At 37.6% G+C, this 57,671-nt stretch carries 57 protein-coding genes and 3 pseudogenes (2 of these 60 cut by a window edge); 34 read left to right on the forward strand and 26 right to left on the reverse strand.

Features of this window, described 5'->3' with window-relative positions:
* The 4 genes in view from AC0IWE_RS12410 to AC0IWE_RS12425 are tightly spaced (at most 10 nt apart) and all read right to left on the reverse strand, a layout consistent with a single transcriptional unit that may run on beyond the window.
* A protein-coding gene (locus tag AC0IWE_RS12410) for a response regulator transcription factor (protein WP_055914691.1) crosses the window boundary here: on the reverse strand, positions 1–139 show its beginning. It extends 494 nt beyond the left edge of the window; 139 of the gene's 633 nt are visible here — the first part of the coding sequence; it begins with the start codon at positions 137–139; its stop codon lies off the left edge, out of view.
* Positions 136–921 (reverse strand): sensor histidine kinase, encoded by a 786-nt coding sequence (locus tag AC0IWE_RS12415; protein ID WP_471793306.1) that lies wholly within the window; start codon positions 919–921, stop codon positions 136–138. The genes AC0IWE_RS12410 and AC0IWE_RS12415 overlap by 4 nt, the downstream gene beginning before the upstream one ends.
* On the reverse strand, positions 900–1,547 hold the full coding sequence (locus AC0IWE_RS12420; protein ID WP_471793307.1) for a hypothetical protein: 648 nt from the start codon (positions 1,545–1,547) through the stop codon (positions 900–902). The genes AC0IWE_RS12415 and AC0IWE_RS12420 overlap by 22 nt, the downstream gene beginning before the upstream one ends.
* A gap of 10 nt (positions 1,548–1,557) precedes the next feature.
* Positions 1,558–2,196 carry a hypothetical protein gene (locus AC0IWE_RS12425; RefSeq protein ID WP_471793308.1) on the reverse strand — a complete coding sequence of 213 codons (639 nt, stop codon included), beginning with the start codon at positions 2,194–2,196 and terminating at the stop codon, positions 1,558–1,560.
* Between the two features lie 253 nt (positions 2,197–2,449).
* On the opposite strand from AC0IWE_RS12425, the gene AC0IWE_RS12430 reads away from it, so the two are divergent.
* The 14 genes from AC0IWE_RS12430 to AC0IWE_RS12495 all read left to right on the forward strand — a co-directional run bounded on the left by AC0IWE_RS12430 (position 2,450) and on the right by AC0IWE_RS12495 (position 16,494).
* Positions 2,450–3,658, forward strand: coding sequence for a S8 family serine peptidase (locus tag AC0IWE_RS12430; protein ID WP_471793309.1), 1,209 nt, complete (start codon positions 2,450–2,452; stop codon positions 3,656–3,658).
* Positions 3,637–3,855: a hypothetical protein gene (locus AC0IWE_RS12435; RefSeq protein WP_471793310.1), complete on the forward strand. Its 219-nt coding sequence runs from the start codon at positions 3,637–3,639 to the stop codon at positions 3,853–3,855. Before AC0IWE_RS12430 ends, AC0IWE_RS12435 begins: the two co-directional genes overlap by 22 nt.
* Positions 3,852–4,055 (forward strand): hypothetical protein, encoded by a 204-nt coding sequence (locus tag AC0IWE_RS12440; protein ID WP_055914702.1) that lies wholly within the window; start codon positions 3,852–3,854, stop codon positions 4,053–4,055. Before AC0IWE_RS12435 ends, AC0IWE_RS12440 begins: the two co-directional genes overlap by 4 nt.
* 293 nt (positions 4,056–4,348) lie before the next feature.
* Positions 4,349–5,992, forward strand: a complete 1,644-nt coding sequence (locus AC0IWE_RS12445; RefSeq protein ID WP_471793311.1) for a glycine--tRNA ligase — start codon at positions 4,349–4,351, stop codon at positions 5,990–5,992.
* A gap of 356 nt (positions 5,993–6,348) precedes the next feature.
* Positions 6,349–7,224 (forward strand): DUF6252 domain-containing protein, encoded by an 876-nt coding sequence (locus AC0IWE_RS12450; protein WP_471793312.1) that lies wholly within the window; start codon positions 6,349–6,351, stop codon positions 7,222–7,224.
* Positions 7,225–7,495: 271 nt separating this feature from the next.
* Positions 7,496–7,903: a helix-turn-helix domain-containing protein gene (locus AC0IWE_RS12455; protein WP_055914709.1), complete on the forward strand. Its 408-nt coding sequence runs from the start codon at positions 7,496–7,498 to the stop codon at positions 7,901–7,903.
* An 86-nt stretch (positions 7,904–7,989) separates the two neighbouring features.
* A complete protein-coding gene (locus AC0IWE_RS12460; RefSeq protein ID WP_471793313.1) occupies positions 7,990–8,754 on the forward strand; it encodes an SDR family NAD(P)-dependent oxidoreductase in 765 nt (254 codons plus the stop codon).
* Between the two features lie 188 nt (positions 8,755–8,942).
* Positions 8,943–9,632, forward strand: a complete 690-nt coding sequence (locus AC0IWE_RS12465; RefSeq protein WP_471793314.1) for a CAP domain-containing protein — start codon at positions 8,943–8,945, stop codon at positions 9,630–9,632.
* 128 nt (positions 9,633–9,760) lie between these two features.
* Positions 9,761–11,281: a catalase gene (locus AC0IWE_RS12470; RefSeq protein ID WP_463493155.1), complete on the forward strand. Its 1,521-nt coding sequence runs from the start codon at positions 9,761–9,763 to the stop codon at positions 11,279–11,281.
* A gap of 140 nt (positions 11,282–11,421) precedes the next feature.
* Positions 11,422–11,934, forward strand: coding sequence for a GtrA family protein (locus tag AC0IWE_RS12475; protein WP_471793315.1), 513 nt, complete (start codon positions 11,422–11,424; stop codon positions 11,932–11,934).
* Between the two features lie 747 nt (positions 11,935–12,681).
* Positions 12,682–14,463, forward strand: coding sequence for an aromatic amino acid hydroxylase (locus tag AC0IWE_RS12480; protein ID WP_471793316.1), 1,782 nt, complete (start codon positions 12,682–12,684; stop codon positions 14,461–14,463).
* 251 nt (positions 14,464–14,714) lie between these two features.
* Complete coding sequence (locus AC0IWE_RS12485) at positions 14,715–15,416, forward strand: SDR family oxidoreductase (protein ID WP_463493153.1); 702 nt, start codon at positions 14,715–14,717, stop codon at positions 15,414–15,416.
* Between the two features lie 52 nt (positions 15,417–15,468).
* Entirely contained in the window at positions 15,469–15,831 is a 363-nt protein-coding gene (locus AC0IWE_RS12490; RefSeq protein ID WP_463493152.1) for a magnetosome magnetite crystal formation protein family, read from the forward strand.
* Positions 15,832–15,948: 117 nt separating this feature from the next.
* Positions 15,949–16,494, forward strand: coding sequence for a C40 family peptidase (locus tag AC0IWE_RS12495; protein ID WP_463493151.1), 546 nt, complete (start codon positions 15,949–15,951; stop codon positions 16,492–16,494).
* Here AC0IWE_RS12495 and AC0IWE_RS12500 read toward each other — a convergent pair whose 3' ends face one another.
* The 5 genes from AC0IWE_RS12500 to AC0IWE_RS12520 form a co-directional block, all read right to left on the reverse strand.
* Entirely contained in the window at positions 16,495–17,100 is a 606-nt protein-coding gene (locus AC0IWE_RS12500) for a YdeI/OmpD-associated family protein (protein WP_471793317.1), read from the reverse strand.
* Between the two features lie 10 nt (positions 17,101–17,110).
* Entirely contained in the window at positions 17,111–17,629 is a 519-nt protein-coding gene (locus AC0IWE_RS12505; protein WP_471793318.1) for a hypothetical protein, read from the reverse strand.
* Between the two features lie 89 nt (positions 17,630–17,718).
* Positions 17,719–18,606, reverse strand: a complete 888-nt coding sequence (locus AC0IWE_RS12510; protein ID WP_471793319.1) for a flavin reductase family protein — start codon at positions 18,604–18,606, stop codon at positions 17,719–17,721.
* A 227-nt stretch (positions 18,607–18,833) separates the two neighbouring features.
* Positions 18,834–19,829, reverse strand: coding sequence for a fumarylacetoacetate hydrolase family protein (locus tag AC0IWE_RS12515; RefSeq protein WP_471793320.1), 996 nt, complete (start codon positions 19,827–19,829; stop codon positions 18,834–18,836).
* A gap of 66 nt (positions 19,830–19,895) precedes the next feature.
* Positions 19,896–20,351 carry a hypothetical protein gene (locus AC0IWE_RS12520; RefSeq protein WP_055914747.1) on the reverse strand — a complete coding sequence of 152 codons (456 nt, stop codon included), beginning with the start codon at positions 20,349–20,351 and terminating at the stop codon, positions 19,896–19,898.
* A 279-nt stretch (positions 20,352–20,630) separates the two neighbouring features.
* Between AC0IWE_RS12520 and AC0IWE_RS12525 the strand changes: the two genes are divergently transcribed.
* Both AC0IWE_RS12525 and hppD read left to right on the forward strand, forming a co-directional pair.
* Positions 20,631–21,797, forward strand: a complete 1,167-nt coding sequence (locus AC0IWE_RS12525) for a homogentisate 1,2-dioxygenase (protein WP_471793321.1) — start codon at positions 20,631–20,633, stop codon at positions 21,795–21,797.
* 112 nt (positions 21,798–21,909) lie between these two features.
* A complete protein-coding gene (hppD, locus tag AC0IWE_RS12530) occupies positions 21,910–23,112 on the forward strand; it encodes a 4-hydroxyphenylpyruvate dioxygenase (RefSeq protein WP_471793322.1) in 1,203 nt (400 codons plus the stop codon).
* A gap of 160 nt (positions 23,113–23,272) precedes the next feature.
* Here hppD and AC0IWE_RS12535 read toward each other — a convergent pair whose 3' ends face one another.
* Positions 23,273–25,009: a thiamine pyrophosphate-dependent enzyme gene (locus AC0IWE_RS12535; protein ID WP_471793323.1), complete on the reverse strand. Its 1,737-nt coding sequence runs from the start codon at positions 25,007–25,009 to the stop codon at positions 23,273–23,275.
* Positions 25,010–25,551: 542 nt separating this feature from the next.
* Here AC0IWE_RS12535 and AC0IWE_RS12540 point away from each other — a divergent pair.
* On the forward strand, positions 25,552–25,872 hold the full coding sequence (locus AC0IWE_RS12540; protein ID WP_471793324.1) for a hypothetical protein: 321 nt from the start codon (positions 25,552–25,554) through the stop codon (positions 25,870–25,872).
* 68 nt (positions 25,873–25,940) lie between these two features.
* Here the strand turns inward: AC0IWE_RS12540 and AC0IWE_RS12545 are convergent, their stop codons facing one another.
* The 8 genes from AC0IWE_RS12545 to AC0IWE_RS12580 all read right to left on the reverse strand — a co-directional run bounded on the left by AC0IWE_RS12545 (position 25,941) and on the right by AC0IWE_RS12580 (position 35,671).
* Complete coding sequence (locus AC0IWE_RS12545; RefSeq protein WP_471793325.1) at positions 25,941–26,459, reverse strand: DsbA family protein; 519 nt, start codon at positions 26,457–26,459, stop codon at positions 25,941–25,943.
* Between the two features lie 2 nt (positions 26,460–26,461).
* Positions 26,462–26,782 (reverse strand): redoxin domain-containing protein, encoded by a 321-nt coding sequence (locus AC0IWE_RS12550; protein ID WP_471793326.1) that lies wholly within the window; start codon positions 26,780–26,782, stop codon positions 26,462–26,464.
* The gene (locus AC0IWE_RS12555) at positions 26,769–26,924 is read right to left on the reverse strand and encodes a redoxin domain-containing protein (RefSeq protein ID WP_471793327.1); all 156 of its coding nucleotides are present in this window, start codon (positions 26,922–26,924) and stop codon (positions 26,769–26,771) included. The genes AC0IWE_RS12550 and AC0IWE_RS12555 overlap by 14 nt, the downstream gene beginning before the upstream one ends.
* A 70-nt stretch (positions 26,925–26,994) precedes the next feature.
* Positions 26,995–27,912: a DUF58 domain-containing protein gene (locus AC0IWE_RS12560; protein WP_471793328.1), complete on the reverse strand. Its 918-nt coding sequence runs from the start codon at positions 27,910–27,912 to the stop codon at positions 26,995–26,997.
* Positions 27,913–28,540: 628 nt separating this feature from the next.
* Entirely contained in the window at positions 28,541–29,758 is a 1,218-nt protein-coding gene (locus tag AC0IWE_RS12565) for a PQQ-dependent sugar dehydrogenase (protein ID WP_471793329.1), read from the reverse strand.
* Between the two features lie 127 nt (positions 29,759–29,885).
* Positions 29,886–30,206 (reverse strand): thioredoxin, encoded by a 321-nt coding sequence (gene trxA, locus AC0IWE_RS12570; protein ID WP_029275428.1) that lies wholly within the window; start codon positions 30,204–30,206, stop codon positions 29,886–29,888.
* Between the two features lie 154 nt (positions 30,207–30,360).
* Positions 30,361–34,794, reverse strand: a complete 4,434-nt coding sequence (gene dnaE / locus AC0IWE_RS12575; RefSeq protein WP_471793330.1) for a DNA polymerase III subunit alpha — start codon at positions 34,792–34,794, stop codon at positions 30,361–30,363.
* 427 nt (positions 34,795–35,221) lie between these two features.
* Positions 35,222–35,671 (reverse strand): lipocalin family protein, encoded by a 450-nt coding sequence (locus tag AC0IWE_RS12580; RefSeq protein ID WP_471793331.1) that lies wholly within the window; start codon positions 35,669–35,671, stop codon positions 35,222–35,224.
* 614 nt (positions 35,672–36,285) lie between these two features.
* Between AC0IWE_RS12580 and mdh the strand changes: the two genes are divergently transcribed.
* The 8 genes and pseudogenes from mdh (at position 36,286) to AC0IWE_RS12620 (ending at position 43,059) form a co-directional block, all read left to right on the forward strand.
* Complete coding sequence (gene mdh, locus AC0IWE_RS12585) at positions 36,286–37,224, forward strand: malate dehydrogenase (RefSeq protein ID WP_055914785.1); 939 nt, start codon at positions 36,286–36,288, stop codon at positions 37,222–37,224.
* 144 nt (positions 37,225–37,368) lie between these two features.
* Positions 37,369–37,794 carry an aspartyl protease family protein gene (locus AC0IWE_RS12590; protein ID WP_463493135.1) on the forward strand — a complete coding sequence of 142 codons (426 nt, stop codon included), beginning with the start codon at positions 37,369–37,371 and terminating at the stop codon, positions 37,792–37,794.
* Between the two features lie 5 nt (positions 37,795–37,799).
* On the forward strand, positions 37,800–38,195 hold the full coding sequence (locus tag AC0IWE_RS12595) for a group III truncated hemoglobin (RefSeq protein ID WP_471793332.1): 396 nt from the start codon (positions 37,800–37,802) through the stop codon (positions 38,193–38,195).
* Positions 38,196–38,259: 64 nt separating this feature from the next.
* Positions 38,260–38,793 carry an SRPBCC family protein gene (locus AC0IWE_RS12600; protein ID WP_055914794.1) on the forward strand — a complete coding sequence of 178 codons (534 nt, stop codon included), beginning with the start codon at positions 38,260–38,262 and terminating at the stop codon, positions 38,791–38,793.
* A gap of 674 nt (positions 38,794–39,467) precedes the next feature.
* Positions 39,468–40,145 (forward strand): response regulator transcription factor, encoded by a 678-nt coding sequence (locus AC0IWE_RS12605; RefSeq protein ID WP_055914798.1) that lies wholly within the window; start codon positions 39,468–39,470, stop codon positions 40,143–40,145.
* Between the two features lie 525 nt (positions 40,146–40,670).
* Positions 40,671–41,497: pseudogene (locus tag AC0IWE_RS12610) on the forward strand (sensor histidine kinase).
* A gap of 202 nt (positions 41,498–41,699) precedes the next feature.
* Positions 41,700–42,197 (forward strand): hypothetical protein, encoded by a 498-nt coding sequence (locus tag AC0IWE_RS12615; protein WP_471793333.1) that lies wholly within the window; start codon positions 41,700–41,702, stop codon positions 42,195–42,197.
* Between the two features lie 22 nt (positions 42,198–42,219).
* Entirely contained in the window at positions 42,220–43,059 is an 840-nt protein-coding gene (locus tag AC0IWE_RS12620) for a bestrophin family protein (RefSeq protein WP_471793334.1), read from the forward strand.
* Positions 43,060–43,339: 280 nt separating this feature from the next.
* Here AC0IWE_RS12620 and AC0IWE_RS12625 read toward each other — a convergent pair whose 3' ends face one another.
* The 5 genes from AC0IWE_RS12625 to AC0IWE_RS12645 form a co-directional block, all read right to left on the reverse strand.
* Positions 43,340–43,909 carry a hypothetical protein gene (locus AC0IWE_RS12625; RefSeq protein ID WP_471793335.1) on the reverse strand — a complete coding sequence of 190 codons (570 nt, stop codon included), beginning with the start codon at positions 43,907–43,909 and terminating at the stop codon, positions 43,340–43,342.
* Between the two features lie 78 nt (positions 43,910–43,987).
* On the reverse strand, positions 43,988–44,278 hold the full coding sequence (locus tag AC0IWE_RS12630) for a PadR family transcriptional regulator (RefSeq protein WP_471793336.1): 291 nt from the start codon (positions 44,276–44,278) through the stop codon (positions 43,988–43,990).
* A 264-nt stretch (positions 44,279–44,542) separates the two neighbouring features.
* The gene (locus AC0IWE_RS12635) at positions 44,543–44,713 is read right to left on the reverse strand and encodes a hypothetical protein (protein ID WP_471793337.1); all 171 of its coding nucleotides are present in this window, start codon (positions 44,711–44,713) and stop codon (positions 44,543–44,545) included.
* Positions 44,713–45,651, reverse strand: a complete 939-nt coding sequence (locus AC0IWE_RS12640) for a toprim domain-containing protein (protein ID WP_471793338.1) — start codon at positions 45,649–45,651, stop codon at positions 44,713–44,715. The genes AC0IWE_RS12635 and AC0IWE_RS12640 overlap by 1 nt, the downstream gene beginning before the upstream one ends.
* A gap of 286 nt (positions 45,652–45,937) precedes the next feature.
* Complete coding sequence (locus AC0IWE_RS12645; RefSeq protein ID WP_471794035.1) at positions 45,938–46,252, reverse strand: ATP-binding protein; 315 nt, start codon at positions 46,250–46,252, stop codon at positions 45,938–45,940.
* A 1,583-nt stretch (positions 46,253–47,835) separates the two neighbouring features.
* Here AC0IWE_RS12645 and AC0IWE_RS12650 point away from each other — a divergent pair.
* The 3 genes from AC0IWE_RS12650 (at position 47,836) to AC0IWE_RS12660 (ending at position 49,899) form a co-directional block, all read left to right on the forward strand.
* A complete protein-coding gene (locus tag AC0IWE_RS12650) occupies positions 47,836–48,432 on the forward strand; it encodes an OmpH/Skp family outer membrane protein (protein ID WP_055914820.1) in 597 nt (198 codons plus the stop codon).
* An 81-nt stretch (positions 48,433–48,513) separates the two neighbouring features.
* The gene (locus AC0IWE_RS12655) at positions 48,514–48,990 is read left to right on the forward strand and encodes a nucleoside deaminase (protein WP_471793339.1); all 477 of its coding nucleotides are present in this window, start codon (positions 48,514–48,516) and stop codon (positions 48,988–48,990) included.
* 135 nt (positions 48,991–49,125) lie between these two features.
* A complete protein-coding gene (locus AC0IWE_RS12660) occupies positions 49,126–49,899 on the forward strand; it encodes an EcsC family protein (RefSeq protein ID WP_471793340.1) in 774 nt (257 codons plus the stop codon).
* On the opposite strand, the pseudogene AC0IWE_RS12665 reads toward AC0IWE_RS12660, so the two are convergent.
* Positions 49,900–50,299: pseudogene (locus AC0IWE_RS12665) on the reverse strand (RNA-binding S4 domain-containing protein).
* A gap of 187 nt (positions 50,300–50,486) precedes the next feature.
* Here AC0IWE_RS12665 and AC0IWE_RS12670 point away from each other — a divergent pair.
* Positions 50,487–51,307, forward strand: a pseudogene (locus AC0IWE_RS12670) (2,3,4,5-tetrahydropyridine-2,6-dicarboxylate N-succinyltransferase).
* A 28-nt stretch (positions 51,308–51,335) separates the two neighbouring features.
* Positions 51,336–52,478 (forward strand): glycosyltransferase family 4 protein, encoded by a 1,143-nt coding sequence (locus tag AC0IWE_RS12675; protein WP_471793341.1) that lies wholly within the window; start codon positions 51,336–51,338, stop codon positions 52,476–52,478.
* Positions 52,479–52,524: 46 nt separating this feature from the next.
* Here AC0IWE_RS12675 and AC0IWE_RS12680 read toward each other — a convergent pair whose 3' ends face one another.
* Entirely contained in the window at positions 52,525–53,079 is a 555-nt protein-coding gene (locus AC0IWE_RS12680; protein ID WP_471793342.1) for a DUF4136 domain-containing protein, read from the reverse strand.
* Between the two features lie 209 nt (positions 53,080–53,288).
* On the reverse strand, positions 53,289–54,020 hold the full coding sequence (locus AC0IWE_RS12685) for a GLPGLI family protein (protein ID WP_471793343.1): 732 nt from the start codon (positions 54,018–54,020) through the stop codon (positions 53,289–53,291).
* A 94-nt stretch (positions 54,021–54,114) separates the two neighbouring features.
* Here AC0IWE_RS12685 and AC0IWE_RS12690 point away from each other — a divergent pair, with 94 nt between their 5' ends.
* The 4 genes from AC0IWE_RS12690 to miaA all read left to right on the forward strand — a co-directional run.
* Positions 54,115–54,681 (forward strand): L-threonylcarbamoyladenylate synthase, encoded by a 567-nt coding sequence (locus AC0IWE_RS12690; RefSeq protein WP_471793344.1) that lies wholly within the window; start codon positions 54,115–54,117, stop codon positions 54,679–54,681.
* An 88-nt stretch (positions 54,682–54,769) separates the two neighbouring features.
* Positions 54,770–56,224: a CCA tRNA nucleotidyltransferase gene (locus AC0IWE_RS12695; RefSeq protein WP_471793345.1), complete on the forward strand. Its 1,455-nt coding sequence runs from the start codon at positions 54,770–54,772 to the stop codon at positions 56,222–56,224.
* A gap of 96 nt (positions 56,225–56,320) precedes the next feature.
* Positions 56,321–56,974 (forward strand): IS1096 element passenger TnpR family protein, encoded by a 654-nt coding sequence (locus AC0IWE_RS12700; protein WP_471793346.1) that lies wholly within the window; start codon positions 56,321–56,323, stop codon positions 56,972–56,974.
* A 124-nt stretch (positions 56,975–57,098) separates the two neighbouring features.
* Positions 57,099–57,671: the 5' portion of a tRNA (adenosine(37)-N6)-dimethylallyltransferase MiaA gene (miaA, locus tag AC0IWE_RS12705; protein WP_471793347.1), read on the forward strand. Its footprint extends 363 nt past the window's final position; the window shows 573 of its 936 coding nt (coding positions 1–573); its start codon is at positions 57,099–57,101; its stop codon lies off the right edge, out of view.

Genomic DNA, 57,671 nt, shown 5'->3' on the forward strand with positions numbered 1-57,671 from the left:
TGTTTTCGAAGTTTTGAATCAGTTCTTTCCCATTTTCACAGACATAAATTACCTCGAAAGCCGAAAAATTATCAATAATACCTTGTAGCGCCTTTGCTATCAGCATATGATCATCAACAATAACTACAGTTTTTTTCATGAAGGGCCATTTAAAATAACAGTAAGTGTTGTGCCGAAACCTGGTTTACTTTCCAAATTGAACTTCCCTCCTATTATTTCGGCTCTTTTTTTCATGTTTTTTAGTCCAATTCCGTCAGAAGTTAATTTACTAAAATCGAAACCTTCCCCGTCATCCTGAATGCTTAAGGTTAAAAATATCTCGGCAGACGAATAAAGTTTGATCTTGATCTTGTTGCAATTGGCATGCTTTAAACTGTTTTGAAGAAATTCCTGAGTAATGCGCAGCAGGACGTTTTTTTTCACAAATTCCAGGAAAATCCCATCCGCATTGTGTTCAAAAATTACCTTGCATTTTCTTAAAGCATTGATGTTGTTTACTTCTTCCTGTATTAAAGTTACAATTTCATTTTCACTTATATTATCGTCGGTTAAATTTTTCGACAAACTCCTCAAATCTTGCAACGATGAATTAATGATCTGATAAATCTGTTCTATTCTTTTACTTGCTTGTGGCACCTTATTTTCGTGCACAAGCTGTTGGGTATACAAACTTACCAGTGTTAATTTTTGGCCGATATTATCGTGTAGTTCTCGGCCAATCTGCTGCATAGTAGCCTGTTGTATTTCCAATTGGGTTGTTAAAAGTTCTTTTTGGTGTATTTCGTTACTGATTTGGATCTCATTCAGAAACTCTCTTTTCCGTTCTTTATATTTTTTGATATACACCAGTATGGCCACTACAAAAAGCACAAAAAACAGATTGAAAAGGATAATTGTAATTAAGAGTTCTGTTTTCCCCATATAAATGAAATTGAGAATAGTGCATACATAACAATTCCTGAAATGAGGAAATAATCGAAATAAACAGTCCAGATCTGAATATATGCCCTTAAAAGTGAATAAAAAGTGAAGAAAGGCAATGTTCCGATGTAAAATAAGGTAACCCCCAAATTAATATAGAACATTCTATTTTTATTGAAGTGCAGAATATTAGCTGAGTTAACCTGATTATAATATTCTTTAATTACTAAAAACATCAGCAACAAACAGCCCATGGTATAACTAAATGAAAAGTAAACTTTACTTTCTTTAAAGAAAAGCCTGCTGAGTATAAAGGAGACAACATAGACGGAAGCTATAACCCAAAAAAGCTTTTTATTGTTGAATGATTTTAAGGCATAAAGCCAGTAAAAAAATACAAACTGGAAAGGGATAACGAAATAATTATAATATTTTGTTTTTGAAAAGCTGATGTATTCCCCTCCCCATTTGCCAATAACTTCACAAATAAAAACGATGATTAGGTAATAAATAAAATATCTCCAATACTCACTTTTTAATCTTTTTAAATATAATAAGGAAATGAGTGCCGCCGCTCCCTCAACCCAAAGAAAACTATCGCTTAAAAATTGCTGAAAGTTATTCATTATCAAAATATTAATAAGACTCTACTCCTGAATCTGCAGGTGGAATGGTTTGGCCGTGATTTTGTGCCATAACCTGGCGCGATTGGGTATCGCCAGCATCAGAACTCATCGCCATCAAGGTTACCGGGCGATCGTTTTCGCGTTCCTTTATTATAAATGTTGTTTCATCCAAAGGATTAAAGTCATAATCAAGGTTGCTTCCCTGGCTGATTTTCTTTTTTAAAGTAGGGATCATGATTAGCGTATGTTTCTGGGCATAATCCTTTCCTATTGCTTTTTCATTGGCCATATTTTCCCATTCACCTTCTTTAGGGTAAGCCGCGTAATAAAAACGGATGCCAAGTGCAGCAATTCCAATACTGGAATTCCTTTTTTTGGTTTGGTATTCAATATCTGTAATAAATTTTTTGAGTGTTTTCAAATCAAAAGATACCGAATGTGCATCATCCAATCCCAAAGTTTTATTAATGGCATCCAGGTGGTTAGTTCGATAGTTATCAACCATGTGATGGATAATTTTGGGATCCATGGTGTTGGGATATTTTCTTTCGCTTTTATCTATTACGCTGATCAATTTTTGAAACAGGTATAGCACTAAAGCACCACATAAAAAAACAATGGCATAAACCGGTAAATTTTGCATTTCCATAATTTTTGAGTTTTAATTAAAGTTAACTTTTATTCTCAAATGTGCTAAAACTTTTATGGATAACTGATGGGGTTTTCCCCATATTTTATTGCTGTTTTTACTGCTTTTTATTTTGTTGCCATCACTACTGATTTCTAGTGATTTACCTAAGGTTATTCTGCCACTATTCTAACAATTTTGGGAAGTGTTTAACACGAACCGGAAGAAGCCGAAAATCCGGAATAGAGTAGGCAAAACTTACAACCTAAAAACCATGTCAAAAACATTAAAAAAAGAAGAAAAAGTAGAGTACACCGGCAGATACCTTGTACTTTTACCAGAAGGTTCGAACACAGCAGATTCGATCAGCCAGATCAACACCATCAGCGGGCTTAACCTAAAAAGCTCTTTAGAATTTGAAAACGAATTTTTTACCGACAAAGATCTTGATAAAACTGATGGTATTGTGTTGGATAAATTGGGCATTGCTATCGTAAATGAAAAACCCAAGGCAGAAAATTCCATCAGCAGTTTAGGCGATAGCGAAATGATCGTTGAAAAGGAACGGGTAGTTTATGCCATCGGTATGCTTGATGAAAGCACCCAAAATTATGTGGAAGGCTATCGTGATGCGGTAAACCAGATGACCAATATGCTGGTTGGTACAGAAACAGAGAATTTTAATTTTGAAGAGCAGGATTCAGAGGTAGAATCAGTTGGTGCCACCTGGGGATTAAAAGCTACCAATGTTGTACCAAGCACCTTTTTAAGGTACAATCCATACAATGGAGCAGGCATTAAACTAGCAATATTGGATACTGGTTTCGATTTTAACCATCCAGATTTTGCTGGCCGCCCAATTGTTCATCAAAGTTTCATCAGTGGCGAAAGCACACAAGATGGTCATGGCCATGGCACCCACTGTACTGGTACATCTTGCGGTCCGGCAAGTTCTCCATCAGCAACAGAAAGATATGGAATAGCCTATGCAGCAAGCATTTACATTGGTAAAGTTTTAAGCAATGGTGGTTCTGGTGGTGATGGGGGCATTCTTGCAGGTATTAACTGGGCAATTGCTAACCGTTGTGATGTGGTGAGCATGTCGTTAAGAGGTTTGGTAAACGGAACCGGCTATTCGGCTGTATTCGAAACTGCCGCAGCACGCGCACTGGCCCAGGGAACTTTAATTATTGCCGCGGCAGGAAATGATTCGGCCCGACCAGGGATTGTAAAACAGGTAATGCACCCTGCAAACTGCCCATCTATTATGGCTGTGGGTGCGGTAGATGTAAATATGAATGTTGCAAGTTTCTCTAACGGAGGCCTATACCCAACTTATGGTGCGGTAGATATTGCTGCTCCGGGCGTAAATGTATACTCTTCTACAAAATTACCAACTAAATATGCAAGCTGGAACGGTACCAGTATGGCTACACCACATGTTGCTGGTATTGCAGCGCTGTGGGCACAGCTACCGGCTTAAGGGGCATAAACCTTTGGCGTAAATTAACTTCAACCGCAAAAGCATTACCTTTACCTGGCAGAGATGTTGGTGCAGGATTGGTACAGGCACCTACAAAAACAAGATTAATCAAATTCCCAATTGATAAAACTCCGATTTTGATTCATCCAAAATTCCCTTTCGATCCAATTGGTCCAATTGAAAAAATTATACGATGAAAACGAAGTGGTTAATATCTGTAGAGCATGGTGCAATGGAACAAGTGGCTAAAGAACTGCGCAAAACGGGCATTGCTGATATAGAAGCCCTGGATGCGATAGGTGTAATTGTTATTGTTCCCGGCGAACAAAAAATTGCAGATATCAAAAAAATCGATGGCGTAATAAATGTTGAGGAGGAAAGGGACATTAGCATTTAATAGAAACCATTAATCATTAACCTCTTAAATCGGTGTAGCCTTGTGTTGCACCGTTTTTTTTGTGGGGAAATATTCTTTTTGGAGCCTAATTTTTATTGGAGTAAGCATTTATACAACAAGGTTTGCTATCACAAAAGACCGCTAATATTAAAAGCCAGGCGAGGCTGTCGGCTGAAAAAGTCTTCTCGTGATCTACAACATTTCTTTAAACCCTAAGGTTACTTTGCGACTGATCAAAAACCTTAAGTCCTTTACCTTTAAACCCTGCACCTTTTTATTATCTTTGCTGCATTATGGCTCAAAAGAATAACGACGAACAATTTAAAAATGTAATATCACACGCTAAAGAATACGGTTTTGTATTTCAGAGCAGCGAAATATATGATGGCTTAAGCGCTGTTTATGATTACGGCCAATTGGGTGCCGAGTTAAAAAACAACATTAAAACTTACTGGTGGAAAGCCATGGTGCAAATGCACGAAAACATTGTAGGAATTGATTCTGCAATTTTTATGCATCCTAAAGTTTGGAAAGCCAGCGGACACGTTGATGGTTTTAACGATCCCATGATCGACAATAAAGATTCTAAGAAACGTTACCGTGCCGATCAGTTATTAGAAAATAAAATTGATGAACTATATTCAGAATTGGCCAGTTTCAGTGCAGAAAACAAAGCTAAATTTGAGGAGTTTCAGCAAGAAATATTAGGATTAAGTGATGAAGGACAGGCAGCATGGATTCCAAGTTTTAAAGATGAGGCTACCATTTTAGACCATGAGAAATATCCTTTTGTTGATGAAACAAGCTGGAGATTTGTTAAAAAAGGTTTAGCACTTGAGGTGGAAATGAACCTGGCACTTAAATCAGAAAACCTGGCACAGTTAAAAGATTTAATTGTTGGTTATAAAGTAATCTGCCCGATTTCTAAAACCTCAAACTGGACAGATGTACGGCAGTTTAACCTAATGTTTAGCACGCAATTTGGTGCTATGGCAGAAGGAAGTGATGAAGTTTATCTTCGTCCGGAAACAGCGCAGGGTATTTTTGTTAATTTTTTAAATGTTCAAAAATCTGGCAGGATGAAAATTCCTTTCGGTATAGCGCAAATTGGTAAAGCTTTCAGAAATGAAGTAATTGCACGTCAGTTCATTATGCGTATGCGCGAATTTGAGCAGATGGAAATGCAATTTTTTGTTCGCCCAGGTGAAGATAAAAAATGGTTTGAATACTGGAAAGATGCCCGTTTAAAATGGCACAGCGCTTTGGGTACTGCTCCTGAAAAATACCGTTACCACGATCACGTTAAACTGGCGCACTATGCCAATGCTGCAACTGATATCGAATTCGAATTCCCATTCGGATTTAAAGAGGTTGAAGGGATCCATAGCCGCACTGATTTCGATTTAACGCAACACCAGGAATTTTCGGGTAAAAAAATGCAGTATTTCGATAACGATTTAAATGAAGAAGGTAAACCTTATGGTAATTACGTTCCTTATGTAATCGAAACTTCAATCGGTTTAGACCGCATGTTCCTCTTAACCATGATCAATGCTTTTGAAGAACAGGATTTAAGCACCGATGATAAACAGGATAGCCGTACATTATTACGTTTACATCCTGCTTTAGCGCCTTATAAAGTAGCTGTTTTTCCATTAACGAAAAAAGATGGCTTACCTGAAAAAGCACGCGAAATTATGGATACGCTTAAGTTTGATTTCAACTGCATTTACGAAGAAAAAGATGCCATTGGTAAGCGATATCGCCGTCAGGATGCGGTAGGAACTCCTTTCTGTATTACGATTGATCATCAAAGTTTAGAAGACAATACCGTTACCATCCGTCACCGCGATAGCATGGATCAAGAACGTGTAGCCATCGCAGATTTAGGGAACATTATAGGTTCGGCAGTAAGCTGGAAAACTTTGTTGGCATAAAAGTATAATCTGTCATCTCGCGCGAAGAGCAACGAAGCCGAGAGAGGTAAAGATAGATCTCTCCACTGCGTTTAAGTAGATGACGAAAATTTTACGAGGTCGCAGGTTTAAACCTGCGACTTTTTTTGTGTAACACATATGGATTTTAGCCGAACGTAATCCGTTTCAAATAGAACTAAAAAATAAAGTGCGTTGCTAGTCTGATAAAAACTCATGGAATATTGATTTCCGCACCTTTGAAATAAATAAAATTGAACTGGTTTATAACGATTGGTACCAACGAGAAAGATTTGTTCAAAAATTGCATCAGTTTTCTTTATCTTAGCCTTTAAATTAACCATAACAAATTAACACTCGTGAAATTACCTTTCAAACTATCCCTATTGGCATTCGTATGCCTATTAATTACATCATCCTGCAAAAAAGAAATCGATTATCATCAAGATTGGGTTACATCAACCATGAGCGCAAAAGTTGATGGTACTTTGTTGCAATGTACCATAACTACGGCCCAGGTTTATGATGCTGGCGGAAAAATAAGCGCACAAATTTCGGGTTTTAAAGGCTCTACTGCATTTACATTAATAATCAGCGATTTTAAAGGCGTAGGCACTTACAGTTTATCCGATAACAATTTAGCTAGTTATCTTACCGGTACATCCTTCGCTCAGGATGCTTACATCGGAGGTAGTGCTGGAACAATTAAAATAACCAGTTATTTAGCGGATAAATACATTAAAGGCACTTTTGAATTTAAAGGTGAAAATGTATCTACTTTAACAGTTAAAACCATTACCGAAGGACAGTTTAATATCAGTTTGGTTCCGGTTAAACTCCCTGAAACCAACAATAGCACTAATAATTTAAGTGCAAAGGTAGATGGTACCACAATTGGATTTACCGGAGAAGCAACATCAACCAATGCTCCCATTATTGGCAACTTCCTTACTATTGTAACCATAAATGGTGATAAACGTATGATTCTTGGCGTATTAGGTTATAAAGGTGTAGGCACTTACGATTTTTCAACGGATGGATCTGCAACATATATGAAAGATCAAAGTCCTACAGGTTCATTTACGGCAACAAGTGGCTCGTTAGTAATTACGAGTGAAGCTGGCGGCAAACTTAAAGGAACGTTTTCATTTAAGGCACCCAATGAAAATTCTACAATCAATACATCGGTAACTGTTACTGACGGTACCTTTGACATGCCCTATAGCAAAAAATAAGAGTTAATTTTCTTAAATGAGAAGGGCAGCATTATCATTAAAGATTTGTGATCATGAGCTTGTCGAAGCCTATTTAAATACCCTTAAAGTGTTTCGACAAGCCCAACATGACATAATAATTTAAAGAGAAATAGTTTTATAATGCATCCTCTTTTGTTATAATGGAAATTAGTAGCCGTAATCCTTCAGTCACAAAAGGCAAATGCCCAGTGTGTAATTTCTTATTCATTTTACCGAATGGTATATTTGTTTAGCGATCAAAATCATTTATATGAATATTCCACAGAAGTTTTTTGCCCGTCGACATGAAATTGCGGCAGATTATTTAAAAGAATTAGATAAACATCTCGACGATATTGTATCTGGCCGCGCAACTGAAATGTTTGAAGTAAGGGATTTTGCCGATTTAATCCATGTACATCCAACTCACCTAAGCAACACCATTAAAGCCGCTACAGGCCATTCGCCATGTTTCTTTTTCGAAGAGCGATTAATGGAAATTTCAAAATCGATGTTGCAAAATGTAAGTATGCCCATTGCCGAAATTGCGCGGATATTAACTTACGATCCATCCAACTTTACCAAGTTTTTTAAACACTTTGCAGGCCAAACCCCAAAACAGTATAGGGAGGCTTATTTTGAATCTTTGGCAACAAAAAAGGAAATTATCACCATATAAAACTTAAGCACTCACCATTTTTACTTAAGCTATCACCATTTTTACAGCAAATTTCCATCTAATTTTGTTTAACAAATTAAAAGAAAATGGAAACACAAAATAAAATTGCCCTGGTAACCGGCGGTAGTCGCGGATTAGGAAAAAATGCAGCCTTAAAAATCGCTTCTAAAGGGATAGATGTAATTATAACCTATCAATCCAAAAAGGAAGAGGCAGAACAAACCGTAAAAGAGATTAAAGAATTCGGCGTTAATGCAGCTGCTTTACAGTTAAATGTAGCCGACAGCACTACTTTTGATGCTTTTTTCGCTGAAGTTAAAAACGTATTAAAAAATGTTTTTAATGCAGAAAAATTCGACTTTTTAATAAACAATGCAGGCGTCGGCATCCACGCTTCTTTTGCCGAAACCACCGAAGAACAATTTGATACTTTGGTAAATATCCATTATAAAGGTGCTTTCTTTTTAACGCAAAAAGCCCTGGCCTTATTAAATGATGGAAGTGGGATTATTAACGTTTCAAGCGGCTTGGCACGTTTTGCTACTCCGGGTTATGCGGCCTATGCAGCTATGAAGGGTGCAATGGAAACATTAACCAAATACCAGGCAAAAGAATTAGGCGCAAGAGGAATCAGATCGAATATTATTGCTCCAGGAGCTATTGAAACCGATTTTGGCGGTGGTGTTGTACGCGACAATGACCAGGTAAATGCAGGAATTGCTGCTAATACCGCTTTAGGCCGTGTAGGCTTGCCAGATGATATTGGTGGCGTAATAGCATTCTTATGTACTGAAGATGCAAGATGGATCAATGCCCAACGCATTGAAGCTTCAGGCGGTATGTTTTTATAATCATAAACTTAGTTTTTGACCACGAATGCACTAAGGCACCAAAGTTAATAGCTTGGTATTTTGGTGTATTTGTGGTTATTTTTTTGCCTAATTGAATAATAAACGCCCTACCCAGACATAACGCCAACTAAAATTCATTAAACAGAAAATAATCAGCATCAAACGGCGTTATCCATGAAAATCATCCCATGTTTAAAATACTGCTACCAGCACTTTTTGTATTCCTTATTATAGGCCATGCCAATGCCCAAAAGTGGACAGATGCCGAATTTCGTAAAGCAAATACCGCAGCAAATGCAGCTTACTTAAGCAACGAAGAAAAAAACATAGTGATGTACATGAATCTCATCCGAATTGATGGAGAAAAGTTTTATTATACTTTTTTAGAAGATTACATTAATAACTACAATGCCAAAGTTCGGCAATATAGAAACTACAATGAACTTAAAATTACACGAAACAACTCTTACTATACCTCTTTATTGAAACATTTACAGGGCATCAAAAATTTGCAGATGTTTTATCCTGATGATAAACTTACCTCGTTAAGCCGCAACCATGCCCAGGATTTAGACAGAAATAACCTCGATACACATGAAAGTAGCAATGGCGATAAATTTTCGAAGCGTTTATCTAAATATTTTCCTAATAAAGCCATGAGCGAAAATATCGATTTTGGTTATTCGAACAGTTTAGATATTGTATGCCATTTGTTGTTGGATTGTGGCGTACCATCTCTTGGTCACCGCTTTAACCTATTGGATCAGAAATACAAACTCAATACGGTCGGCGTAAGCATTCAGCCGCATCCTTCTTACTCCTGGTGTGCAGTAATCGATTTTGTTGCGCAACCTACATTTTACACTAATAACCAATAAATTATAGTAGATTTATCTGTTGCATTTTTTATAAATGCATCAATTTTCTCTATGTCAAAATAGAAAAAAACTATTTATTTGCCTGCGAAAATTACTCCATTTTTATATCAGATTACAAACCCTAAACGATGAGCGAAAAGAAAAAGCTAACAAGTGCATCGGGCATTCCATACGCAAATAACGAAGATAGCATGACGGTTGGTCCACGTGGCCCGATTCTGATTCAGGATTTCATTTTACACGAAAAAATGGCTCATTTTAACCGTGAGCGGATACCTGAACGGGTGGTACATGCAAAAGGATCTGGTGCTTATGGAACTTTTACTGTTACCCACGACATTACAAAATATACAAAGGCCAAACTTTTCTCCGAAATTGGGAAGCAAACCCGTACTTTCTTACGTTTTTCTACTGTTGGCGGCGAAAAAGGTTCGGCTGATAGTGAACGCGATCCGCGTGGCTTTGCGCTTAAGTTTTATACTGAAGATGGAAACTGGGATTTGGTTGGTAACAATACGCCCGTTTTCTTTGTGAAAGATCCGAAAAAATTTGGCGATTTTATCCACACCCAAAAACGCGATCCGCAAACAAATATGAAAAGCCCGACCATGATGTGGGATTTTTGGAGTTTGAATCCTGAAAGCTTACACCAGGTATTAATTTTAATGAGCGATAGGGGAACACCATTTTCTTACCGCCATATGGATGGTTTCGGCAGTCACACCTTCTCTTTTTACAACAATAAACACGAGCGTTTTTATGTAAAGTTTCACTTTAAAACTAAACAGGGTATCCAAAACTTTACCAACAACGAAGCTGTTGACATGAAATCTCAGGATCCCGACCATTCACAACGCGATCTGTTTGAAGCCATAGAAAGAGGTGAGTTTCCGAAATGGACACTTAAAGTGCAGATTATGCCTTTTGATGAAGCCAAAACTTACCACATTAATCCATTCGATTTAACCAAAGTTTGGCCACACCGCGATTATCCATTAATTGAAGTGGGTGAATTGGAATTGAACGAAAATCCTGACAATTATTTTGCGCACGTAGAGCAAGCCGCCTTTGCTCCTGCACACGTAGTGGATGGCATTTATTACTCGCCGGATAAAATGTTGCAAGGAAGGATTTTATCTTATCCGGATGCACAACGTTACCGTTTGGGTGGCAATTACGAACAAATTCCGGTTAACCGATGTCCGTTTATGACCAATAATTACCAGCGCGATGGTTTAATGGCAGTTAATGGTAACGGTGGATCGAACCCAAATTATTTTCCAAACAGTTTTGATGATATTGTGGTTGATGAAAGTTATAAACAACCCGCCTGGCCTTTAGAATCTTTATTGGCCGATAGTTACAATAGAAATGCTGAAGGTGAAAACGATCATTATACGCAACCAGGCAACTTATTCCGTTTAATGGATCCCGAAGCCAGAAAAAATACCATTGCAAATATTGTAAGTGCAATGGGTGGCATAAATGGTGTTAAAAAGGATGAAATTGTAAACCGACAGCTTTGCCATTGGTTTAGAGCAGATATGAGTTTAGGCCTGGCAATTGCAAAAGGTTTGGATTTAAATTTAGACCAAGCAATGGAAGGTATGGTGCATGCAGATCCGCCGCATAAAGCCACTAACGGGTAACGGTATTAAAATGTCTCCAAAATTGGAGGCATTTTTTGTTTCTATAATATTCTGTATAAAAAATTACCTTTGCGCGTAATAATGATATGCCATAGCTCGTTTTTGATCATTTGAGCTTATAAATTTAACTTTGAACCCCAATGCGTAATGCAATTTTAGTCATAATAGATTTTTTCTACCCGCCTTTTAAAAAATATATCTCTCCACATAATTTCAGGTATTTGGCTACAGGTGGTGGCACTTTATTATTGGGTATACTAAGCTATTATTTCGCTTACTTTTTCATTTTTAAAACAGCGGAAGTAAATTTTGGAGTAATTGTACTTCAAAGAGAAACCGCATCACTACTGGTAGATTATTTAGTTGCCATACCAACCAGTTTTTTACTGAATAAATATGTAATATTTACTCACAGTGAACTAAAAGGCAGGGTTCAGCTCTTCCGTTTTTTAAATCTTCAGTTTATCAATATTCTTGCAACATATGTTTTTCTAAAGTTTTTATTGGAGCTTTTAAGAGATTACCCCGCTTTATCTATTTTATCAAGAATATTAGTTTCTGTTTCAATGGCACTTTTCAGTTACCTGTATCAACACTATTTTACATTTAGTGTAAAAAAAATCGGGGATAAAAATGAAAAGAAAAATCAGTAATTCAGTTTGGCAATAGCATTGTTTTGCCACGGAGACACAGAAAGCACGGAGAACTATATCGTCCTCGTTTGTAACGAGGACTATTTAAGTATCGTCATTGCGAGAAGGCTTTTTCAGCCGACGAAGCAATCTTTATGGCAAGGCTCACTAGCATAAAAGATTGCTCCGTACCTCAGCAATGACGACCGCTTTAATAATACCTGTAAATGGTAGCATAGCAGAAGCACTTTAACGACAGATTTACACAGTTCAATTTGCCACGGAGACACGGAAAGCACGGAAAACTACATCGTCCTCGTTTGTAACGAGGATGTACGAGTAAAGCGATTTTATCGCGCTTAAAGGAATTATTTTCGCATTGCAAATGCGAACCTCAAAAATCCTCGTTACAAACGAGGACTATTTAACGTATCGTCATTGCGAGAAGGCTTTTTCAGCCGACGAAGCAATCTTTCCTGTAAAGATTACTAACATGAAAGATTGCTTCGTCGTTCCTTCTCGCAATGAAGACCGCTTTACTAAACCTGTAAATGGTAGCGGAGTTGAAGAACAGTATAAAGATTTAGCAAAAAGGCATTCAGAACCACTTCGATGAAATTCCATCAACCCTTCACTAACCATTAATTTTTCTTATTTAACACCCAAAACCTTTATTACTTTAACCTGTTAATTAATCCTGTTGCTTACTTGTTAAGATAAAAACAACAAGCTAACTTAGCTGCCGACCAACTTATTTTAAGAATAACCATGAGCCATTTTAATGATTTTAATAATGCGCAGGTAGCAAAATTGCCCAATCATTTGAAGCAATTTATTGTTGACCAGAATTACGCAAAATATACGCCGGTTGATCAAGCAGTATGGCGTTACGTAATGCGCCAGAATTACAGTTACCTTAAAAATGTTGCTTATTACCCATATATAAAAGGTTTACAGCGGGCTGGCTTGAGTATTGAGCACATTCCTGATTTACAAACCATGAATGATAATTTGGGTAAAATTGGTTGGGGGGCTGTAACGGTTGACGGATTTATTCCACCAGCTGCTTTTATGGAATACCAGGCTTACCGTGTTTTGGTAATTGCTGCCGATATCCGCCAGATTAACCATATCGAATATACTCCGGCACCCGATATTATACACGAAAGTGCAGGCCATGCACCTATTATTGCTGATGCCGATTATAATAGTTATCTAAGTTATTTTGGTTCAATTGGAGCCAAAGCCATGTTTTCGGCCAAAGATTTCGAACTTTATGAAGCCATAAGAAAGCTTTCTATTTTAAAGGAAGCTAATGATGCCGACGAATTTCAGATTGCCAAAGCAGAAAAAGAACTCCGCTACATTAGCGATAATATGGGCGAACCTTCTGAAATGGCATTGCTTGGCCGCTTGCATTGGTGGACGGTTGAATATGGTTTGATCGGCACATTAGAAAACCCAAAAATTTATGGTGCAGGCTTACTTTCTTCTATAGGTGAAAGTGCAACCTGCATGCAGAATGAGGTAACAAAACTTTGGTATAACATGGATACCATTAATTACCCATACGATATTACCAAGCCACAACCACAACTTTTTGTAACTGAAACTTTTCACAATTTAATTGATGTTTTAGAAACTTTTGCCAACACCATGGCTTTTAGAAAGGGAGGTACAGAAAGTATTATGAAAGCCATTGCCTGCAAAAATATAGCAACAGCAGTTTACAGCTCGGGCTTACAGGTGAGCGGTATATTTACCGATATTGGTATCGGCATAAAAGATGAAGTAACTTTTATTAAAACAACTGGTCCATCTGCACTGGCCTTTAATGGCAAACAACTAATTGCACATGGAAAGGATTACCACGCCGATGGATTTTCTTCGCCGGTTGGTAAATTAAAAAACAGCACAAAGGCTTTAGAAGATAATAGCACAGCAGAATTACAGGCTTTAGGTATTATTTTAGGTGAAAAGGCCGAACTTTTGTTTGAGAGTGGCATTAAAGTGGTTGGGCTTACAAAAGATATTTTATTTAAAGAAAATAAATTGATTTTAATTGCTTTTAAAGATTGTACTGTTACAGAAAGCAACGGAAATATTTTGTTTAAACCCGAGTGGGGCATTTATGATATGGCAGTAGGCGAGAAAATTATCTCGGTTTTTAATGGCGCGGCTGATAAAGATGCCTATGAAGAAATTACTTTAATCAGTGGGGAGAAAACCCATCAAATTGCCTACGATGATAAAACAACAAAGCTACATGCTTTATACCAAAAAGTAAGGGAGATTAGGGAAAGTGGAGAAAACCTGGATATGCTTTCTGAAATTTTCGCGGAATTAAAAACCGGCCACAGGCAAGATTGGCTTTGTGCATTAGAAATTTTGGAGATTGTTTACCATAAAAAGATTTTCCACCAACTTGAAAAAGAAGTTCAGGTATATTTAGAAATTAAAGCGGGCAGGGAGTTAGACCATTCCAAACTCATCAGTGATGGCTTGCATGTGATTAAAAATCCGGTGAGCCAATTGCTTGTTGACGATTGAGTACATTGAGAATGGAATAGAGAATTAATTGCTTATCCAACAATGCTCTTCAAACAAAAACTATAATGAGGCTTAAAAAGCGGTCGTAAACCTAAATTATTTCATGGTATTATTCAAAATAGTTGCTGATTCTGAAGATTCCGTTCAGCATAACGAAACATTGCTCAAATATTATGAATTTTCTTTCAAGCTAGAATTATCTTAGGCTAAAACATTCCAATCTTTTAACTTTACAACAAATTAAAATTTTAATGAACATTATAATTACAGGTGCTAGTAGTGGAATTGGGTTCGAAACTGCTTTAGAATTTAGCTTACAGAAAGAAAATAAAATAGTTGCTATTGCCCGTTCGGCTGATAAGCTACGTAAATTGTTGGAAATAGCTAAGGGCATTAATCCTGACTGCACCCTTTTGCCAGTAGAGTTTGATATTGTGAATGATGATTATGCAGCCTTATTGCCATTTTTAAAAGAGCGTTTAGGAACAGTTGATATTTTGATTAATAACGCTGGTGCATTGATTAACAAAGCATTTTTAGAAACTACAGAAGTTGATTTGGGTGTAATGCTCCAAAGTAATGTAATTTCACATTTCAAAATGATTCAGAGTGTTTTACCCCTATTGCAAAATGGAAGCCATATTGTAAATATTGGCAGTATGGGCGGTTTTCAGGGGAGCGTAAAATTCCCTGGTCTTGCTGCCTACTCTGCAAGTAAAGCAGCCTTGCACACTTTAACTGAATGTTTGGCATTTGAATTGGCCGAAACCGGAATCAAAATTAACTGTTTGGCATTGGGATCGGCACAAACTGAGATGCTCGAAGCTGCTTTTCCGGGATATCAAAGTCCGGTTATGGCCTTTGAAATGGGAAAATATGTAGCTGATTTTGCAAAAACAGGACATAAGTTTTTCAATGGAAAGATTTTGCCGGTAGCGGTTACTACGCCTTAATATTCATATTTTTTAGTAATTTACAAGCCTAAACGGAAAACTAAAAAAATCTATGGAAACAAACTCCCCTTTTAAAACTGTCGATAACGGAAAAAATGCAGCAGTAGTTAGCTACATCTTCCTTATTGGTTGGCTAATATCATACTTTGGTATGTATAAAGACAATAAAACGCCATTATCTAGTTATCATTTAAGACAATCTTTATTGCTTCATTTAGGCATAATTGTACTTAATGTGGCTGTAACCATAATTATTATGATTATTCCAACGGCAATTTTTGGTTACCTAAGCTATGCGATCTATATTGCGTATATTATTTTCATTATTTTAGGTGCAATAAGTGCAAATAATGGCGAGCAGAAGCCTCTTCCGATAATCGGAGATAAAGCACAAACGATGTTTCCAAGTATTTAATCGAATTCAAATATTTTAAATGAGAGTCTGGGTAACAAATCCCAGACTTTTTTGTTTTAACTCGTTTTCAACATTTTAACCGACTTTAGATATTTTTTATATCTTTGGTTCCAACATATGAAGAAAATAATAGTCCCGATTTTGTTTTTCATTTTGTCTGCTACGGCAGGAAAAGCCCAAACAATCTTACCCGCACAGTACCAGGAGTTGGTAAAGAAACTTGTTGCCACCCTTCCTAAAGAGGTAACCGTTACCGAAAACAATTCTACAACAAACTCAACATCACTTATCGATTTTGCCAAAAGCATGCTGGGAATTCCCTATCGTTATGCCACCAGCAACCCAAAGGTTGGCTTTGATTGTTCTGGCTTTGTTAGTTATGTTTTTAGCAATTTCGGGTTCAAAGTGCCACGCTCATCGCGCGAATTTAGCTATGCAGGCAAAGAAACGAGCTTGGAAAATGCAAAAGTAGGCGATGTGTTAATTTTTACAGGAAGTAATTCGAGAGTAAGAAGAATTGGCCATGTTGGCATTGTTTATTCAATTGATGAGAACGGGATTAAATTTATCCACGCATCGTCGGGCAAAGCACACCAGGTAACAATTACCGATCTGGATGGTCATTATAAAGCCCGTTTTATGAAAATTGTGAGTATTCTTTAGTTATTTCTTATACTTCCACATCCTCGTTTTTCCTTCGGCAAGCCATTCTAATGTGGTATCCAATCTTTTTAATCTGGTTGCTTCGGTTTTAGCCTCTTCCAGCCATAATATATAATCTTTTTTATTGGATAAACTAAAATTCTGGAACACAGCCATTGCCTGGGGTGCTTCATTTAAGGCCTCTATAAAATAATCTGGCAAAATGAGTTCTTTTTTCTCTGTATATTTTGGTTTTGGTGGCAGTTTAATATTTTCCTCATTTAATTGAATTGCCTGCTGGATATAAGCAATAAGAATTTCATCGGGAGGTAAATCACTAAAAGAAGTTATTTTACCAAGCAAGCCCATTGCATTAGAACGTTCTTTAAAAATACCATATTCATCTTGCATCAATGATCCTTTCCAAAAGCCAAAGGCACAATGATTTTTAAAAGATGCCATATGGCAAACCGTTCCCTTGAAATCGAAAAAGGGCATCCCCCACTTAATTTTTTCTTCAATCCGGGCATCGGCTTTATGTACAAGGTTTCTTAAATGATCCAAAATTGGAATCGCAAATTCTGCCGAGTTAATGATGTACTGATCTACCTGAACAATTGTATGCATAGTTAAATGATTACCATGTAATATTATCTGGACTTTTTAATTTGATAAGATTCATTTGCGCCTCTTTATTTAAAATCAGAATTACTTTCTTAAATGAACTTATCCGTAGATTCACTTTAAATTCCGTTCGAATTTCCTTATCTGCATCATACAGTATAATTAAATCATAACATCTCCGTAAGAAATTAAAATAACCTAATCTTCTATCATCAATAGGGTTATAAAAACCTCTGGCATAATCAAAACTATTGAAATGATTTAGGTTTATACTAACATTTTTATTCCATGGAAAAATATAATAAATATTCATTTCCAACGCACTATTTACTTCTATTATAGCACTATATCTTGAAAAAAAAACATAAAAAAGGATGATCAATACTGGCAAATAAACTAGCATGGCCAACAAATTTGCACCATAAATAATCGTAAGCAGAATGGAAGCAAGTGGTAACAAAACAAGTAAATATATATTTATTGGATAATTAGATTTATATCCTATATATTGTAAGGAAGGCTTTTTTGACATAATTTGGAAATTTCATCCTTTCAATAAAAATCTATCCATTTAACTATAGCTTTAGTACTAATATATTAAATACCAAGCTTAAATTACCTTTAAAGCAAAACTATTTTTAAAGCAAGTTCTACTTCTCCGAAATTGAGAAACTTCTTTGCAAGCTCATGCAGTTCCCTTTCGCGGTTGGTGCTATCGCCGATAGTAGCATCCAGCACCTCTTTAACATCTGCGTGATTGCTTACCAGATCAATTTCCTCGTCGCTGGGTAAGTGTTCAACATTGCCTAACTTCCCTAAATCATTTCCGGTTAATACTTTCGAAAAACGGACGGAGTGAGGCAAACGATCTACCCCTATCCCCAGTTTAGCCAATGGTTTTGCAACTTTAAATAGGTTATTGTCTGTAACCCTGCAATACCAATCGCCACCTAAACGCGCCACCAGATCGATTTTATGCTGATCTATTCTATTATTTTCATCTAAAATATCCTCGTTAATATGAATCAGCTTAATTTCTGCCAAAATAAGATTGCCGGCACCATGGTTATTGCCCAAAGAAATTACTTCATTCACTACACACTCAAACTGCACCGGTGCTTCTGCTACTCTCGGTGGTTGTACCATCTCAGATTTTAACATCGTAAAACCCGCTTTTTCAAATTCATTAACCCCTTTTGCGTATTCAGTACTAGCCAAACTTATCTGCTGCACCATATCATAATTCACAATATTGATTACGCATTCTTTTACCTGAAGTACGTTTTCTAAAGTATGTTTGGTGGTATTATCCCGAACCCTTCTGGATGGAGAAAACACACAAATTGGCGGCTTTGTGCTAAACATGTTAAAGAAACTGAAGGGGCTTAAATTGATATTACCATCAGCATCAATGGTTGAGGCAAAGCAAATTGGCCGCGGAGCGATAGCGTATTGTAGATAATTCTGTAAATCTACAGCAGAAAGATCGGAGGTATTTAAGGTTAACAATATTTACACAAGTTAAATTGTTGTTTAAATGAAGATTATAACAAGCAAAGTTTGGCATTTCGAGCGTTGTGAAACCTAGTCGGTAAAGCAAAAAAGATAGATTTTTTTACCTGCTTTGCCACAATCAAGCGGATTAATTTAACCTACCTAAATGAGTGATCAGGATGTCAGCTGACTTCATGAACCACGAATAAATGATAACAATGCTTATTATTTGAGCGCATATATTATTTCTTCAAACCTAAGATAGAAAAATCTGTATCAGCTTTTGTAATGGTATTGGTTAGTGCGCCGAGGCCTGTAATTTCCATTTCCACCACATCGCCTGGTTGCAACCACTGTACTTTGTAATTGGGATCGTTAAGCAAACCTGTTCCGTTTAATTCTAAAAAACAGCCTGTACCTACCGTACCGGAGCCAATTACATCACCTGGAAGAATATCTACCCCATAAGCACAACGTTCTATAATCTCGGCAAATGTCCAGTCCATATCTGCTGCATTTCCTTTCGAAACTTCGATACCATTAATGCGGCAGGTCATTTTAAGGTCGTATGCATTACCCACATGGCCTTCTTTGGGGGCAACTTTATATTGCAACAATTCATCTGGTGTTACCAGCCACGGACCAATTACGGTAGAGAAATCTTTTCCTTTTGCCGGGCCTAAATTCAGGAGCATTTCTTCCATTTGTAAGGTGCGCGCACTCATATCGTTCATTACCATATAACCGGCAATGTACCCATCGGCTTCTGCAGCTTTTACGTTTCTCCCCTTCTTACCGATTACAACGGCAAGCTCAAGTTCAAAATCGAGTTTATCAAAATGATCTGGCATGCATTCGATTTCTCCTGTGCCTTGAATGGCATTATGATTTGTGAAATAAAAAATCGGATACTCATCAAACTGAGGAATCATATCAACCTTTCTGTTTCTCCTTGCGGCCGCAACATGCTGCCTAAAAGCGTATCCATCTCTGCAACTTGTAGGGTGAGGAACAGGTGCTAAAATTTCATAAAAAATTTCTTCTTTAGCTGTTAAACTTCCTTCTTTTATTTGATCATCAATCTTTTTTGCCCGCTCCATCAATACCTCTCCACCAAGCAAAAACGCGTTCATATTATCTGGAATAAGCTTATCGCAGCTATTTAAGTTATAGATATGTCCACTTACAAACACACCAAGATGCTCTCTGTCTTCGGTTTTATAGGATACTAGTTTCATATATCATTTGGTTAAATATGCGGTAAAGCTAAGCAATTAGGGCATTCAAAATAAAACTTAGTCGTATTATTTTAACACGGTATATTGCTTTAGGTTTGATTTAATCAGTGGAAAATCTTTTGCCTGTAAACCTTTGTAATTTTTTTTATTAGAGAACAATCCTCCGATCAACAACCCTCCTGAAACGCCAACAGGCACTCCTGCAGCAATTAGCACTACAGATTCTACCAACTTATCGCTCTTGGCAGCCAATACAAAAAAAGTTAAACCTCCGGCAATGGCTAAGGGTGCCGCAATTCCTTTCCGGTGAATGTACAACGCGCTAATGCTATCGGCACTGAGTTTTACGGTATCCCTTCGGTTTCTGATTATGGTTACACCATCATCGGCAGCAGCATAAAAAGAACCTCTTGTGGCGTTGCCACTCCGATCTACAACCCTAACTGTGTATTTGGCTCTTTGTTGTGCATTTACGGTATAACTTAAGGCTATACAAATTAAAAATGTAAAAATTAACTTCATAAAATAACGGGGCTATATGCAATTAAAGGTAAATTAAAATTTCAACTTTTAAATAAAATACTTACCTTGGCAACATTAAAACCATGATCTTAAAAGCATTACATATTAACTTAGTGAACGACGCCATAGCTGCCCGTCGCTATAAGATGCTATCCAAGCTGATCATGGCTCAATATTCTCTGTAATTTCCTCAACCCTTTCTTGCTGATTGAAACGCATTTCCGTTTTAATTGTTAATTCATTAGGATTTTTCTTTTCTAACCATAACATCATTTAATTATGCCTATTTATCATAAATTGGGGCAGATTCCAGCTAAACGCCACACGGTTTTTCGTAAACCTGACGGAAATCTTTATGCAGAAGAACTCGTATCAACCGAAGGATTTTCGAGTTTATATTCGCTGGTTTACCATTGCCATCCACCAACAATTGTAAAAAATTTAGGTGAACCGTATAGTGTAGAACCCACTATTGCCCGCGAAAAGCACTTAAAGCACACCAGTTTGATCGGTTTTAACATTAAACCTGAAAACGATTTTCTGAAAAGCAGAAAAGCAGTTCTGGTAAATAGTGATCTGCATATTGTTTTGGCAGCACCAAGAAAATCGATGACGGATTATTTCTACAAAAATAGCCAGGCCGATGAAATGATTTTTATCCATGAAGGTTCGGGGAAATTGAAGACAGGTTTCGGCGAGATCAAATTTGCTTATGGCGATTATCTGATTATCCCCAGAGGAACCATTTACCAGATGGAATTCGATAACGAGCAGAACAGGCTCTTCATTGTAGAAAGCTTTAGTCCGCTTAGGCCGCCAAAAAGATACTTAAATCAATTTGGCCAATTGATGGAACATGCTCCCTATTGTGAGCGCGATTTAAGATTGCCCGAAAACTTGCAAACGCATGATGAATATGGCGATTTTAAAGTGCTGATTAAAAAGCAGGGCTTAATTTATCCATATACTTATGGTACACATCCTTTCGATTATATAGGCTGGGATGGTTACCATTATCCATACGCGTTTTCAATACACGATTTTGAGCCGATAACAGGCCGTTTACACCAACCACCTCCTGTTCATCAAACTTTTGAAGGGCACAATTTTGTGGTGTGCTCTTTTGTTCCGCGGAAATACGATTACCATCCAGATTCTATTCCGGCACCATATAACCATAGCAATGTAGATAGCGATGAGGTGCTTTATTATGTTGATGGCGATTTTATGAGTCGGAAAAGTGTAGTTAAAGGGCAAATTACCTTACATCCGGGCGGTATTCCTCACGGGCCACATCCGGGCACCGTAGAAAAATCAATCGGAAAAGAAAAAACAGATGAGCTGGCAGTTATGGTTGATCCTTTTAAACCGCTAATGCTTACGCAAGATGCATTGGATATTGAGGACGAAAATTATCATAAAAGCTGGCAGATTAACGTAGAGTAAAGCTAGGATGATTAAGATTTCGGGATTATAAGATATAAGCTCGTTAAAGTAACATGCACAGTTAACCGATTTAAACAATTAAGCGGTTAACCATTTAAAAATAACAACAACAATGGAAACACAAACATTCGCAGAAAAAATATCGAAAGCACCAGATTTTCTGCCGATTAACGGAACTGATTATATTGAATTTTATGTGGGCAATGCCAAGCAGGCTGCGCATTATTATAAAACCGCATTTGGTTTTCAGAGTTTGGCTTATGCCGGACCAGAAACTGGTGTTCGCGACCGCTCTTCATACGTATTGCAGCAGGGTAAAATCAGATTGATCTTAACTACGGCATTAAAATCTGATCATCAGATTGCTGAACATGTTAAAAAACATGGCGACGGGGTAAAGGTATTGGCCCTGTGGGTTGATGATGCTTACAGTGCGTTTGAAGAAACCACAAAACGTGGCGCAAAACCTTATATGGAGCCGAAAACTTTAAGCGACGAGAATGGAGAAGTTAAAATGAGTGGCATTTATACTTATGGCGAAACCGTTCACATGTTTATTGAACGAAAAAACTACACAGGCACATTCATGCCCGGTTACCGCGTTTGGGAAAGTGATTACAAGCCTGCTGATGCCGGGCTTTTATACATCGACCATTGTGTAGGCAATGTAGGTTGGAACCGCATGAACGAGGCTGTACAATGGTATGAAGATGTAATGGGATTTGTAAACATTTTATCTTTTGATGATAAGCAAATCAACACCGAATATTCGGCTTTAATGAGCAAAGTGATGAGTAATGGCAATGGCTTTTCAAAATTCCCGATCAATGAGCCTGCAGAAGGCAAAAAGAAATCGCAAATTGAAGAATACCTTGAATATTATGAAGGTGAAGGTGTTCAGCATATTGCTGTGGCTACAAAAGATATTGTTACAACCGTTAAAGAATTAAAATCGCGTGGTGTGGAATTTTTAAGTGCCCCTCCAGAGGCTTATTATGATATTATGCCACAGCGTGTGGGTAAAATTGATGAAGAAATATCGTTATTGGAAAGCCTGGGCATTTTAGTTGATTGTGATGAAGAGGGATACCTGCTGCAGATTTTCACTAAACCGGTTGAAGACCGCCCAACCCTTTTCTTTGAGATTATTCAGCGTAAAGGTGCGCAGAGTTTTGGCGCGGGTAATTTTAAAGCCTTATTCGAATCGTTAGAGCGTGAGGCAGGAATTGAGGGGAAATTTATAATACAGGGATTCCTCATATTATTTCGTCATTTCGAGCGAAGTGCAACGAAGCCGAAAAATCTGTTTAGATAGATCTCTCCGGTTTGCTACCCATCAGTCGAGATGACGTTTTTTTATTTAGCTCGTCATTCCCCCGCAGGCGGGAATCTTAATGCTTATGAAACATTAACATGCATTAAGATTCCCAATCAACCCGATAGCTATAGGGTGGGAATGACGAAACTTCTCTAAACTACAACACTTCCCCCAAATGTTTATAATTTGATTTTATCGTATCCAAAACTTCGCTCATTTTTCCGCCAAGCATCAACTTTGCCATCGATTCTGTCATCCCTTTAACCTGCGCCCATTCTATTTTTGGTGGCATTGCCAAAGCATTGGGATTAGTCATAATATTTAACAAAACTGGTCCATCTTCAATTAGCGCATGACTAATCGCGGTTTCAACTTCTTCAGGCTTAGAAACCGTAATTCCTTTAAAGCCCATGGCCTGCGCAACCAATGCAAAATCCGGATTGATCATATCGGTTTCGTTATCAGGCAATCCATCAACTTCCATTTCTAATTTCACCATTCCTAAAGCCCTGTTGTTAAATACAATCAGTTTTATAGGAAGATTATATTGTTTAATGGTAGCCAGATCGCCCAAAAGCATCGATAAACCACCATCACCACAAAGTGCTATAACCTGTTTTTCCGGATGCGCCAAAGCAGCGCCAATTGCCATAGGCATGGCATTTGCCATTGAACCGTGGTTAAAAGAACCTAACATTTTGCGTTCGCCGGTTCCATCAATAAAGCGTGCACCCCAAACACAGCACATACCGGTATCTACGGTAAAAATGGCATCCCGAGCAGCCAATCGGTTTAGGGTTTCGGCTACAAATTCGGGTTGAATTTTATTTTCTTCTCCCCTATCTTTAACATAAACCTGTTGTCTTTCTATTACTTTCTGATAAAACTCAAGCTGAGCTTTAAGGAAACTTTCATCCTCTTTTTCTTCCACAAGCGGCATTAATGCGCTAACAGAATCACTTATATTTCCACATAAACCCATGGTAAGCTTTGCTCTTCTTCCCAATCGTTCAGGTTTTTCGTCAATTTGCACAATCTTGTTCTTTTCGGGCATAAAGTTAACATAAGGAAAATCGGTTCCTAAAAGCAATACAACATCTGCTTCGTGCATGGCATGGTAACCCGATGGCTGACCTAAAAGCCCCGTCATTCCAACTTCATAAGGATTATCGTATTGAATGCTCATTTTACCACGGAATGAAAATCCTACAGGTGCCTTTAGTTTAGCTGCCAATGCTATAACTTCATCATGGGCTTCGGCGGCTCCTATTCCGCAATAAAGCATAATTTTCTTTTCACTATTTAACAGTTCTGCCAGGGTATTCAGCTCCATATCGGATGGACGGATTACCGGTTTATTATTAAACAGTTGCATAGCGGTTATACTTTCTACAGCATCCATTTGGGCTACATCGCCGGGCAAACCGAAAACGGCAACACCTTTTTTATGAATGGCATGTTGCACAGCGGTTTGAAACATTCTAGGTGCCTGTGCAGCAGTTGTGGCTACCTGGTTATAGTAACTGCAGTCATCAAATAATTTTATAGTATTGGTTTCCTGAAAAAAGTCCATCCCAAATTCACTGGTTGGGATAGTGGATGCAATGGCAATTACAGGAACATGCGAACGGTGGGCATCGTAAAGGCCGTTAATTAAATGAACGTGGCCCGGGCCGCAGCTTCCGGCGCAGCAAGCAATGCCATCTAGTTCAGCTTCTGCTGCTGCTGCAAATGCACCTGCTTCTTCATTACGGACGTGGATCCATTTAATTTTACCGTTTCTTTTTACTGCATCATTAAAATAATTTAAACTGTCTCCAGTAACGGCATAAACTCTTTTTACGCCAACTTCAACCAGCATTTCAACCAGTTGTTCTGCCACATTTTTACTCATGAAGATATTTTTTAATCAGGGATTGTTTAAGATAACATATAAAGAGATTAAGCACCAATATTGTTTTTATTATACCTACAAAATAAGCCAAACTGACTCAACAAAGACTTTTTATCCTAAGTTGTAACATAAGTATCGCATTAGGGAATGGATAAAGTTTTCTTCACTAAAACTTCATAAATGAAGTGCACCTTTGAAATAACAAAACACGAAGCGATTTCAATTTTGTTAAATTCTAAAAACTCATAATTAGTTTTTTAGTTTTCCGGTTACCCTTATCTGATACCTCATGTATTGCAAAATACATGAGGTTTTTTTATGGAAAATGAGGCTCCATGAAGGACATGATCATGCGATAGGTTTAATTTTAAAAAAAAGCTATAACTTTCGTTAATCACAACTACTCAGATTATGCTTACTAAAGGATTTGGAATATTATTAATTATCTGTTTTGGAGCTTTTGAAATGCAATTTCAAAATATGAGCAAAGGGTAAGACATGAAAAAATTACGGCAGCTCAAAAACCTGAACCCTCAAAATCAATGTTAAACGATACCACTTACAGGCGAAAACCTGTTTATGTGAAAGAGATCAAATATATACGCAACAGCGATTTGGGTACATTTGCTAAAATCACAATTAAAAACACCACCAAACAAGTTATCACTGATATTTCTTTCTACCTGGATGGTTCTGTGGCTAAGGGCTGTAATAAAAAATATCATATTAAACAGCAGATTAACCTTAAACCAAATGAAAACTTAATCATTACCCAGCGTTTAGTAAAGGATGATTGTGAGGTTCATGTAATCAGAGACCTTCGTATCAAATACACTTTAAATATTAACTTTACGCTCGACTAAAATCGGCTTACTCATAAATCAATAAGCCCGTATATAGGAAGGTTTATTGCCATTATGCATTTTATCTCCTACCCGGCACTTTCGTTCAGCATCTGGTAAAGATCTGTTGCTCCACCATCAAACTTAGTTCCGTTTACATAAAATGAGGGCGTACCATTTACACCGCTTCGTACACCGCTGTCAAAATCATCTTCTATTTTCGTTTTAATTTCAGCAGAAGCACTGTCTTGCTGAAACTGCTCCAAATCCAGTCCAATTGTTTCGGCCAGTTCATCAAATAAATCAGCAGTTAACCGGTATTGGTTTTCGTAAAGTGCATCATGCATCTCCCAAAATTTACCTTGTAAGCCAGCTGCTTCGGCTGCTATTGCGGCAGGGAAAGCCAACTCATGTGCATTGGCCAAAGGAAAATGCCTGAAGATGAATTTAATCTGATGTCCGAAAGTTTCTTCAATCTCTTTTATAATCGGGTAGGCATCGCCACAATACGGGCATTGATAATCGCCAAATTCCACAATGGTGATGCTTGCAGAATCATCACCTTTAATGTGATCCTGGTTACTTACTTCAGGTTTTAATGTGCTCATAATTATTTTTTGCTTAATTCTTCCAATGCATCCAAAATGCCATCGGCACCGGGGTTAACCGCTATCGGAGATAAATAACTCCATGCAATTTTACCTTCCTTATCAATTACAAACAGTGCACGTTTACTTTCGCCAAGTTCATCGTCGTAAGCGCCATAAGCTTTAGAAACTGCTCCTTTTGGTTCAAAATCGGCCAAAAGTGGAAAATGTAACTTTCTATTCTCTTCAAAAGCAAGGTGACACCATACGCTATCTACAGAGATACCAAAAATCTGCGCATCGTGCTTATCAAAATATTTTAACATTTCGTTATATAATGCCATCTGGTCGCTGCACACCGGAGCTCCAGTCGGCAGGATAAAAAGCCAGGATTACATTTTTACCTTTAAAATCTTTAAGTTTTATTTTTTGATCGGGTGTAGCATTCAATTCGAAATCTGGTGCTGTAGCGCCTTTTTCTAACATATCAGGGAGTTTTTAATTTGAATTGTTATAAGTTTAACATTGCTGGCCTCGGGGTTGTTTTGTAAAAAAGTTAACCTAATTTCTGCCGCTTAATTAAGTAAGATTGTAGAATGGGATAATAACCTTCATGTATATCGGCATCGATCAAATCGATTTTATACTGGGCGCATTTCAAGGCAATCTGCTGGCGGTAATCAGTAACCGCAGCCATGTAATTGTCTTTAACCTGGTTGGTGTGCACTTTAATGGTATCGCCGGTTTCCATATCAATAAACTGGTAAGGTCGGTTTTCAAAATTGAAATCAACCTCTTTTGATTTATCTACCACATTAAAAACCACAACTTCGTGTTTATTAAATTTTAAATGTTGCAGCGCATCAAAAAACTGATCCGTTTTATCGGTACTAATTTGCGTATTAAAAAGATCACTAAAAATAATAACCAGCGAGCGTTTATGAATCAGTTCGGCAACCTGGTGCAGGGCTTCGCTTAAGTTGGTTTGTGCATTTATGCTCGGTTTCTGCAGCAGCTCCTCCAACTGGGTAAATAAATATTTCTGGTGTACAGTGGTCGATTTTGCTGGCGAATTTAAAAGGATTTCTTCCGTAAACAAGCTTAAACCAAATGCATCTCGTTGTTTTTTAAGCAGGTACATTAATGATGCCGAAGCCTGTATAGCAAAAGTAAGTTTGTTATTTTTTGGCTCGGGAAAATACATCGAAGAAGAAACATCGATTACAAACTGGCAACGGAGATTGGTTTCCTCCTCAAAACGTTTGCTATACAATTTATCGGTTTTAGCATATAATTTCCAATCAATGTTTTTAACATTATCACCATTATTGTATTGGCGGTGCTCAGCAAACTCTACCGAAAAACCATGGAAAGGGCTTTTATGCAAGCCTGTAATAAAACCTTCTACTACTTGCTGGGCAAGCAGTTCTAAATTACCATAACTTGTTTCGTTTTCGTAGTTTACAGCCTGCATATGGTAAAGCTAATAAAAGATTTATAAATAATCTGCTCAGGTATTAAAAACCTAATTAAAGCGTAAAACAGGAAACGGCAAACTGGTAATTGGTAGTTGTTAATTTTTAACTGCGAAATGGCTATTGGGAATTGCAAACCGAAAACTATCAACTGAAACTGATAATTGTTAACTGCAAAACGATAAGTATAAACTGAAAACTGTCAACTGAAAACTGAAAACTGATAAGTATAACTGCAAACTAATAACTGAAAACTGCAAACTAATAACTGAAAACTGATAAGGGCGTTCCCCAAGCTGCGCAAGGGGGCGGGCTTTACAGGGCTCCGCTTCGCTCCGGTACCGATGAAATATCGGCACTGAACCCTTACAATCCCTAACGCAAAACCCACCGCATTACAAGGTAAGCGATAATTCTAATTTCAAAGTCTGTGTGTCCACAAACTTTTAACATTAAATCAATCACTGCATCTTAAAACGAGTTGTTATTAATTGTAAACGGAAAATGGCCCAAAAAACCCCGATAAAAAAAAATGAGCCCTCCTTTGCAAAAAAAGTAAAGTGATTTAAAACAAAAATCCCGAACTCAATAAATGAATTCGGGATTAATATTTAATAAATTATATTATTATTTCTTCGCTATTCTATACAAATGACCGTTATCGGTAACCGAATAAAGTGAACCATCTTTACCCTCTACCATATCGCGGAAACGTTCGCCTTTGCCTTCCAGTAATCTTTCTTCTCCAACTATCTTATCGTCTTTAATTACCAAGCGGATAATGTGCGAACCACCTAAACCACCCACAAATAAATTCCCTTTCCATTCAGCAATTTTAGTGCTGTTGTAAAAAGCAATGCAACCCGGTGAGATACTTGGATTCCAGTAATAAACTGGTTGTTCCATGCCTTCTTTCTGCTGAATTCCATCACCAACTTTTTTTCCGCTATACTCAGTTCCATAGGTGATGATCGGCCAGCCATAGTTTTTGCCTGGTTTAATGATATTTACTTCATCGCCACCCTTTGGTCCAAATTCAGCCTCCCATAAGTCGCCTGTTAACGGGTTTATGGACAAGCCATCAGGATTACGGAGTCCGTAAGCATAAATTTCTGGTTTTGCATCTCCTTTTCCTGCAAACGGACCGTTTGGAACCGCTTTACCATCAGTGGTAAGGTGAAGGATTTTCCCTAATGAAGAATTTAAATACTGCGCCTGGATTCTGATATCGTTTCCTGAACGCTCACCGGTACTTACAAATAAATTGCCGTTTTTATCAAAAACAATCCTCGAGCCATATTGAAGTTTACCGCCATAAGCAGGGCCGGCACGGTAAATAATGGTTTGGTTTTCTACCGTAGTTTCATTAGCAGCCAGTTTACCTTTGGCAATGGCCAATAAAGAACCTTTTTCCTGTGGCTCTGAAAAAGCCCAGTAAATTATTCTGTTTTTTGCAAAATTAGGGTCTAAGGTTACATCCAATAATCCTCCTTGCCCAGATGGATCTACTTTTGGTAAGCCGGTTATCTTTTTGCTTAATTTACCATCAGGCGTAAGAATAACCATGGTACCTTGCTTTTGTGTAATTAAAAAACCACCATTCGGAAGCACTGATATGGCCCATGGGTTCTCTAACTTTTCGTTGATAACCGAAATATCCAAAGGGGTTTTGGTTTTTACACCTGCAATTCGGGTTTGCCCAGCAAAGGCGGGTTTATAATCAGCCGATGGTTCGTTGGTTTCAACAGGGTTTTGTGCAGCTACATGTGCAATATTTGCACTGTTTAAAGCCAAACCCGCCAATAAAATACCTAAAGTTTTATTGCTAAATAAGTTAATAGACATGGTTGTTAGTTTTTTATTAAAGAAACAAAATTATGTTTGCAATAAAAAACCCAAATTCATCAAATGAACCTGGGTTTTAAATATGTTACAAGCCTTTGGGCTTTGGTATTTCTGCTTTAAGCTTAAACTAAGCCAGTTGCTTGTTTAATTTTTCTGCCAATACTGATTTTGGAACAGCACCAACTTGTTTATCTACAACCTGACCATCTTTAAAGTATAATAAAGCCGGAATGTTACGGATACCAAACTGCATTGAAATTTGAGGGTTGTTATCAACGTTTACTTTTCCAACTACCGCTTTACCATCATATTCTTTAGCGATTTCTTCTACTACTGGACCAACCATGCGACAAGGGCCACACCATTCTGCCCAAAAATCTACTAATACGGGTTTATCTGATTTTAATACAAGCTCCTCGAAGTTTGCATCTGTGATTTCTAATGCCATAATTATTTTTTTTATGTTCAAATATATGTATTCAATTGTAATGCCAACACATTTGCAATGTCAATTTGACATTATTCTGAGGTAGAGGCAGGAAGCGATGTCCGTGGGGCGGTTAGCGTTTACAAGCTAAACGCATATCGCTAAGCGCCAAACGTTAGTTTAACTTGTAATTTACAACATTCAATCCGAGCAATTGTTCCAAAAACTTATTGTTAGGGTTTATCTTTAGGTTTTTTGAAGGCAAATCGAGCATGATTTCTTTTTCACGGTCAAAAATTGCGAAGTTAAGATGGCAGTTCTGCTGCTCGGAGTTTGCCTTATTGTCTGCTAATATAGCTTCAATTTCGCGCATCAGTTGATCGTTAACCCGCTCAATCGGCACCTGTATCGTTAAACTTTTAGCCAGTTTATCCCTCAGTTCAGACATAAGGTTTATCGCTGTTATTTTAAACTCCCAATCGCCTGCTTTACCGAAACGCTCTCCTACCCTCCCTCTGATCTGTAAAAAGTACCCCTCTGTTAAAAAAGATTTAAACTTTAAAAAGTCTTCTCCGAAAAGGGCCATTTCGCTGGCATCATCATAATCTTCGAACACGAAAGTACCAAAGGGTTTACCTGTTTTGGTAATCCGTTGTGATGCCGTAACCACTAAACCTCCTACACAGAGCTCGCGGTTTTTCAGTTTCTCAAATTCAGCTAAAACTTCTTCATTGTTATCGCCCATGCGCACTTTGTTGATGATACTCAGCTGCCTTACGCCATGTGTACAGAATTTATCAAGTTCAAGTTTATAATTATCCAACGGGTGGCCGGAAAGGAAAATTCCGATGGCATCTTTTTCATACTTCAACCTGTCCATTAAAGCCCATTCTGGCGAAACCGGCAAACTTGGTTCTAAAATTAAATCAGCTTTAGATCCACCGAACAATGATGCCTGCGAAGTGCTTTCGTTATTCTGAAAATCGTTGGCATATTTAATAATCTTTTCAATACCATTCATTTTATCATTGGGGCCGATATAGAAATATTGTGCCCTATGCCCTCCAAATGCATCAAATGCGCCACTATATACAAAACTCTCGTATGCTTTTTTATTTACAATACGGGTGTTAGAACGTTTTGCAAAATCATAAACGTTGCTGTATGGACCATTGCTCAATCTTTCCTCTATAATACTTTCTACCGCTTTTTCGCCCACACCTTTTACTGCCGACATACCAAAACGGACTTCACCTTTGGCATTAACCGAAAATTTAAGGTCAGATTCGTTAACATCAGGCCCCAATACGGTAACACTCATCTGGCGGCACTCTTCCATAAAGAAAGCCACCTGTTTAATATCGCTCATGTTGTTCGATAGTACCGCAGCCATATACTCGGCAGGGTAATGCGCTTTTAGATAGGCTGTTTGATAGGCAATCCAAGCATAACAGGTGGAGTGCGATTTATTGAAAGCATAGGATGCAAATGCTTCCCAATCTTTCCATATTTTTTCTAAAGTTGTGGCATCATGACCTTTTTCGGCCGCTTGTTTCACAAACTTTGGTTTCATTTTATCCAGTACATCTTTTTGCTTTTTACCCATTGCCTTACGCAGTACGTCGGCCTCACCTTTGGTAAAGCCTGCCAGTTTCTGCGATAAAAGCATCACCTGCTCCTGGTAAACGGTAATTCCGTAGGTTTCTTTTAAATATTCTTCACAGGCATCCAAATCGTACTTAATTTCTTCTTCACCATTTTTACGGCGAACGAAACTCGGAATGTACTCCATTGGTCCTGGGCGATATAACGCATTCATCGCAATTAAATCGTCGAAAACTGTTGGCTTCAGTTCTTTCATGTATTTCTGCATCCCCGGACTCTCATACTGGAAGATACCGATTGTTTCGCCACGCTGAAAGAGTTCGTATGTTAGTACATCATCAATCGGAAAATTATCAGGATCAAGATCGATACCGAACCGTTTTTTAACCAGTTTTACGGTATCTTTTATCAGCGTAAGGGTTTTTAAACCCAAAAAGTCCATTTTTAATAAACCCGCGCTCTCTACAACGGAGTTGTCAAACTGGGTAACATATAAATCAGAATCCTTTGCGGTAGATACGGGCACGAAATTGGTAATATCACTTGGCGTAATAATTACCCCGCAGGCATGAATTCCTGTATTCCTTAACGATCCCTCTAAAATCTGCGCCTGTTGGATGGTTTCGGCACTTAAATCTTTTAAACCGCCTAAGTTTTTCAACTCCACCACCCGTTCGTATTCATCCGGGCGAAGCGATTCTTTCAGCGTTTTGTCATCCAGGTTGAAGATTTTTGCGAGCTTCATGTTCGGAATCAGCTTTGCAATTTTATCGGCTTCGAAAAGTGGCAGATCCAATACCCGTGCGGTATCGCGGATAGAAGATTTGGCCGCCATTGTACCATATGTGATGATTTGCGCAACCTGACTGGAACCGTATTTATTAATTACATATTCCATCACACGGCCACGGCCCTCATCATCAAAATCGATATCAATATCGGGCATGGATACACGATCCGGATTTAAGAAACGCTCAAAAAGGAGATCGTACTTAATCGGATCGATATTGGTAATCCACAAACAATAGGCAACCACCGAACCGGCTGCAGAACCCCGGCCAGGACCTACAGAAACATCCCTGCGGCGTGCCTCGGCAATAAAATCTTGTACAATTAAAAAGTAACCCGGATAACCCGTTTTTTCAATGGTTTGTAATTCGAAGTCTAAACGTTCGGTAACTTCAGGTGTTAAAACGCCATAACGTTTCTTTGCTCCTTCGTAAGTGAGGTGGCGCAAAAACTTATTCTCACCGCGCTTTCCGCCATCGGCTTCATCTTCTTCTACCAAAAATTCTTCAGGAATGTCGAATTTAGGTAAGAGTACTTCTCGGGCAAGTTTATAAATTTCTATTTTATCTACAATCTCTTGAATATTTACAATCGCCTCTGGTAAATCGGCAAAAAGTGCTTTCATTTCATCACCAGATTTGAAATAGTATTCCTGATTGGGCAGGCCATAACGGTAACCCCGGCCGCGACCAATTGGTGTAGCCTGTTTTTCGCCGTCTTTTACACAAAGCAAAATATCGTGCGCATTCGCATCTTTTTTGTTAATGTAATAGGTATTGTTGGTAGCCACCAGTTTAACGGCATGTTTGCGTGCCAGGGCTATTAATGATTCGTTTACACGGTTTTCATCTTCCTGATTGTGGCGCATTACCTCCACATAGAAATCATCACCAAACATGTTTTTCCACCAAATTAAAGCTTCTTCGGCCTGGGTTTCGCCCATGTTTAAGATTTTGTTCGAAATCTCACCAGAAAGGTTACCCGATAATACTATAATGTCATCTTTATATTGCTCAATTATCTGCCTATCAATACGGGGCACATAATAAAAACCCTTGGTATAGGCAATAGATGACATTTTAGCCAAATTGTGATAGCCTTTTTTATTTTTCGCCAACAACACCATCTGGTAACCATTGTCTTTAGCGGTTCTGTCAAGATGGTTATTACAAACAAAAAACTCAACTCCAACAATTGGGGTCATTACCACCTCTGTAGGTCGTTCGCCAGCTTCAATTGCGGCGGCATTTTTTGCTTCTGCGGCTTTATTATGGTTTAAAACCTGGTTTACAAAATGGAATGCACCCATCATATTCGCATGATCTGTCATCGCAACGGCAGGCATTTTCTGTGCTGCTGTAGCTTTAATCAAATCGGGGATGCTAATGGTACTTTGCAATACCGAAAACTGGGTATGGTTATGTAAGTGCACAAAAGTTGCGGCGGCAAGTTCCTGTTTATTCCCGGCAAGTTCTTGTTTGGAAATTCCTCCGCCTTCAGCTTTTTGTAAACGCTTACGAATTTCATCCGAAGCAGCTTTTAAATTAATGTGTTTTAAACCAACACCCTCAATAGTAGCTGGATTTACCTCTCTAAAACGGGGAAAGTATGCTACATCAACCTGTAATTCTTCTTTCTTAAAAACTTCTCTTTTTACCAGCTCCAAAAAACAACGCGTGGTTGCTTCCACATCGGCGGTAGCGTTGTGTGCCTCGTTAAAAGGAACACCGAACAAATAAGAATGCAGCTCGGTTAAGGTTGGCAATTTAAATTTACCGCCTCTACCTCCGGGCAATTGCAACAACTGCGCGGTAACTTCGGTACAGGTATCTAAAACCGGCATTTCTGCCAAGCGGTTAGCAACACCAAAACGGTGAAATTCGCAGCCCATAATGTTTACATCAAAGCCAACATTCTGACCTACAATAAACTTGGCCTTATTTAAAACTTCATTAAACTTAGCCAGCATTTCATCAAAACCAATACCTTGTTCGGCAGCAAGTTCAGTAGAAATACCGTGAATCCGCTCTGCATCATAGGGAATGTTAAATCCCTCTGGTTTAACGAGATAATCCTGATGTTCAACCAATCTTCCCATCTCATCGTGCAATTGCCAGGCAATCTGTATACAACGCGGCCAGTTATCCGTATCGGTAATGGGTGCATTGTAATTGCGGGGCAAACCCGTGGTTTCAGTATCAAAAATTAAGTACATAGTGTGCGGTAAAGAATTAACCGTTTCAGAATAATAACGGTTCTTCAAAAATAAGGAATTTGAGGGTTGAAGTTGTCAGGATTTTATCAACAAAATGTGACGAACAAACCTCGCAGGTTTTTGAAACCTGCGAGGTTTAAAAAGGATGTGTACAAACTTCAACTAATACTTATTTAAGAGCAGATAAAGTTTTGTTACGCTAAGTTTAATAGTCCTCTTTTGTAACGAGGATTATTGAAGTACGCATTTGTAATGCGAAAATAATTGCTTAAAGAGCGATAAAATCGCTTTTCTCGTACATCCTCGTTACAAACGAGGACGAGAAATTTTATTTTAACAAGTACATCGACAAGCAAAAGGATTAAAAACTTATATTTTCGAGACTTGAATAAGCGCAATCTTAAATATGCCGCTACATTATGGCAATTTAATGCTCCTGGCTCACCAGTTCGCTAACCTCATACCCTTTCAGTCTGCATCTTTCGATGATATGTACCAACAAATCGGCTTCCATTTTAGGCTCTCTGGCCATAATAAACAGGTATTTTTCATCTGGGTGACCTACCACAACATAACTATAATCGTCGGCCAGTTCGATAATCCAGTAACCAATTTTAAATGGCCATAAAAACTGGGCTTTCATATCGCCATCGGGTTTTTCTGTATCAAAAAACAGTTTCGAAGTGATCGATTTTTCTTCAGGCTTTCCCTCCTTATGGTAAGTAGTATACACATCGAAATGATCATCATCAGCCAAAGTATAGGTTTCGGTAGTTTGCTTCCAATGTTTATCCATTAAAGTAGGGATTGAGTATAAAGAATACCATTTACCTTCAAAGGCTTTATAATCGATTTCTGAAATGGGCTTGTTTTCCATGGATTTAGTTTATTGAATAACTTCAATTACGGAATAAGGTTTTAATTAAATTGCTATTTCGGCACCTATCTGTTTTATTAAATGATTTAGCCACTGAAACACGGAAAATTTTATCTCCAGCCTTCCAGCATCGATTTCTTTCCTTCCAGTATCGATTTCTTCCTTACCAGTATCAATTGCACCCTTGCTGAATCTATTGCAAACGCTTCACTATCGACTTCGTAAGTTTCAGCATCGTTTGCGTATGCTTCAGTATCAATTGCGTAAGCTTCAGTATCGATTGCGTATGCTTCAGTATCAATTGCGTAAGCTTCAGTATCGATTGCGTAAGCTTCAGTGTCGATTGTGTAAGTTTCAGCATCGTTTGCGTAAGCTTCAGTATCAATTGCGTAAGTTTCAGCATCGTTTGCGTAAGCTTCAGTATCAATTGCAAACGCTTCAGTATCGATTTCGTAAGTTTCAGCATCGATTGCCTTGGATACAATCTTAATTGATGCATTAACAAAGCCTCAAATTGCCTGACGATAAAGTTTTCAGAAAAGGATTTTTAAACCTTATATTTATTTCTACCTTCGATTAATATTTAACGATAGCAAACCATTAAAATAAAATATATGAAAGTAACGGTTGTTGGCGCAGGCGCAGTTGGTGCCACTTGTGCAGATAATATTGCCCGCAAAGAATTGGCAAACGAGCTTGTTCTGTTAGATATTAAAGAGGGCTTTGCCGAAGGTAAAGCCATCGACATGATGCAAACCGCAACCTTATTGGGTTTCGACACAAAAATTACCGGTGTTACCGGCGATTACAGCAAAACAGCTGGATCTGATGTTGTTGTAATCACTTCTGGCTTGCCACGCAAACCTGGAATGACCAGGGAAGAGCTGATTGGCATTAATGCCGGCATTGTAAAAGGCGTTGCCGAAAATATTTTAAAATTCTCCCCGGAAGCCATTTTCATCGTAATCAGTAACCCGATGGATACCATGACTTACCTCGCCCTAAAATCGCTCGGATTACCTAAAAACCGCTTGATCGGCATGGGTGGAACACTTGATAGCTCGCGCTTTAAATTCTATTTATCTCAGGCTTTAAATTGCAATCCCAATGATTTACAGGGTTTCGTAATCGGTGGGCATGGCGATACCACTATGATTCCTTTAACCCGTTTGGCTACTTACCAAAGTTTACCCGTAAGTAATTTATTAGATAAAGAAACACTTGATAAAGTTGCATCCGATACCATGGTTGGTGGTGCTACGCTAACCGGATTAATCGGTACCTCTGCCTGGTATGCACCGGGTGCCGCAGGTGCCGCATTGGTTGAAGCCATTTTACGCGACGAGAAAAAACTGTTTACCTGTTGCGTTTCGCTCGAAGGAGAATACGGCCAGGAAGATATCTGTCTCGGTGTACCTGTAATTATTGGCCGTAACGGTTGGGAAAAAATTATCGATTTTAAATTAACCGATGATGAACAGGCAGCCTTTAATAAAAGTGCTGATGCCGTAAGAAACATGAATAGCGTACTGGTAGAAATGAAACTGGTTTAATACGGTTTACTTTTCGCCACGGAAACGCAGAAGCACGGAATAGATTGTTATCCGTGTGTTCCGTGCTTCCGTGGCTATTTTTTTTTGCACTTAAATACTTGTCACCCTAAGTATAAAAGAAAGGGCATAGACATAAACAAAATAATGAAATCAATTTCAATTCCCTTAAAGCTTATAAATTTACAAGATGATGGTTACCACCTTTTACTGGAAGTTATCGTTTTTAAAGAAAAACATTTTGCTGTTCTAGATACCGGTGCATCAAGAAGCGTATTCGATAAATCATTAATCGAAAAACATCTCTCCGAAACATTACAGGTATCAGATGAGATTAATGCTGCAACTCTTTTTACCACCACAACCACCATTCAGGCTACCATCCCCGAACTAAAAATCGGTTCTTTAAAGATCAAAAACTACGAAACAGTTGCTTTCGATCTCCAATCGGTTAGCGAAACTTACCAGCAATTTGGCCACCCCCCTATTATAAGCATTATCGGTGGAGATATTTTAATGCAGTATAAAGCCGTTATAAATTATGATAAAATGATTTTAAGACTTTATAAATAAAGGCAATGAAAAAGGACATCAACGACAGGAATGATATTATTCTTTTAGTGGATACTTTTTACCAGAATGTTTCGCTTAACAAGGCTATAGGCCCAATATTTACCGATGTTGCTAAAGTAAACTGGGAACATCACCTGCCTAAAATGTACGATTTTTGGGAAAGTATTCTTTTCGGTATGGCAACTTACAAAGGCAACCCCATGCTTACCCATTTTGCACTGAACGAAAAAACACCCTTGCAAACCGAGGCATTCGACACCTGGAAAAACCTCTTTTATAAAACCGTAGATGATTTATTTACCGGCCCGAATGCTGAGTTGATTAAACAAAAAGCACAATCTATTGCCGATTTAATGCATTATAAGATTAATTCGGCCCCACAGAAAATCAGAATTGTTTAAAGCAGTTTTTCTTTGATTTACAATGCTTTATTATTAAATTTAGTTAACCAAACTAAATTGAATCATGAAATTTCTCAAAATCTTATTAGCGATTATCGTCGTACTGGCAATAATTATCATTGGAGGCAGTTTCCTCTTACCAAAAAGTTATATTGTGAGCAGATCTACGGTGATCAATGCTGCTGATAGTGTGATTTACAAAAACATCGCAGATTACAATGAATTTTACAAATGGAATGTATGGTCTAAAATGGATCCACAAGCAAAAGTAACCATTACAGGCACTATTGCAACCCCTGGTCACCTTTACCAGTGGAACGGAGAAAAAAGTGGCAACGGACAAATGAAAATCAATAAAGTTGATGTCAATAAAATGGTAGATATGGAATTGAAATTCATTAAACCAATGGAAAGTGTAGCCGATACCCGATTCGATATCACAAAAGAAACCAATGGAAATAAAGTAATCTGGACCATGAGTGGGGAAAGCAAAGGAATAATAAATAAATGGTTTGGCTTATTTATGGACAAAATGATCGGCAAAGATTTTGAAGACGGATTAAAATCACTAAAAGAAAAATCAGAAAAAGGGGTTTAATTGTTTTGTAATTTAAGGTAGCGCGTAGAGATTGCTACGGTAACACGGAGACATGAAATAAATTTATTAAATACCGTCGCCATTCCTAATATCGTCGTCATTTCGACCGCATTGGAGAAATCTTTGAAAATCGTCCTTTTTAGTCGTACCGTCATTTCGACCACAGTGGAGAAATCTTTGAAAACCGTGCTTTTTTGTCGCGTCGTCATTTCGACCGCAGTGGAGAAATCTTTGAAATTACATCTTAACATCATGTTCCGAAAAATCACTCCAATCCCTTGCATTCCATTCGAAAAAACAATAAAAGAAATAGTCCTTCCCCACAGTATCGTCATTGCGAGAAGGCTTTTTCAGCCGACGAAGCAATCTTTCTAACCCTTGCGTTTAATAGAGAATTAAGAGGATTGCTACGGAGGCACGGAAAAATGAAATAAATTTATTAAATACCGTGGTCATTCTAATACCGTCGTCATTTCGACCGCAGTGGAGAAATCTTTGAAATTGAATTATATAACTTGTCCGAAAAATCACCCCAATCCCTTGCATTCCACAGGAGAAGGTCAATACCCCTATTCCAAACAATTGTGTCGGCTTTGCGTTAAAAAACCATTAAATATCAACTTACCGCAATTAAGATTTTGTAATTCCCTATTTTTTAGATTACTTGCTAACAAATGAATTTATTACTTGTAGAAGACGAACCAAGTGTTGTATCTGTAATTTCGAGGGGACTAACCGAAGAGGGTTTTACAGTAAGTATTGCTCCCGATGGCGCTATTGGAAAACAGATGGCCTTAGATAATCAGTTCGACCTGATTATCCTCGATATTATGCTGCCTGGAATAAATGGACTAGAATTGTGCAAAATTATTAAAGAAAAAAAACCAAATACCCCCGTTATTATGCTTACCGCTTTAGGCACCACCGAAAATGTGGTAAATGGTTTGGATAATGGTGCGGATGATTACCTGATCAAACCTTTTAAATTTGCCGAGCTTTTTGCACGGATCAGGATGTTATTGAGGAGGTACCATGGCGCAGTTTCACAAGATCAGATTATCACCATAGCCGATCTGCAGATTAACTTAAGTGCGAAAACAGTTAAACGGGATCAACAGGAGATTGTACTCACTGCAACCGAATACCGCCTGCTGGAGTATATGTCGAAAAATAAATCCAAAATTTTATCTAGAATAGATATCTTAGAAAACGTATGGGATATCGATTTTAACCTCGGCACCAATGTAGTTGATGTGTATGTAAACTATCTCCGCAAAAAAATAGATAAAAATTCCGATCAAAAACTCATCCATACAGCGGTAGGTTTGGGATATATATTAAAAGAAAAATAAATGGAGATAGCCAAGAAAATCACTTTACTTTTTGCCATTTTATCGGCAATTATTATCTCTCTGCTAAGTGGTTTTGTATGGTATTTTTCTAACGACTTCGCTTTTGAAGATTTTTACAAACGCCTGGAAGCGCGGGTTAACATTGCCGCACAAATAAAATTGTACGAAGATGGAAACAATAAGGTGTATGCAAAAATGCGCAACCAATACCTGGAGCGCTTACCTTCTGAAAGAGAATTTATTGTAGAAGCGGGCAAAGCTCCTGAAAAGGTTGACCGCGAATTGCCTGCCAGCTTTTACAACCGCATTAAGGCAGGTTATATGGCCCGTTACCGGGTAGAAAATCACTTCTATGCCGGAAAATATTTTAGAAATCACAATTCAGGATACATCGTTATTGTTTCGGCAAATGATCCTTTTGGTTTCAGGGAGTTAAAAGATCTTCAGCGGATCCTTATAATCGGTTTTTTCCTTTCCGTTATTTTATCCTTCGTAGTGGGTTGGAAGTTTTCGAATTACATGTTGATGCCTTTAAGAAACATCATTAAAAGCGTTAAAAAGATCAAAGCAGAAAATCTGCATTTAAGGCTTGATGTTAAAAATGGAAATGATGAAATGTCGCAATTGGCCCAAACCTTTAATAACATGCTTAACCGGCTGGAAACGGCTTTCGAAACACAAAATAATTTTATCAGCAATGCCTCTCATGAGCTGAGAACACCTTTAACCATTATCAGTGGCGAAGTTGAGCTGGCGCTTAAAACCATCGATGATACAACTAAACAAGAGAAAGCCTTATCTAAAATTAAAGATGAAGCCGAAAGGTTGGAGCATATTTTAACCAGTTTACTGGGCTTGGCGCAATCGGGTTTCAACGGAAAAAATCAACCCTGGGAAGAAGTCCGCATGGATGAATTGCTTTGGGAAATTAAAGAATCTGTTAATCAGGTTCATCCAAACAATAAAATTGAGATTGATTTTAGCAAACTCCCCGATGATGATGAACTGCTTTCGCTTAAGGTAAATAAAAACCTGATTAAACTTGCCATCAGCAACATTGTAAGTAACGCCTGCAAATATTCAAATGAAAATCTGGTAAGCATCAGCATTGAGGGCAATGCCAATATGCTTTCAATCGCAGTAACCGATTGTGGCATCGGAATTCCACAAACCGATATACAACACATTTTTGAACCTTTTACCGCGCATCAAATACCAACGACTTTAAAGGTTATGGTGTGGGTTTACCCCTTTCTTTAAACATCATCCGCTTGCACAGAGGTAGCATTGCCATTAAATCGCAGGAAGGAATTGGCACTGAAATTAAAGTTTTATTACCTGCAAAAGGTTAATTGATGAAAGGTTTAACATGGTTAACTGTATTTCGGATGATTGCACGATACAGTTAACTGATTTAAACGGCTAGGAAATTTCAGCAACATTCCAAAAAAGAGTACACTCTAATCTCATTCTAATCTCGTTCTTATTCGGCTGTAATAACATCGCGCTAAACTTGTATAAATAATGTTTCAATTCATTTAAACAAGATATGCCATGAAAACAGTATTAATTCCTACCGATTTTAAACTAGAGAGTATTAAAATTATTGATGCGCTTGTTCAACACCAAAAAAATGAAACACTAAATATCATTTTTGTGCATGCGTTTAAATTATCAGATTCCATTACCGATATGTTAATGTTAAGTCGCCGCAGCCGTGATTACGAAAACGTTAGCGATGAGTTTTATCAACAGCTAAGCCAGGTTAAGGCCAAATACGCCCCTCAGATTAATGCCATCTGTATCGAATATTTTTACGGCAGTACGGTAGCAGCCTTTAAAAATTTTATCGAAGCTTTTGATGTAGAATGTATTGCTTATTTAAAAGAATACAATTTTACACCGATCAACAAATATAGCATCGACCCTAAAATTTTAACTGAACGTGCTGGCTGCGAGGTAATTCAATTAAATACCTTAACTGTACACGCCAGCGAAAACTTAATTGATACAAAAATACACGAAGCAAAACTTCAGAAAGCAAACGTTTAATCATCTCATTAATAATACTATCATGCTGTTACGAAATAATATTCCGCTCACTTATATATTCGGAAAGATCAAAAAAGAACTCCTGTTTGTTATAGGTTACTCCATAGGAATTGTGGTGTTATATGAAAATTTTCATGTTACACGGATCTCCATACCTGTTGCCGTACCTGCATTACTCGGAACAATCATTTCACTTTTACTTGCATTTCGATCAAACCAGGCATACGATAGGTGGTGGGAGGCAAGGATTCTTTGGGGCGCCATAGTTAACGATTCGAGAACCATCTCCCGCCAAATATTGTCGTTCGTAGAAAACCCTTATGGTTTAGAAGAAATAGAGGAGTTTAAGGCAAGGTTTATTAAAAGACAAATTGCCTGGTGTTACGCCTTGAGTCAATCTTTAAGGGGTTTTAATCCACGTAAAGGCTTGGAAGAATACATTTCAACTGAAGAGATTGCTTTTATTAAAAAACGTAAAAATGTAACCGCTTCTATTCTGGAATTGCATGCCATGGATTTAAAAAAGGCTTTACAGGAAGGCTGGATTAATAAATACCAGCAGATAGAGATTGATAAAACAATAACAGGTTTATGTAACCACATGGGTGGATCGGAAAGAATCAAGAATACCGTTTTCCCTGTAACCTATAGCAAGAAGTACATGAATATGTCGATCCATTTATTCATTGTATTGTTGCCTTTTGGTTTGATTGAATACTTTGGTTATATGGAAGTTCCGTTAGTGGTAGCCATTGCGGCATTCTTTTTATTGGTAGAAAAAATGGCTGTCCATTTACAGGATCCTTTTCGAAAACAAACCTACAGATACCCGAATCTACAACAATATCCGGAGAACGATTGAACGCGATCTTTGCCAAATGTTAGACGATAATAAAATTTATGAGGACAAACCTCAAACCGAACTGGCTCCTGTTGGATCCTACTATATTTTGTAAGATACTCGAAGCCGAAAAATCAATCTCATTGTTCGAGATGGTTAGTTAATCAAGAATGTGCTGGCTCAACGGATGGCAAGAAACCCTTTTAGAAAGTTTATAGTGACAAAAAGCCATTCGGTTGCGAATGGCTTTTGTTTTTCTAAAATTAATTATATAAAAGTCTATATTTCTCAATCAAGGATCTTAGTTTCCCTTCATACTGATCTTAGCTGTTCTAATTGCAGCATTAAAATAGAGTATAAATAAAACAATAGAAAGTGACACAACTAATTGCTGTACATTAATTGCAAAAATCGTGTATTCTACTGGTATATCATTCATGGCAAAATGGGTCAAAAATAAAATACACCCTAATAAAGGAAGGAATGAAGTTCCAGATTTAAAAGACGCAAACTTCTTGTAAATAGTTGGTTTAATAACAAAAAACACCGAAATTCCAAACACACAGAGCAGACCAGCAACTAAAAATATATAAAAAACATTTGCCGTAAGTAAGTCTTGCATTTTGTAAATTCCAAAAATTGAAAAACAAAGCAGTAACACATATTTATATCCAAAAGCCGAGAAAAAAAATCTCCAAAACAAACGGCTGTATTTAGCGCGAATTGAATTGGTTAAGCCATCGGCAAAGGCACTAAGTCCCATTACACCGAATGATTGAATTGTTTCGTTTACCGCAGCATCAAAATTAAGGGTTGGGTTCTCAATCTTTTTTTCTTCAACTGATGAGGCGATATGATCTAAAATTTCCATCTGTATATCAACCTCTAGAAAACCCCTCTTAGCTATAAGGTCTCTAATTTGGTGCAATTGTTCTAGATTGAGATTCATTTAAAAAGAGGATTTTAAGTTTAATAATACTTGTAAATGTGCAATAAAGTCTTTTGCTTCCTGAAGTTTATTCACCACTTCTTTTTCTCCGCTTTTTGATAGTGAATAGTATTTACGCACACGGTTACCTACTACCTCTGTGGCAGTATCTAATAATCCATCAGCCTCCAATTTATGCAAAGCAGGATATAAAGCACCTTCTTTCAGCAATAATTCGCCTTGAGTTATAGCTTTCACCTTTTGCGTAATTTCATATCCGTACATCCTTTCATTTTCAGATAATAAATTCAAAATAATAGTTTGTAAAGTACCTTTAAACAATTCGTTATTTACAGCCATGAACAAATGTAAATATATTTATATACATAAGAAAACTATGTATATAATTTTTATACATTAATTTAAATTCCAGGCAACAAAAAACCCTCTTCAATTTGAAGAGGGTTATATATTAGCTTTAAGCTTTAGCTCCTGATGTTTCCGCTGCTTGGTATTAAGCATCAATTTTTGCGTATCTCCCATTACGCTTCAATAAACTCCCTACGTGGAGCAACTTCATCGCCCATTAACATAGAGCAAGGTATGATCACATTCTGCAGCACTTTCAATAGTAGCCTGTAATAAGGTACGTGTAGCAGGATTTAAAGTAGTATCCCAAAGCTGTTCTGCGTTCATCTCACCCAAACCTTTGTAAACGTTGGATGTGTACGCTATCTTCTTTACCATTACCTTTTATGCGTTGTACAAGCAGCATCGCGTTGTACATCATTCCAGCAATACTCGAAATCTTTACCTTTTTTAACCTGGTAAAGTGGTGGCGAAGCGATATAAACATAACCCGCTTCAATTAAAGCCCTCATATAACGGTAAAAGAAAGTTAAAATCAAGGTGGTAATGTGAGTACGATCGATATCCGCATCCGTCATGATTACGATTTTGTGGTAACGCAGTTTGGTTAAGTTTAATGCTTTATCATCTTCAGGCGTACCGATACTCACACCGATTGCCGTAAACATATTTTTAATCTCGTCATTTTCGTAAATTTTGTGCTCCATCGCTTTTTCAACATTCAGAATTTTACCTTTTAAAGGTAAAATAGCTTGAATATTTCTATCGCGACCTTGTTTAGCGGTACCACCCGCAGAATCACCCTCTACCAGGTAAATTTCGCATTTTTCAGGATCGCTATCAGAGCAATCTGCAAGTTTACCCGGCAAGCCAGAACCGCCCATTACACTCTTACGTTGCACCATTTCGCGTGCCTTACGCGCCGCAGCACGTGCCGTTGCAGCTAAAATTACCTTGTTAACGATCATTTTAGCTTCTTTCGGATTTTCTTCCAAATAAGCACCTAATGCCTCGCCCACAGCTACATCTACCGCACCCATTACCTCACTGTTACCGAGTTTGGTTTTGGTCTGTCCTTCAAATTGAGGCTCCTGAACTTTTAGAGTAACTACCGCAGTTAAACCTTCTCTAAAGTCATCACCTGTAATTTCCATTTTAAGGTTTTTCAACAAACCGGATTTATCAGCATAACTTTTTAAGGTACGTGTTAAACCCCTGCGCAAACCTGCAATGCGTGTACCACCTTCGTGGGTATTAATGTTATTTACATAAGAGTGAACATTCTCTGAATAACTGTCGTTGTATTGAAAAGCCAAAGCTCAACCGGAACACCATTTTTAATGCCGTCGATATAAATTGGTTCAGGCAAGAATCTAAGAAGTCTGTACCATCTAAAAAGGCAACAAATTCTTTCAATCCACCATCAGAATGGAAAACTTCTGATAAAAATTTACCGTCTTCTAAAACTTCACGCCTTCTACTTGCGTTAAGGTAAGCTGGCAATTCCTTTGTTTAGGAAAGCCAGTTCGCGCAAACGGCCAGCCAATGTATCATATTTGTACTCGGTTAATTGCGTAAAAATAGTTGCATCCGGGCTAAAAGTTACAATCGTACCACGTTTATCGGTTTTTCCAACTTCTTCAGCATCGTATAGAGGCTTACCATATTATATTCCTGTACCCAAATTTTACCTTCGCGGTGAACTTCAGCTTTTAAATGCGTAGATAAGGCGTTAACGCAACTTACCCCCACACCGTGTAAACCGCCGGAAACCTTGTAGGTATCTTTATCAAATTTACCACCTGCGTGCAAAACCGTCATTACGATCTCTAATGCCGATTTATTTTCTTTTGTATTGATCCCGGTTGGAATACCACGACCATTATCTTCAACCCTGATGGAGTTGCCTTCTAAAATTCTAAAATCTCCATCGTATCTGCACGACCGGCCAAAGCCTCATCAATTGAGTTATCTACAACTTCGTAAACCAAATGGTGTAAACCTTTAACACCAGTATCACCTATATACATTGAGGCGCTCTACGCACCGCTTCTAACCTTCTAAAACCTGTATATTATCTGCCGAATAATTTGACTTTAAATCCTGTTCTTCGCTCATATTTTAATTAAAAACAATAAGTATCAAAAATACGCAAATTTTGCCATTTAACCCAATATGTGGATAAGTTTTAGGGTGTGAAAGAGTTAATCTCTCTACACTAAAGCATTAGGCATAAAGTAGGTTAAGGTTATTTAAAAGGGTTTTAAAAAGCAATTGAAAGGTTTTAAAACAGGCATTGTAGCTTACCTTTTATTGGGGTTTGGATGTTGCTTAAATTACGCTGATCATTAGATATTATTAAGGTTGTTTGAAGCAAATTCAGCGTTTCAAACGGGTGTTAGTCCCGCTTTTTATTACAAGTCCCGATGAAAAATCGGGAGCTTTCCATTTCAATCGGGTTTAGATGGCCACAACCAACAGAAATGAAAGGATTTCTCATCAGCACCCACCAATCGTTCCTACTGAACGTAACGCCAATTGTACAATTGGCTACCCACCAATCGTCCCGCTGGGACGCCAAGGATTAATTTCCACATCGCAAACCGTTCCGTAGGAACGACTCATCGGCACATAAAAATAAGAATATTTCTTCGTTCCTTAGGGACTATTTACCAATTGTGGCACTGGGCAACGTCAAAAATTTAAGGGACTTTAACCGGCACAGATGTATACAGATAAACACGGATTATATCCCCCTACTGAATAGCTGGGCAGGTGTATATATCCTTTTTTGTCTGTGGTTAAATTATGTTTACCTATAACCTAGGCGTAACTTAACAAAATTTCCATCTGGGACGCCAAGGATTAATTTCCACATCGCAAACCGTTCCGTAGGAACGACTCATCGGCACATAAAATAAGAATAATTTCTTTGTTCATTAGGGACTATCCACCAATTGTGGCACTGGGCAATGTCAAAAATTGAAGGGACCTTAACCACAGATGTATACAGATAAACACGGATTATATCCCCTATGAACAGCCCAGCAGGTGTATATATCCTTTTTTGTCTGTGGTTAAATTATGTTTACCTATAACCAAGGCGTAACTTAAAAAGATTTCCATCTGGGACGCCAAGGATTAATTTCCACATCGCACACCGTTCCGTAGGAACGACTCATGGGTAAAAAAAACAGAATGTTTTTTTACGTTCCATCGGAACGTTTGGTATTTTGAGATTTGCTATTTCCGCCCTGCAACCCCAGATAGCATCACTGGCCTTGCCACCTAAACCCGATGGCAGCGGGCACAAAGTAAAGCGGACAGCGGGTGTAACTTTAAAATGAAATGCAGGGTCTGATTTTCAAAAAAAACGAAATGAATTAAGCGGAACTGAAAAAAAGCCATCAAGTTTTGCAGTCTTAGTTATTTATGCGATTGGCTTTAAATTGCATATCAAAACTAATTTATATAAGTTTGTTAAAATTTATTAAACAATAATGGAAAAAAGAACCTTCAAAACCTTTGGTTTATTTGCAACAGCAACTTTAATTACCGCTTTTTCTGCATGCCAAAACAAAGACACTAAAACTACTGAAATTAAAAAAACAGATAGCGCAACTGCAGCAGTTTCTGCAAGCGAGAAAATTGTATTTGTAAACCAAGACTCTTTATTGAACAAATACGAATACTACAAAGACTTAAAAATAAAATTTGAGGGTAAAACTAAAAATGCACAAGCAGATATGCAGGCAAAAGGTCAGGCTTTTCAAAGAGAGGTTGCTCAATACCAACAATCTGCATCAACTTTAGCTGCAGACCAACGCAAAAGTACTGAAGAGCGTTTGGCTCGTAAACAACAAGAATTACAAACCTACCAACAAAATGCTGGCGGTGCATTACAAAACGAACAAGCTGTAGAAACCGAAAAACTTTACGATAAAGTTGCTGGTTACTTAAAAACATACGCTAAAGAAAAAGGATATAAAATGGTGCTTTCATACACAAAAGGAAGTACAATTTTATTTGCTGATGAAAGTTTAGATGTTACTTCGGATGTAATTAAAGGTTTAAACGCCGAATACACCAAAAAGTAAGCAATAAGATATTAAAAAATGATGCTCCGAATAAATCGGGGCATTTTTTTTGTGTTATAATTTATAAAAACACCAGGTAAGATGGAGAAAAAAGATCAGGAATTTATGCAAATGGCAATTGACTTATCAGTACAAAATGTTAGTGAAAGCATAGGTGGGCCTTTTGGTGCAGTTGTGGTAAAAAACGGCAAACTGATTGCGAAATCAGCAAATAAGGTAACCTTAACAAACGACCCAACAGCGCATGCCGAAGTTTCAGCAATAAGACTGGCCTGTACCGAACTGAATACTTTCGATTTAAGCGGTTGTGTAATTTATACCAGTTGCGAACCCTGCCCAATGTGCCTGGGCGCTATTTATTGGGCAAAAATTGATATAATCTATTATGCAAATACTAAAGCAGATGCAGAAAACATTGGCTTTAGCGATAAATTTATTTACGAGGAGTTAGATAAAAAAATGGAAAACAGAAGTTTGCCGGTAATACAGCTCATGCGAGATGAAGCCTTAGCTGCTTTTAAATTATGGGAAACTTCGCCAATGCGGGTAGAATATTAGATAAAAGATTATTTGCCAATGCTTACCACAAATTACGAATGTGCCAACATAAAAACTTGGTCAATAGTAAATTACCGTTTTAATACTTTCTATTATTAATGAAGTTTTAAGGAATAGTTATTGCAGTGAAATGTTATGACCTATGAACAGAAGATAACGAGCGAATTGGATTTTTGGAAATTTAAAACTTTACAAAAACCTTCTCTTATGAGCAAAGTAACTGATAAAGTTCAGAAGAAAATTAACAGTTATATCCCCGATCAGGTGCATAATGCAATTACAACTGCAATAAAACAAATGGTTAAGGCAGTGCTTTTTGGTTCTACATTTACAACTTCGAAACCCATTACCAATTTAACCCTGATGCACCGCGAAGCCCTGGTAAAACAAAAAATAGATACGTATAAAAAAACTGGTGCCGCTGAAGGTGGAATTACAGGAGCTGGTGGTTTTTTAATGAGCCTGGCCGATTTCCCTTTATTGCTGGGTATAAAAATGAAAATGCTTTTTGATATTGCCGCAGTTTACGGATACGATGTGAAAGACTACCGCGAGCGTTTATATATTTTGCACATTTTTCAGCTGGCATTTTCTAGTAAAGAAGAAAGTAAAAATATTTTTATTAAAATGCAGGGTTGGGATGATAAAGCCCACCAACTGCCAACCAATATTGATGAATTTGATTGGCTAACCTTTCAGCAGCAATACCGCGATTATATCGATTTGGCAAAACTTGCACAGATGCTTCCATTCGTTGGAGCAGCAGTAGGCGCAATAGCAAATTATAAATTGATCGAAAAACTGGGAAAAACAGCGATGATGAGTTATCGGATGCGTTATTTTAGTCTACAGTACGCCGTAATCAGCTCACAGGAAACTGAAAACCGTAAACTAAAAACTCAGCAATAATTATTCCTCTTCAAACATTCCCCCGATTAAATCGTCAGTCTCCCTTCTATCTTTTTTAGTGGGCCTGCCCGTTCCCCTATCGCGTTTTAAACTTGGCGAATGGAACATCGATTTAAAAGCATGTGTTTCTTCAACAGGCGTTAAATCTTTGTATTTCGTTAAAGCAGTTGGCGAATCGGTTCTGTTGTGAAGAAAGTTCTACTACTTCGATAATTTTCTTTTCAATTCCTTTCGATACCTGGTAAACATCGCCAACTTTTACAATTGCAGAAGGTTTAATATTTTGCCCCTTCAACTTCACTCTTCCGGCTTTACAGGCATCCGTTGCAAGGCTACGGGTTTTCAATAACCTGATTGCCCATAAATATTTATCGATCCTAAGTTTTTCTGTCTCTGTCATAAAGTTCAAAAATACATAATTAGGTTAATTGTTTAAACTTGTTAATCGGTTAATCGCTATTTCAGTGCATGATGTACAGTGACCCATTTTAAACGGTTAACCAATTAACCTTCGGAGAAAACAATTTAAACAATTAACCATTTAATAAGCAAAAATTGATTTATTTTGCGTAAAATTTAAAAACATCATGTATTCAGATTTAAAGAAATTAATTGAAGCCGCTTGGGAGGATAGAACCCTTTTAAAATACAGTAATTATTGTGAAGCCATTGAAGCCGTTGTTATGGGCCTTGATAAAGGTGAAATCCGTGTTGCTGAACCAGTTTTAAACTCTTGGGGCATTAATGAATGGGTAAAGAAAGCAGTAATTTTGTATTTCCCGATTCGTGAGATGAAAGAAATTAAAAGTGGCCCTTTCGTTTACCACGATAAAATGGATTTAAAAACCGACTATAAAGCAACCGGTGTACGTGTTGTGCCTATGGCAAGTGCGCGTTACGGTTCGTTTTTAGCTAAAGGTGTAATCATGATGCCATCATACGTAAACATTGGTGCTTATGTTGATGAAGGTACCATGGTTGATACATGGGCAACAGTAGGGTCTTGTGCACAAATTGGTAAACGCGTTCACTTAAGCGGTGGTGTGGGTATTGGTGGTGTTTTAGAACCTGTACAAGCTGCTCCGGTAATTATCGAAGATGATTGTTTCCTGTGGTTCGATAGTGCATTGTTGTGGAAGGTGTTAAACTTGAAAAAGAAGTTGTTTTAGGTGCAAATGTGGTACTAACCGCATCAACTAAAATTATTGATGTTACCGGCCCTACACCAGTAGAATATAAAGGAGTTGTTCCGGCACGTTCGGTAGTAATTCCAGGAAGTTATACTAAAAAATTCCCTGCCGGAGAATATCAGGTACCTTGTGCTTTAATTATCGGTAAACGTAAAGAAAGTACAGATAAGAAAACATCACTTAACGATGCGTTAAGAGAAAATAATGTAGCAGTTTAAGCTGAAAGCACAAAGGTGAAAGCTGAAAGTGAAACTCGAAAAAGCCGAAAGTAACGAACTTGATCAATCAAGCCTTGGTCTTTCGGCTTTAACCTTTTCGCTTAAAATTGGATTCGATGGCAAGCGTGCCGCCAATAACTTAACAGGATTGGGAAATTACAGCCGATCGTTAATTGAGCACCTTGCACATCAATTTCCTCAACATCAATACCTCATTTATACGCCAAAAGTAAAACAGGCCAACCAGATTGATGCCTTTCTTGAAAAAGAAAACATCGAACCAAAACTCCCTAAAAACGGACCTTTTTTATGGAGAACTTTAAATATCCTTAAAGACATAAATCAGGATGGCTGCCAGATTTTCCATGGCTTAAGTCATGAGATCCCCCTAGCCATACAACACACCAGGATTAGATCGGTCGTAACCATCCACGATCTGATCTTTCTGCGTTTTCCTCAATATTATAAATTTATCGACAGAAAATTATACGAGTGGAAAAGTAAATCAGCCTGTAAAAGAGCCAATAAAATAATCGCGATCAGCGAAAAAACCAAGGAAGATATTGTAGAATACTACGGCATTAATCCTGAAAAAATAGAGGTAATTTACCAAAGTTGCGATGATAATTTTAAAATTTCACTACCAAAGGAAACTTTAAGCAGAATTAAGGCCACTTATCAATTACCAGAAAAATACATTTTAAATGTTGGCACCATTGAAGAACGGAAAAACCTAAAATTGGCTGTACAGGCCTTAAAAGAGGTAGATGAAGCCTATAAATTAGTGGTTATAGGTAAACAAACCCCTTATTTTAAAACTGTTGAACAGGAAATAGAAAAACTTGGATTAAAAAACCGGATTCTATTTTTAAAGAATATTCCATTTGCCGATTTACCAGGAATTTATCAAATGGCCAATGTTTTTGTTTACCCATCATTTTATGAAGGTTTTGGCATCCCTATTATTGAGGCATTGTACTCGGGTATTCCGGTGGTTGCAGCAACAGGATCTTGTTTAGAAGAAGCTGGCGGACCAAATAGCTTATACGTATCACCGAATGATTCTGAAACGTTGGCAACTGCCATCAATAAAATTTTGAACGATTCTGAACTTCAAAAAGAGATGAAGAAAAAGGGCTGGAATTTGTTCAAAAATTCAACAGCCCTGTAGTTACTCAGCAATTAATGAATTGCTATTTAAATCTTTTACAATAGCCTTATTTTGCAGCGGTAACGCTTGGTGGGTATTGTGCCAAAATTTCTTTAACACCTGTATACAAACGTTGTTCTCTTTTATTGAAGTTATCAAGGTTAAAGCCTGATCCCTGTCCGTGCCAGAATAAAATCTTTTTAGCCGGATCTAAGAAATCGATAATAATTGTGCCTTCGATATACTGGTTAACGTCGTTGGAACCCCAACCGCCCCAGCCTCCTCGCCAGCCACCCCAGCCCCAGCCCCAACCACCGTAGTAAGCCGGACCATAAACATCAGTTTTTTCTCTCGCCACAACTACGAGATTCACCAACAAATCTGGACGATCTGATTTGGTAAATCCTTTGGCATTCATCTCAGATTCTACCGCAGCCATTAATCTGCGTTTATCCAAATTATTAAGTTTTACGCGAGCAATGCCTTTATCGTAAAAATTGTAAGTTTTATAACCGCCTAAATCAACATTTTTATCATAATCTGATGCGGTGCGGAGTGTTGTACATCCTGCTAATGCCAATACCACTGTAAAAAGCATTAATAATTTTTGTGCTGTTCTCATTTTGTGCATTGTTTCTTTTAAAATAACCTGATATAAATATAGCGATTTTGGCATTTAAAAAGGAAAATCGTTTGTGAATTTTTACACTCAGATTGTTATATTTTAAACAGCTAGCAATTGATTATGTTTTGATGCTATCTGTCTATAAATAAATATTTTACAAAATCAGTATAATTCTTTAATTGGTGCAACTGTATGTTTAATGTTACTCAAATCCGGTTTAGAGAATAATTAACCACATCATTATCCTTTTCTAAACCCTTTTTATTTGCTTTCCACTTCAAAATAAACATTCCATGACTGATCATTTCATCATCTTTGTAAGCTTTTGGCATTTGTAATTCTACAGGAAACTGATCAACATATTCTATATTTTCTAAACTATAACGATAAATATTGTCTATATCACTCACTTCAAATATAATACCCGGTAAACCTCCAAATTTCCATGGTCCAATTTTCATTAAATTATCCTTTTTAAACCATGCCACATATTTACGTCCTCTAAAGTCGGTTTCGGCTTTGGTGCAAGTTTCGCCATTAATTTCCTTTGTTTCGGTAGAGATTTTCCAATTGAAATTATTTAATGTATCCACTACTAAATAGGTTGCCTTTGGCCATATCCTTTCTGCATAGATAAGACCAGAAATATCAGGCGATTTCAATACGAAAGGTATCCGTTTATCATTGTCATTCAGTACGATCTTAACGCTGGTTATCCTCCTGATTCCCTTGTACGTTGTATCCTCCTCTAATTTTAATTGCTCATTTGGTATTGACAGCTCTAACGACCTGCCATTCAGGTAATACAGTTCCAATTTTATGTCACTTATTCTTCCGCTCACATTTATATTGTTTCGATAATGAAAGATGATCCTTTTCTGGGCCACAAGCAATTGAGATAAACTGATAAGTACAGCGAGAAGGAATAATTTCTTCATATTGTTTAGCGTTTGCATAAAAATATGGACTGTTTAATTTAAAAAGCAAACATTAACATTATTTAACTTCCTTTTTAAAAATTACCTTTGCAAAATGCTAAGAGATGAGATTAATAAAGCTTTTGAGGTACTAAAATCAGGTGGGGTTATCCTTTATCCAACAGATACCATTTGGGGCCTGGGCTGCGATGCCAGCAATGCTGAAGCGGTGGATAAATTATTGAAGATCAAAAACCGTCCGGCAGAAAAAAGTTTGATTGTTTTACTTGATGTAGACAGCAAATTGCAAAGCTATGTTGCAGAAATTCCTGATGTAGCATATGATTTAATAGAATATGCAGAAAATCCTTTAACCATTATTTTTTCTGGTGCAAAAAACCTGGCCCAAAACGTAATTAATGCCGACGGCAGCGTAGGAATTCGAATTGTTAAACATGATTTCTGTACACCATTAATTCAGCGTTTTAGAAAACCAATTGTTTCTACTTCGGCAAATTTAAGCGGGCAACCCTCACCGAAATTTTTTGATGATATAGATCCTGAAATTATTGAAGCTGTAGATTATGTGGTAGATTTTGAACAGGAAAACCGTACCAGCAGAAAACCTTCAACCATTATGAAACTTTCTCCAAGCGGACAATTTGAATTTATCAGAAAGTAAGTTCCAATCCGCTGTAGGTATCGAACTTGTGTTTTCTTGATCCACCAAATGTTTTTCTTAATTTTGAACAAATGAATTACCCTTATATATGCAGTCTGATTTGAACGAAGGAAGCAGCAAGTATCCTTCAAAGGATTTGGGCTTGCACCTCCAAAATCCCATATTCAAAACCTTATCCACTATAGCCGATAAGCACAATATCGAAGCTTATGTAATTGGAGGATTTGTTCGTGATTTATTTTTAGATCGCCCTTCGAAAGATATTGATGTTGTTGTTGTGGGCAGTGGGATAGCATATGCAGAAGCAGTTGGCCGGAAATTGAACACAAAAGTTGCCGTTTTTAAAAATTTCGGTACGGCTAACATCAAATATCAGGATCTGGAGGTCGAATTTGTAGGGGCCAGGAAAGAGTCTTATCGTTCTGATTCGCGCAAACCGATTGTTGAAGACGGTACCCTGGAAGACGACCAACTCCGCAGGGATTTTACCATCAATGCACTGGCAATTAATTTAAATACCAATCATTTTGGCGAATTGTTGGATCCGTTTAACGGACTTAAAGATTTAGAAAATAGACTGATCCGTACACCACTCGATCCTGAAATTACGTTTTCTGATGATCCTTTGCGCATGATGCGGGCCATCCGGTTCGCTTCACAGCTTCATTTTGATATTGATCCGGCCGCCCTTAACGCGATAAAAACTCAAAAACAACGCATTAATATCGTATCAAAAGAAAGGATTACCGATGAAATGAATAAAATCATTCTCTCAAAAAAACCTTCGATCGGTTTTAAACACCTTTTTGATACTGGATTACTGTATATCATTTTTCCTCAGATGGCGCAGCTTTACGGTGTCGAAATCATCAAAGGAAAAGGGCATAAAGACAATTTCTACCATACTTTAGAAGTATTGGATAATATTTGTGCAGCTACCGATGACTTGTGGTTGCGCTGGGCCGCAATTTTACACGATATAGCCAAACCTGCAACCAAACGTTTTGAAGAAGGCCACGGCTGGACCTTCCACGGCCATGAAGATAGAGGAGCCAGAATGGTTCCGAAGATTTTTGCACAGCTGAAACTTCCCTTAAATGAAAAAATGAAGTATGTACAAAAATTGGTGCAGCTCCATTTACGCCCAATTGTTCTGGCACAGGAAACCGTAACAGATTCGGCCGTGAGGCGGTTGCTTTTTGATGCAGGCGAAGAGATTGAAAGCCTGATGTTGCTTTGCAACGCCGATGTTACTACCAAAAACGAATATAAAAAAACGAAATACAGAAACAACTTTGAGCTTGTTAAACAAAAGCTTAAAGATGTAGAAGAACGCGACAAAATACGCAACTGGCAGCCTCCTATTTCGGGCAATGATATTATGGAGACTTTTGGCTTAGATGCTGGCAAAGAAGTTGGATTAATTAAAAATGCGATCAGGGAGGCCATACTGGAAGGCGACATTACCAATGATTATGATGAAGCGTTTAATTTTATGCTCAATCAGGCAAAACAAATGGGATTAAATCCTGTTAATAAATAATTTAATTGCCTCTACGCTATATTAAGGTGCCTTTGTGGCATTTGATGTTTGCGGTAATATAAATTAACTTTATTTTTACGGTTCCAAAATACAATAATGGCTATTTATAAATTTAGAATTACTTTTGAAGATTTTGATGATGTTGTGAGAGAGATCGACATTAAATCAAACCAAACATTTGAAGACCTGCACAAGGCTATTCATAGATCTACGGGTTATAATGCCGAAAAATCTTCATCTTTTTATGTTAGCACTGATAACTGGTTAAAGGGTGATGAAATTGCTTATTTACCGAGCGAACGTAAAAAAGATCGTGTAGTTTTAATGGAAAACTCTAAATTGAGTGGTTTTATTGAAGATCCGCACCAAAAATTTTACTACATCTATAATTTCGACCGTCCATACGATTTTCATGTGGAGCTTGTAAAAATCATTTTAGATGCCGACCCGAATATTGAATATCCATATTTAGCCAAAAGCAGTGGTGAGGCACCAAAAATTTTCGAAAGCAGCAATGCATCTATTACCGATCCTGGCGCATCTGCTGGTGCAGTAGCAGGCGAATTTGATTTTTTAAATGAAATGAATTTTGTTCCTGAAGATACAGACGAACTGGAAGAAGCAATGGGCGATATGGGCATTAATGAGGAAGAAAGAGATGAAGAAGATGAAAGCGAAAGCGACGAATTTGGCGATGAGTTTTCTGATAGCGACAACTTCGAAGATGATAGCCATAAAGATGATTATTAATTTTTTTGCCATAAATGTTGCTGATCCGATCGCTTTAAAATTCAGTTCAGCTTCATAGTGCTTAATTTATAATTTAACTATATCAGTCAGGTGTTTACATCTGACTTTTTCTTTTAAAAAAATCATGTTACCTGCAGATCAAACTACTAAAAAGCCAAAAACACTAATAGCCATTGTTGGACCTACCGCAATTGGAAAAACAGCTTTAGCTATTAAACTGGCTACACATTTAGATACAGAAATTATCTCAGCAGATTCGCGTCAGTTTTTTAAAGAAATGGAAATTGGAACGGCCAAACCCGATGCAGTAGAACTAGCCGCAGCCAAGCATCACTTTATCAATTCGCATTCAGTAAAACAACTGTTTAGCACCGGCGATTTCGAATTGGAAGCTTTAAAAATACTTGATGAAATTTTTAAGCACCATGATACAGCTATAATGGTTGGCGGTTCAGGGTTATACATCAATGCGCTTATTAATGGTTTGGATGAAATGCCGGATATTGATTTATCCATTAGGGAAAAATTAAACAATCAATTCGAAAATGAAGGTTTAGCTGTTATTCAGAAACAATTGGCCAAAGTAGATCCGGAATATTTTGCAAAAGTAGATCAACAAAATCCACAAAGGATGATCCGCGGATTGGAAGTTTTTTTATCCACAGGGCAAAAGCTTTCTTCAATGTTATCGGCCACT

Source organism: Pedobacter sp. AC402 (genome assembly GCF_979252805.1).

Bases quoted from the DNA above. Each gene is read 5' to 3' on its own strand.
- mdh (WP_055914785.1), top strand. From the start codon at position 36,286: ATGAAAGTAACGGTTGTTGGCGCAGGCGCAGTTGGTGCCACTTGTGCA.
- AC0IWE_RS12540 (WP_471793324.1), top strand. From the start codon at position 25,552: ATGTTAAACGATACCACTTACAGGCGAAAACCTGTTTATGTGAAAGAG.
- AC0IWE_RS12420 (WP_471793307.1), bottom strand. From the start codon at position 1,547: ATGAATAACTTTCAGCAATTTTTAAGCGATAGTTTTCTTTGGGTTGAG.
- AC0IWE_RS12545 (WP_471793325.1), bottom strand. From the start codon at position 26,459: ATGAGCACATTAAAACCTGAAGTAAGTAACCAGGATCACATTAAAGGT.
- AC0IWE_RS12700 (WP_471793346.1), top strand. From the start codon at position 56,321: ATGGCTATTTATAAATTTAGAATTACTTTTGAAGATTTTGATGATGTT.
- AC0IWE_RS12555 (WP_471793327.1), bottom strand. From the start codon at position 26,924: ATGTTAGAAAAAGGCGCTACAGCACCAGATTTCGAATTGAATGCTACA.
- AC0IWE_RS12650 (WP_055914820.1), top strand. From the start codon at position 47,836: ATGGAAAAAAGAACCTTCAAAACCTTTGGTTTATTTGCAACAGCAACT.
- hppD (WP_471793322.1), top strand. From the start codon at position 21,910: ATGGAAACACAAACATTCGCAGAAAAAATATCGAAAGCACCAGATTTT.
- AC0IWE_RS12560 (WP_471793328.1), bottom strand. From the start codon at position 27,912: ATGCAGGCTGTAAACTACGAAAACGAAACAAGTTATGGTAATTTAGAA.
- dnaE (WP_471793330.1), bottom strand. From the start codon at position 34,794: ATGTACTTAATTTTTGATACTGAAACCACGGGTTTGCCCCGCAATTAC.
- AC0IWE_RS12685 (WP_471793343.1), bottom strand. From the start codon at position 54,020: ATGAAGAAATTATTCCTTCTCGCTGTACTTATCAGTTTATCTCAATTG.
- AC0IWE_RS12525 (WP_471793321.1), top strand. From the start codon at position 20,631: ATGCCTATTTATCATAAATTGGGGCAGATTCCAGCTAAACGCCACACG.
- trxA (WP_029275428.1), bottom strand. From the start codon at position 30,206: ATGGCATTAGAAATCACAGATGCAAACTTCGAGGAGCTTGTATTAAAA.
- AC0IWE_RS12495 (WP_463493151.1), top strand. From the start codon at position 15,949: ATGAAGAAAATAATAGTCCCGATTTTGTTTTTCATTTTGTCTGCTACG.
- AC0IWE_RS12470 (WP_463493155.1), top strand. From the start codon at position 9,761: ATGAGCGAAAAGAAAAAGCTAACAAGTGCATCGGGCATTCCATACGCA.
- AC0IWE_RS12445 (WP_471793311.1), top strand. From the start codon at position 4,349: ATGGCTCAAAAGAATAACGACGAACAATTTAAAAATGTAATATCACAC.
- AC0IWE_RS12515 (WP_471793320.1), bottom strand. From the start codon at position 19,829: ATGAAACTAGTATCCTATAAAACCGAAGACAGAGAGCATCTTGGTGTG.
- AC0IWE_RS12485 (WP_463493153.1), top strand. From the start codon at position 14,715: ATGAACATTATAATTACAGGTGCTAGTAGTGGAATTGGGTTCGAAACT.
- AC0IWE_RS12600 (WP_055914794.1), top strand. From the start codon at position 38,260: ATGAAATTTCTCAAAATCTTATTAGCGATTATCGTCGTACTGGCAATA.
- AC0IWE_RS12625 (WP_471793335.1), bottom strand. From the start codon at position 43,909: ATGGAAATTTTAGATCATATCGCCTCATCAGTTGAAGAAAAAAAGATT.
- AC0IWE_RS12415 (WP_471793306.1), bottom strand. From the start codon at position 921: ATGGGGAAAACAGAACTCTTAATTACAATTATCCTTTTCAATCTGTTT.
- AC0IWE_RS12635 (WP_471793337.1), bottom strand. From the start codon at position 44,713: ATGGTAAAGAAGATAGCGTACACATCCAACGTTTACAAAGGTTTGGGT.
- AC0IWE_RS12605 (WP_055914798.1), top strand. From the start codon at position 39,468: ATGAATTTATTACTTGTAGAAGACGAACCAAGTGTTGTATCTGTAATT.
- AC0IWE_RS12535 (WP_471793323.1), bottom strand. From the start codon at position 25,009: ATGAGTAAAAATGTGGCAGAACAACTGGTTGAAATGCTGGTTGAAGTT.
- AC0IWE_RS12440 (WP_055914702.1), top strand. From the start codon at position 3,852: ATGAAAACGAAGTGGTTAATATCTGTAGAGCATGGTGCAATGGAACAA.
- AC0IWE_RS12550 (WP_471793326.1), bottom strand. From the start codon at position 26,782: ATGGCATTATATAACGAAATGTTAAAATATTTTGATAAGCACGATGCG.
- AC0IWE_RS12460 (WP_471793313.1), top strand. From the start codon at position 7,990: ATGGAAACACAAAATAAAATTGCCCTGGTAACCGGCGGTAGTCGCGGA.
- AC0IWE_RS12500 (WP_471793317.1), bottom strand. From the start codon at position 17,100: ATGCATACAATTGTTCAGGTAGATCAGTACATCATTAACTCGGCAGAA.
- AC0IWE_RS12655 (WP_471793339.1), top strand. From the start codon at position 48,514: ATGGAGAAAAAAGATCAGGAATTTATGCAAATGGCAATTGACTTATCA.
- AC0IWE_RS12695 (WP_471793345.1), top strand. From the start codon at position 54,770: ATGCAGTCTGATTTGAACGAAGGAAGCAGCAAGTATCCTTCAAAGGAT.
- AC0IWE_RS12455 (WP_055914709.1), top strand. From the start codon at position 7,496: ATGAATATTCCACAGAAGTTTTTTGCCCGTCGACATGAAATTGCGGCA.
- AC0IWE_RS12680 (WP_471793342.1), bottom strand. From the start codon at position 53,079: ATGAGAACAGCACAAAAATTATTAATGCTTTTTACAGTGGTATTGGCA.
- AC0IWE_RS12565 (WP_471793329.1), bottom strand. From the start codon at position 29,758: ATGTCTATTAACTTATTTAGCAATAAAACTTTAGGTATTTTATTGGCG.
- AC0IWE_RS12475 (WP_471793315.1), top strand. From the start codon at position 11,422: ATGCGTAATGCAATTTTAGTCATAATAGATTTTTTCTACCCGCCTTTT.
- AC0IWE_RS12660 (WP_471793340.1), top strand. From the start codon at position 49,126: ATGACCTATGAACAGAAGATAACGAGCGAATTGGATTTTTGGAAATTT.
- AC0IWE_RS12590 (WP_463493135.1), top strand. From the start codon at position 37,369: ATGAAATCAATTTCAATTCCCTTAAAGCTTATAAATTTACAAGATGAT.
- AC0IWE_RS12480 (WP_471793316.1), top strand. From the start codon at position 12,682: ATGAGCCATTTTAATGATTTTAATAATGCGCAGGTAGCAAAATTGCCC.
- AC0IWE_RS12615 (WP_471793333.1), top strand. From the start codon at position 41,700: ATGAAAACAGTATTAATTCCTACCGATTTTAAACTAGAGAGTATTAAA.
- AC0IWE_RS12425 (WP_471793308.1), bottom strand. From the start codon at position 2,196: ATGGAAATGCAAAATTTACCGGTTTATGCCATTGTTTTTTTATGTGGT.
- AC0IWE_RS12490 (WP_463493152.1), top strand. From the start codon at position 15,469: ATGGAAACAAACTCCCCTTTTAAAACTGTCGATAACGGAAAAAATGCA.
- AC0IWE_RS12580 (WP_471793331.1), bottom strand. From the start codon at position 35,671: ATGGAAAACAAGCCCATTTCAGAAATCGATTATAAAGCCTTTGAAGGT.
- AC0IWE_RS12620 (WP_471793334.1), top strand. From the start codon at position 42,220: ATGCTGTTACGAAATAATATTCCGCTCACTTATATATTCGGAAAGATC.
- AC0IWE_RS12595 (WP_471793332.1), top strand. From the start codon at position 37,800: ATGAAAAAGGACATCAACGACAGGAATGATATTATTCTTTTAGTGGAT.
- AC0IWE_RS12430 (WP_471793309.1), top strand. From the start codon at position 2,450: ATGTCAAAAACATTAAAAAAAGAAGAAAAAGTAGAGTACACCGGCAGA.
- AC0IWE_RS12520 (WP_055914747.1), bottom strand. From the start codon at position 20,351: ATGAAGTTAATTTTTACATTTTTAATTTGTATAGCCTTAAGTTATACC.
- AC0IWE_RS12690 (WP_471793344.1), top strand. From the start codon at position 54,115: ATGCTAAGAGATGAGATTAATAAAGCTTTTGAGGTACTAAAATCAGGT.
- AC0IWE_RS12505 (WP_471793318.1), bottom strand. From the start codon at position 17,629: ATGTCAAAAAAGCCTTCCTTACAATATATAGGATATAAATCTAATTAT.
- AC0IWE_RS12465 (WP_471793314.1), top strand. From the start codon at position 8,943: ATGTTTAAAATACTGCTACCAGCACTTTTTGTATTCCTTATTATAGGC.